Source organism: Egicoccus sp. AB-alg2 (assembly GCF_041821065.1).
Classification (GTDB): Bacteria; Actinomycetota; Nitriliruptoria; order Nitriliruptorales; family Nitriliruptoraceae; genus Egicoccus.
Window position 1 is genome coordinate 511,407 of sequence record NZ_JBGUAX010000002.1, and the last position, 41,700, is coordinate 553,106.

Consider the following 41,700-nt stretch of genomic DNA (forward strand, 5'->3'; position numbering starts at 1 on the left):
ACCACGAGGGCGACGACGACGATGGTCATCGGGCATCTCCTTGCACGGCCGCGTCGGTTCGCGCGGCCCGCGGGGCGGGCAACGTCACACGGCGGGTCGCCGCGCGCAGCTCCGGCAGGCCGGTGAGCAGTTGCTGGACGGAGGCGACACCGACGACGGCGAGCACGGCCGCCAGCACGGTGTGCCCCGGCGCGAACCCGAGCCGGGCCGGGGCCTCGAGGTGCGCCAGTGCGCCGGGGCCGGCCGCGGCCAGGGCGGCCGCCACGGCGACGAGCGCGTTCAGCCCGACGTGCAGCAGCGAGGTCGGCGCCGACGCCTGGCCGAAGCAGCCGCAGGCGCCTCCGCGGCGGCGCTGGCGTGCCGCGACGACGGCGAAGGCGCCGTAGACCAGCGCGAGGCCGGCGAGCAGCGGCCGCGTCCCGAGCACCAGGACCGCCGCGGCCAGGCTCACTTCACCCGCACCGACGACGCGGACGAGCGAGGTGGCGTGCGTGCCGCGCCACGCCAGGGCGTCGGCGGTCGTCCTGGGGCGCCGCAGCTTCGCGACGCCGGCCGGCACCAGCAGTCCCGCCCCGAGCACGATCACGACCCGAACCACGTCGAGTGCGACCGGCCACGCTCCCCCGAGCTCCGCCGACAACGCCTGCTCCCACCTGCCCGGGACCTCCCGCCGGGCGCCGGGACGCTAGGTCACGCTTCGAAGCGCGACAACCACCCGCTGCGACCTGACCCGGGACCGCGCGGGCGGCGCGCTAGATTCCTCGTTCCTGCGTTCCGGCCGCTAGCGGCGGAACCACGCCCCTCCTCCCGACGTTCGCCGGAGCCGCCCTGGTGGGTCCACTCCTGGCGCTCGGCTCGGCGCTCAGCTTCGGTCTCTCCGACTTCACGGGAGGCCTGGCCGCGCGCCGTGCCTCGGCGCTCACCGTCACGCTGGTGGCCCAGGTCGCCGGCCTGCTGGTGCTGGTGCCCGCCCTGGTCCTGTGGCCCGGACGGGCCTCGTGGCAGGCGCTGGGCCTGGGCGCGCTCGCCGGCGGACTCGGCTGCGTCGGCCTCGTGCTCTACCTGCGCTGCATGGCGCTGGGCCCGATGGGGCTCATCTCGCCGTTGGCCGCGCTGGTCGGCGCCGCCGTGCCCGTCGGCTGGGGCGTGGTCCTGGCCGGCGAGGTACTGACCACCGCCGACGTCGTCGGGGTGCTGACCGGCTTGGTCGCGGTCGTGCTGGTCGCCTACCGACCGGGCACGTCCCTGCGGGAGGCCGGCACCCGCGGCCCGCTGATGGCAGCCGTGGCCGGCGTGTCGTTCGGGCTGTTCTTCGTCTTGCTGGACGCGACCCCGACCGACTCCGGCCTGTGGCCGCTGCTGGGTTCCCGCCTGGCCGGCGGAGGCGTGCTGCTGGCCATCCTCGCGCTGCGCCCACGGCCGTGGCCGACCGAGCGCGGCCGCACGCTGGCCGCCACCAGCGGCCTCACCGACCAGCTCGCCAACGTGCTGTTCCTGTTGGCCACCCGGGCCGGGCTGCTGTCGCTCGCGTCGCTGCTCACCTCGCTGTACCCGGTCGTCGTGGTGGTCCTGGCGCGTCAGCTGCTGCACGAGCGCCTGACGCGGCTGCAGTCCACCGGCGTGGCACTGGCGCTGCTGGCCACGGCCCTCATCGTGGTGTGAGCACCGCAACGAGCCGGACGCGCCTCGCGGGGGGTGACGGGCGGCGACCGCCGGCCTCGAGGTCGGCGCTCCGCCGCACGGTCGGCCCAGCGTCACACCGGTGCGTCATCTGCTCGACCGTGCGTCACGTGGCCGACCTCACGGTTGCCGAGCCGCTGTCATGATGCCGGCACGGCCCTCCGATGCGTACCGCGCCACGGTTGCATCTGGGGCAGTTCGGCGACCGACGCGGGTAGCGATGGCCGCAGCCATCACCCCTGCGGCGCCGCAGCCACGCGATGATCACCGCCATACCCCGATCAGGCCGAGCGCCCGGCGCCGTCGCAGCTGGCCCAGGCTGTGCCGATACCGGTCGGTAGCCTAGGCTCGCGGTTCTCGAAGAGGGCCATCGCCATGCAGGTCGCGCAGACCGTCCCGTTCGACGAACCGGCCCGGCTCGCGGCGGTCCGCCGGTACGACGTCCTCGATTCGCCACCCGACGGCGCGTTCGACCGGGTGACCGCACTGGCGGCCCGCCTCAGCGACAGCCCGATCGCCACCATCACGATCGTGGACGAGGACCGGATCTGGTTCCGCTCCGCGCACGGCATCGACGCGACTGAGATCCCGCGCGAGCCCGGCCTGTGTGCGTCCGCGATCCTGGACGGCAAGCCCTACGTGGTGCCGGACGCCCTCGTCGACCCGCGCACCCTCGACAATGGCCTCGTGCGTGGAGAGCTGGGGCTGCGGTTCTACGCCGCCGTGCCGCTGCGCACGGCCGACGGCCACAGCCTCGGCACGCTGAACGTCATCGACGTCGAACCGCGTGACCTGCGACCGGGCGAACTGGAGAACCTCCAGGACCTCGCCGCCATCGTGATGGACGAGTTGGAGCTGCGGCTGGCGGCGCGACGCGCCATCGCGACGGAGACGCAGCGTGAGGCCGCCGGCTACCGCGACGCGCTGTTGGCCGGGATCTCGCACGAGATGCGCACCCCGATCGCGATCCTGCAGGGCGTGGTCAACATGTCGGAGACGACCCCGCCCGCCAGCGCCGCCGAGGCACGGCTGCGCACCGTCCTCGCCCGGCAGGTGCGCTACCTCGACTGGCTCGTCGGGCAGTACCTCGACTTCGCCCTGCTGGAGAACGAACACCACGAGCCGACCGCCGACCGCGCCCCGCTCACGCTGGCGGCGGTGGTCGAGGACGCCGTCGAACTGTTCCGCGACCGCGCCCAGATCGAGGTCGAGGTGGCTCCCGGGACGCCCATGGCCCTGGCCGACCGTGCCCGGACCCAGCGCATCGTCACGGAGCTGCTGAACAACGCGGTCCGCTTCGGCGGCTCACGGGCACCGATCCGCGTCGAGGTCGGCCGGGGCGCCGAGCCCGACACCGTGCAGGTGTCGGTGCTCGACAGCGGCCCCGGCATCGCTCCCGAGGACCTCGCGGGCATCTTCGACCGCTTCACCCGGGACCCGCGCAGCACGGGCAGCGGCGTCGGACTGTTCGTCAGCCAGGCCGCGGCCAGTGTCCAGGGCGGCCGCATCGAGGTGGTGTCGACCCCGGGCGCCGGCAGCTGTTTCACGCTGGTGCTGCCACGGGCCTGAGCAGGCTCACGAGCCGTCGGGCGCGCTGAACAGTTCGGTCTCGATGGCCTCGAGCTCGGCGACGTAGAGGGCCTCGCAGCCGTCCGGCAGCAGCCAGTGGTGGTGGCCGAACACCTCGAGGCTGACCTGACCGTGCAGGCGGCCCCACAGCAGCAGCAGCGTGGCGGCGACCTCGGGTGTCAGCCGCCGCCCGTCGAAGTCGAGCATCGGGTCGAAGCGGGCCGCGAGGTGCGGCTCGGCCACCAGCGCGCGCCATCCGTCGGGGACGCGCAGCCGACCCTGCTCCCAGGCCTCCACGAGCGGCCGGCCCAGGCCGAAGCCGACGCGTCCCATGGCCGCCACGGTGGGACCACCGGGCGGCGCCTCGTAGTTCGGGATCGGGTTGCCGAACAGCAGCCCGAACTCGTTGGGGTGGCGCACCCCCCAGTCGCGGTAGGCCAGCGCCGCGGCCCGCACGCGTTCGCAGACGTCGGCGTCGCGCGTGGCGACGGTCGGGGGGACGGGCGGCGGGCCCTGCAGGTCCTGCCGCTCGTCGTCGGCCCCGATGGCGACCAGCAGATGATCGGCGAGGTCGTGGTAGGCGTCGGCGATCAGCCGCGTCAGCAGATCCTCCCGCGAGTCCACGTAGCGGTACAGCCCCGCCGGGCTCATGCCGAGCCGGCGGGCAACACGCCGCAGCGACAACTCCACGGCGCCGTGCTCGCGGATCTCCGCCATCGCGGCCGCGTGCAGGTCCTGCAGCGTCTGGCGGCGCAGCCGCGCACGCCGCCCCTCGGCGACTGCGGCGTCCGGCTCGTCGAGGCGCTGGTCGGCCATCACGTCTCTCCTCATCGCCACGAATCTAGCGACTGGCACTTGCATTGCGAACACCGTTCGCACATACTCCCAGCGAAACGCGAACACCGTTCGCACTTTTCGCGGGCGAGGGCCCCGCCAGGAGGACCAGATCATGCGCATCACCGTGCTGGGCGCTGCCGGGGGCATCGGCCGCGCCCTCGCCGAGGAGCTCGCGGGCCGCGGCCACGAGGTCACCGCCGCCAGCCGTTCGATCTCGCCGGCCGGGCATCCGGCCGGCGTGCGTGCCGTGACCACCGACCTGCGCGACCCACGCCAGGCCGACGTCGCCTGCCGGGGCGCCGACGTCGTCGTCATGGCGGCGCAGGTCCCCTACCCGCAGTGGCACACCGAGTTGCTCCCGCTGTTCGACGCGGCGCTGGCGGCCGCCGAGCGCGCCGGCGCACGGCTCGTCCTGGTCGACAACCTCTATGCCTACGGCTCCCCCGGTACGCCGATCACCGAGGCCACCCCGGAGGCCGCGACGTCGGTCAAGGGGCGCCTGCGACGCGACGCCGGCCGCCGCCTGCTCGCCGCGCACGAGGCCGGCCGCGTGCCGGTCACGATCGGACGCTTCAGCGACTACTACGGCCCCGGCGGCACCAACTCGCTGGTCTACCAGGTGCAGATCAGGCCGGCCCTGGCCGGCAAGGCGGCCCGCGCCTACATCGACGCGGACCAGCCACACAGCTTCCACTACCTGCCCGACGCGGCGCGCGGCTTCGCGACCCTCGCCGAGCGCCCCGAGGCGGACGGCCGGATCTGGGTCCTGCCGTCGGCACCGGCGCTGACCCAGCGGCAGCTGATCGACCTCGTCGAGCAGGCCGTCGGCCACCCGGTCAAGCGCGGGCACATCAGCCGTCCGATGCTGCGCGTGGCCGGACTCGTCGACCGGCGCCTGCGGGAGGCCTACGAGCTGACCGACCAGTGGGACCGGCCCTACACCACCGACGCGAGCGCGTTCGAGGCGGCCTTCGGCCCGGTCGAGACCACGCCGCACGCCACGGCGATCCGCACCACCGTGGACGCCTTCCGCGCGGCCGGCCACCCGGCCGCCGCATGAACCGCGACGGCGCGCCGCCGGCCTGCCCGATCGGCGGCGCACGCCGGGCCGGGCCAGATCACGACTCGGACCGGATCACGACTCGGGCCGGATCACGACTCGGGCCGGATCACGACTCGGGCAGGTAGCGCTTCAGCTCCCGCCGGGCCAGCGCCATCTCGTGGACCTCGTCCGGCCCGTCGGCCATCCGCAGCGTCCGCGCGTGCGCCCACATCATCGCCAGCGGTGTGTCGTTGGAGAAGCCGGCCCCACCGTGGGTCTGAATCGCCTTGTCCAACACCCACTCGGCCATCGCGGGCGCCACGATCTTGATGGCGGAGATCTCCATCCGGGCACCCTTGTTGCCGACGGTGTCCATGAGGTGGGCCGCCTTGAGCGTGAGCAGGCGCGCCTGCTCGATGCGCACGCGTGCCTGGGCCAGCCAGTGCTGGAACACGCCTTGGCGCGCGATGTGCTTGCCGAACGTCTCGCGGCTGATCGCCCGCTGGCACATGAGGTCGACGGCGCGCTCGGCCATGCCGACCAGCCGCATGCAGTGGTGTATGCGGCCCGGACCGAGCCGCTCCTGCGCGATGCGGAAGCCGTCGCCCTCCTGCCCGATCAGGTTGCCGGCCGGCACCCGTACGTCGACGAACTCCACCTCGGGGTGCCCGCCGTGGCCGTCGTAGTGGCCGAACACGGGCAGCTCACGGACGACCCGCACGCCCGGGGTGTCCATGGGCACCAGGATCATCGACTGCTGGCGGTAGGGCTGCTCGTCGGGGTCGGTCACGCCCATGAAGATGCCGACCTCGCAACGTGGGCTGGCCGCGCCGGTCGACCACCACTTGCGCCCGTCGATGACGTAGTGGTCGCCGTCGCGCACGATGCGTGAACGGATGTTGCGGGCGTCCGAGGACGCGACGTCCGGCTCGGTCATGAAGAAGGTGGACCGGATCTCGCCGGCCAGCAACGGCTCCAGCCACCGTTCCTGCTGTTCAGGGGTCCCGAACAGGTGCAGGACCTCCATGTTGCCGGTGTCGGGGGCGTTGCAGTTCAACGCCTCCGGCGCGATCAGCGGCGAGCGGCCGGTCAGCTCGGCGAGATGGGCGTAGTCGAGGTTCGACAGGCCCGCACCGTGCCGCTCGTCGGGCAGGAACAGGTTCCACAGGCCCCGCCGTCGGGCCTCGTCCTTCAGCTCCTCGAGAACGGCCGGGTGGTGGTGGCGGTCGCCCGACGCCTCGATCTGGTCGTGGTAGCGCTGCTCGTTCGGATAGACGTGCGTGTCCATGAAGTCGAGCAGCGCCGCGCGCAGCTGCTCGCCGCGATCGCTCAGGCGAAGGTCCACGTCGTCGTCTCCCGTCCAGCGGGCGGTCGCCGGGGCGGCCCCCGACACGCATGGCGACGACGCTAGCTTCCGACGCTGCGCAGATGGCGATCCGCGTCCGTACGACCGGAGCGCGGCTGGTGGCGGCCCTGCTCGAAGCCGGCCACGGCCGCGAAGACCACTTCCTCGCCACGCCGGCGCAGATCGGCGGCGGCACCGACCGCACCGGCGCGTGCCCGGCGCAGGGCCTCGCGCCGCAGCTCGCGGCGGCGAGCGCTCCCGTGCTCGGGATCGCGCAGGTACATCCAGCCGGCCCCGACCGCGGCACCGGTGGAGAAGGTGATGAGCGATCGCACGCGCACGGCAACCTCGTCGTCGACTTCGACCCACACGCTAGCGGGGATGGCCGGACCCGCCGCCCGGCGCCCGGCTTGACGGACCGTCGTTTGCTCAGCGAAGCTTGACTCCATGACACTTGACACGAGCGCCCGGGCGCGCGTCCACGCCGCACTGGGGGAACCACACCGCCTGCAGTTGGTCGACGCCCTCCGGCTGAGCGACCTCACGCCGTCGGAGCTGCGGGAGGTCAGCGGCCTGGACTCCAACCTGCTGGCGTTCCACCTCGGCACGCTGGAGGAGGCCGGTGTCATCGCCCGGCGGCGCTCGCAGGGCGACGGCCGCCGTCGCTACGTGACGCTGCGGTGGGAGACGCTGGAGGCCGTGGAGCCGATGAGCGAGGCCCCGACCGGGCCGGTCCTCTTCGTCTGCAGCCGCAACGCCGCGCGTTCGCAGCTGGCGGCCGCCCTGTGGCGCGCACGGACCCAACTGCCGGCCGACTCGGCCGGCCGGCAGCCCGCGCCGGAGATCGACCCGCTGGCACGCGCGGTCGCCGAGGCACACGGGCTGCCGCTCGGCGACGACCCGCGCCCCCGCGGCTACGACGAGATCGGGTCGGCCCCCGACCTGGTCGTGTCCGTCTGCGACCGCGCGCGCGAGGCGGCCCTGCCGTGGACGACCCACCACCTGCACTGGTCGGTGGCCGACCCGCGCGGCGGCGACCTGGCCGCCTACGAGGCGACACTGCAGGACCTCGACCGCCGGATCGCCCGGTTGGCCGCGACGCTGCCCGACCGCGCCGCATGACGCCGACCGAGCCGCAGCGGGTCGTCGCGGAGTTCCTGGGGACGGCGCTGCTGCTGATGGCCGTGGTCGGCTCGGGGATCGTCACCAGCGACGGCGGCTCGGCGTCCGCGCAGTTGTTCCAGCACGCCGTGGCGGTGGGCGCTGCGCTGGTCGCGCTGATCCTCGCCTTCGGTCCGGTCTCGGGGGCGCACTTCAACCCGGCGGTGACCGCGGCCGACTGGTGGTTCGGCGGCATCCCGACGGGGCGGGCGCTGCGCTACCTCGGCGCCCAGGTCGGCGGCGCGACGGCGGGCACCTTGGCGACCAATGCGATGTTCGGTGTCGACCTCGTCACGCTGTCCACCAACGCGCGCGACGGCTTCGGGCCAATTGCCGGCGAGGTCGTCGCCACCGGTGGGCTGCTGCTCGTCATCTTCGCCCTGGTGCACACCGGCCGGCTCGGCGCGGTGCCGGGGGCGGTCGGTGCCTGGATCGGCGCCGCGATCTTCTTCACCGCCTCCGCGTCGTTCGCCAACCCGGCGGTGACGCTGGCGCGCGCACTGACGGACAGCTACACGGGCATCGCCCCCGGCTCGGTCCCCGGCTTCCTGCTCGGACAGGCGCTCGGGACGCTCGCCGGCGTCGCGCTGGTGGCCTGGCTCTACCGGCCCTCGCGCCGCCAGGCCGAGGTGGTCGTCCAACCCCATGGCGACGGGGCCGCGCGCAACGAGGCGGCCTGAACGCCGACGGCCGCCCTCGCCGGGTTCGGCGAAGGCGGCCGGGCGTCGTCGTCGGCGCCGTCAGCGCAGACCGAGCTGACGGCTGCAGGCGGGCCACGCCTCCCAACCCTGCCGCTCGAGCAGGATCTCGGCGCGGGCGATCTGCTCCGCCTTGGAGGCCTCGTGCGGGTAGCCGCTGCCGCCGACCCACTGCCAGGAGTCGATCGTGAACTGCAGGCCGCCGTAGAAGCCGTTGCCGGTGTTGATGCTCCAGTTCCCGCCCGACTCGCACTGGGCGAGACGGTCCCAGACGCCCGCGTCGGTCCCGGGGCTGGCCGGTTCGGGCTCGGGCTCGGGTTCGGGCTCCGGCTCGGGTTCCGGCTCGGGTTCGGGCTCCGGCTCGGGTTCCGGCTCCGGGGCCGGCTCGGGCTCCGGCGCCGGCTCGGGTTCGGGCTCCGGCGCGGCGGCGACCAGCTGCGTCCGCGCCTCCACGGCGTCGGCGAGCGCGTCGGCGATCGGGGTGTCGTCGGCCGTGAACGGCTCGACACGGTCGGCTGGCGTCACCGTGACGGTGCGCACGACGGCGGTGTCGCCGTCCGACGGCGTCTGGGCCGAGGCGTCGAGGGTCACTGCGGCGGTCGTGGCGGCCACCAGTGCACCGGCGGCCGTCAGACGCGGCACGATGCGACGGGGGATCCGGGTCCGGGTCGTGCGGGCACGACTGGACATGCGAACTCCTGGAACGGGGGCAAGGGGGATGGCGACCCGGGTGAGGCGTGCCGGCCCGGCTGGATGGCGGGCGGCGGAAGGGAGGTGGTGGGCCGCGAGAACGGGCAAACGGTGACCGGGTCCCTCGCTGGCGGCCACCGGCCTCGCCTGGCCGATCGGACACTGGACGCGTTTCGGCCACCCGAGCCCCGGTCACGTGACCGGGGCCGCCCCGGCCGGCTGACCGGGGCGGCACGCGCGCCCGCCGCTCGAAGCGACGAGGGCGCCCCAGCGATGCCGAGGTCGGTACACTGATCGACTCGTCCGGTGTACCGAACGCCGCCCGTCCCACCGCGAGCCAGCCGTGCCATCCTCGCCCCCGTCGCCGACACCCGCGCGAAACCGCCTGCTGCACACCAGCCACGGCACCCACCTCGACGCCTTCGGGGCGCCCGAGTGGGGACTGCTCGCGATGATCGCGACCATCTGGGGCACCTCCTTCGTGTTCATGGCCGTGGGCCTGGAGGCGTTCGAACCCGGCCTGATCACCCTCGCCCGGGTCGGGCTCGGCGCCGCCGCCCTGGCGCTCGTGCCGGTCGCCCGTCGAACCCGCATCGCCCGCGAGGACCTGCCCCGCGTCGCACTCCTCGGGGTGCTCTGGATGGGCATCCCGCTGCTGCTGTTCCCCGTCGCCCAGCAGTGGATCGACTCCTCGGTCGCCGGCATGGTCAACGGCGCCATGCCGCTGACGACCGCGGCCTGGTCGGCCCTGCTGCTGCGGCGGCTGCCGGGGCGCACGCAGGCGATCGGCCTGCTCGTCGGCTTCGTCGGGATCGTGGCGATCTCGCTGCCGGAGCTGCCGGTCGGCGCGACGCGGACCGGGACGGCGCAGACCGCGCTCGGGACCGGCCTGGTGTTCGCGGCGATCGTGCTCTACGGGCTGTCCGCCAACCTGGCCGTCCCCCTGCAACAGCGCTACGGCTCGCTGCCGGTGCTGCTGCGCGCCCAGCTGGCCGCCCTGGTGGTGATCGCCCCGTTCGGTATCGCCGCGATCGGGCCGTCGCGGTGGGACCCGGTGGCCGCGCTCGCGATGCTGCCCCTCGGCCTGCTGGGCACCGGCCTGGCGTTCGTGCTCATGGCGACGCTGGTGGGACGGGTCGGCGGTCCGCGCGGCTCGGTCGCGGTCTACTTCGTCCCGGTCGTCGCCATCGCCGCCGGGGTCGCGTTCCGGGGCGAGCAGGTCCATCCGCTCGCCCTCGTCGGCACCGCCCTGGTACTCGCCGGCGCGTGGATCACCGCACGTCGCGAGCACCTTCCACCCGCCCCCCTCGGACGCGGGTGAGTCAGGCCTCCACCGCCTCCTCGACCCGTCGGGTCTTGTAGGCGAGGCTGTGCTCGTGGCCGGCACCCGGGTGGTGGTCGAGCTTCATCACCATCGAGACGCGCGGGGCGTGGCGCTCGCAGACCTCGATGCACTGCTTCAGGACGGCGGCGATGTCGTCCCAGTCGCCTTCGATGTTGGTGAACATCGCGTTGGTCTCGTTGGGAAGACCGCTCTCGCGGACCACCCGCACGCACTCGGCGACGGCGTCGCCGACGTGATGGGTCTCGCCGACCGGGCTGACGGAGAACGCCACGATCATGCTGGCTCCTTCGCGGACGTAGGGGAAGTCGGAGCCTGCCAGGCGCGCCGCAACGACAACTACCATCGGTGCCGACGTGGGCACGGTGATCCGACACCAGGCGGCGCGGCTGCGAGCCGCGATCGCACTCGCCTGCCTCGTCGCCGGGCTGCTGGCGCTCGTGGGGGCGACCGCGGCGGCGGCGCAGGCCCAGGACACGGTCGCCACCACGACCGTCACGGGAGCGATCACGCCGGTCACGGCCGAGCACCTCGCCGACACGGTCGAGCGGGCCGACGCCGATGGTCACCAGGCGCTGGTCGTCCTGCTCGACACGCCGGGCGGGCTGGTCGACGCCACCCGGCTGATCGCCCAGTCGTTCCTGGACGCACCGCTGCCGGTCGTGGTCTACGTGGCCCCCGCCGGCGCCGACGCGGGCTCGGCCGGCACCTTCATCACCTACGCCGCGCACGTGGCCGCGATGGCGCCTGCCACGACGATCGGCGCCGCCACCCCCGTGGACCTCGAGGGCGGCGAGGTGGGCGACAAGGTCGTGGAGAACGCGGCCGCCTTCGCCCAGACGCTGGCCGAGGAACGAGGTCGTGACGTCGAGTTCGCCGTCGCCTCGGTCCGCGACGGCCGCTCCGTCACCGCCCCGACCGCGCTCGAGGAAGGCGTCGTCGACCTGATCGCCAGCGACCTCGACGACCTGTTGGCCCAGCTCGACGGCCGCGCCGTCGAGGTGCGCGGGGTCGGCGAGGTGACGCTGCGGACGGACGGTGTGACGGCCGTCGAGTACGAGATGGGCTGGGCCCGCTCGTTGCTGGCCATTCTGGCCGACCCGAACCTCGCGTTCGTGTTCCTGTCGTTGGGCACGCTCGGGATCCTCTACGAGATCGCGAGTCCCGGCCTCGGACTGGGCGGCGTGATCGGCGTTGCCTCGCTGGTGCTGGCCATGTTCTCCCTGGCGGTGCTGCCCGTGAACTGGGCGGGGGCGGTGCTGATCGTCGTCGCGTTCGTGATGTTCGTGGTGGAGCTGTTCATGCCCGGTATCGGCGTGGGCGCCGCCGGGGGCACCGCCGCGTTGGTCCTCGGCGGCGTGTTCCTGTTCCAGGACCAGCCCGGCCTCGGGGTCGACTGGTGGGTGATCGCCCCGACGGCGGTGCTGCTCTTCGCTCTGGCCGTGCTGGCCGGCCGCATCGTCCTGCGCTCGCGTCGCGCGACGTCGCGGGCCGGCTCGGACGACCTGATCGGCCGGCGGCTGATCGTGGAGAGCGCCGCGACCGGCCGCCCGCGGGCGCGGGTCAGCGGCACCTTCTGGCGCCTGCAGGCTGCCGAGGGCGCTCCCCCGCTGCGCGACGGCCAGTCCGTCGAGGTCGTGGAACGGCGCAACCTCGACCTCGTCGTCGTGCCGGTCGGCGACCGCGACCAGACCGGCGGCGACTCCCCGTCGTCGTCCCCGACCACCTGAAAACGTCCCCCGCAAGATCCGACACAGGAGACCCCATGGACGGCCCCGTCATCGGGATCGCGTTCGCCCTCGTCGTGCTCGTCATCCTCATCGCTTCGTCCATCCGCATCGTCGACGAATACGAGCGCGGCGTCATCTTCCGGCTGGGTCGCGTCACGGGCGCCCGTGGACCGGGTCTGTTCTTCCTCATCCCCGTCATCGAGAAGATGGTGAAGGTCAACCTGCAGACCATCGCCATGGACATCCCGCCGCAGGACATCATCACGAAGGACAACGTGACCGTGCGCGTCAACGCCGTCACGTACTTCAACGTCACCGAGCCCGTGAACTCGGTCGTCAAGGTCCAGAACTACGTCTACGCCACTTCGCAGATCGCCCAGACCACGCTGCGTTCGGTCATCGGGGGCGTGGAGCTCGACGAGGTGCTGGTCAACCGCGACGAGATCAACGCGAAGCTGCAGGAGATCATCGACGGCATCACCGACGACTGGGGCGTGAAGGTCACGCTCGTCGAGGTCAAGGACGTCGAGCTGCCCGAGGTCATGCGACGGGCGATGGCCCGGCAGGCCGAGGCCGAACGCGACCGTCGCGCCAAGGTCATCCACGCCGAAGGTGAGTTCGAAGCGGCCAAGCGCCTGTCGGAGGCCGCCAACGTCATGGCCTCGGAGGCCGGCGCCATGCAGCTGCGGTTGCTGCAGACCCTGAGTGACATGACCGCGGAGAAGAACTCGACGCTGGTGATGCCCATCCCGATCGAACTGCTGCGCTTCGCGGATTCCATGACCCCTCGGGACCGGTGAGGCCAGCCCGATCGGGCCCGTCCGTGCCGGGCGGGCCGTTCTCGGACGCAGGTACGCTGGCCACATCCCCCGCGGGGAACGCTTCGCCGGCCGTGTCGGGCCCTTCCTCGAGTCGTCCCCCTCCCTTCCAAACCTGCCCCTCCCCCGAAAGGTGAGGCACGTGTCGGCCGACGCATCCCGCATGCCGTCCGGCCGCTCACTGCGAGCACTGCGGTGGTTGCTGGGCGCAGCCGCGATCGCGGCCGTCGCCGTCGGCATCAACCTGCTGTTCGGAGCGAGCGCCACCGCCCAGGAACCCGGCCTGGGCGCCCAGTGGGCCGAGGACGAGCAGCTCGTCGATCGCGGCGCCCAACTGTTCGGTGCCAACTGCGCCCTCTGCCACGGCGAGCAGGGCCGCGGCCTCACCCAGCCGGGCCCGCAGGCCGGCCCGTCGCTGATCGGCGTCGGGGCGGCGTCGGTGGACTTCATGGTCCGCTCCGGCCGCATGCCGATGACCAACGCGCAGGACCGCCTCCAGCGCGGCCCCAACCGGTTCAGCGAGGAGGACACCCGCGCGCTGGTCGCGTTCGTGGAGAGCCTCGCGCCCGGCGAGGGCCCCGACATCCCCGACATCGAGGGTTGGGAGGACGCCGACCTGTCGCACGGCCTGGAGCTGTTCACCCGCAACTGCGCCGCCTGTCACGGTCCCACCGCCCAGGGCATCGCGGTCGGCCAGCGCGACATCTCGTCGAGCCTCGACGTGGTCCCGCCGCTGGAGATCGCCGAGGCCGTCCGCTCCGGGCCCGGCGTCATGCCCCGCTTCCTCGAGGACACCCTGAGCGACGAGGACCTGCGGGCGGTGACCGCCTGGGTCATGGACCTGCGCGAACGCGAGGCCCCCGGGGGCTGGTCCTTCGGGCGCTCAGGCCCGGTCGCCGAGGGTGCCATCGCCATCATCGTCGGGCTGGGCCTGCTCGCGATCGTGATGTACCTGCTCGGCGAGAAGGCCCACGACGAGTACGACGAGGTGGAGGAATACCGTGGCGAGCGGTGAGCAGACCCGCACCCGCGGCGAGCAGTGGCGCGCCCAGCGCGAGCGGCAGGACCGCGGTGCGCGCCTGGCCGCCATCTGCTTCGTCGTGGCGATCTTCGCGGCCTTCGGCCTCATGGCGGTCTACATCGCCGGCGGACAGACCCAACTCGAGGGCCTGCTGCTCTTCATCGCCTTCGGTGCCGTCGGCGCGGGCCTGGGGATCTGGGGCAAGCGGGTCGTCGGCCCCAAGATCGTCGTCGAGGAGCGCTACCCGATGCGCTCCACCGACCAGGCCCGCGACGAGTTCGAGGCCGCCTACGAGGAGTCGCTGGGCGAGGCCGTCGTCGGCGGCCGGCGACGGTTCCTGCTGCGGCTGCTGGCCGGCGCCGGCGCCTCGCTCGGCCTCGCGCTGCTGGTGCCGCTGCGCTCCCTGGGGCCCGGCCCCGGACGCGACCTCTTCGTCACCGAGTGGGAGCCAGGCCGTCGGCTCGTCGACGCCGGCGGCACCCCGATCCTGGCCGCCCAGATGGCGGCCGACGAGGTCCGCACCGTCTTCCCGGAGGGCGCCGAGGGCGACGCCAAGGCGCAGGCGTTGCTGATCGGTACCCGCCCCGACCAGCTGCAGCGCGACGAGCTACCCGCGGAGACCGTGGGCGACCTGGTGTGCTACTCGAAGATCTGCACGCACGCCGGCTGCCCGGTGGGGCTCTACCGCGCGTCGGTCGGCGAGCTGATCTGCCCCTGCCACCAGTCGACGTTCGACGTCAACCGCGCCGCCGTGGTCGTGTCCGGCCCGGCCGGCCGGGGACTGCCGCAGCTGCCGCTGGGCGTGGACGACGAGGGCTACCTGATCGCCACCGGCGACTTCAACGAACCGGTCGGTCCGTCGTTCTGGAACATGACGCACGACGTGGACGTGTGAGGAGCCAGCCGTGAGCGCCACGCAGACCCGACGCCGCCAGAGCCCCGTCGACGACCTCGCCCGCTGGCTCGACGACCGCCTCCGCCTCGCCGAGGGGTCGAAGAAATACCTCAACAAGGCCTTCCCCGCGCACTGGTCGTTCCTGCTCGGCGAGGTCGCGCTGTTCTCCCTCGTCGTGCTGCTGTTCACCGGCACGTTCCTGGCCCTGTTCTACACCCCGGACGCGCGACTCGTGGTCTACGAGGGTCCGTACGTGCCGCTGCAGGGCATGGAGATCTCGGCCGCCTACGAGTCGACGCTGCGGCTGTCGTTCGAGGTCCGCGCCGGCCTGCTCATGCGCCAGATCCACCACTGGGCGGCGCTGGTGTTCGTGGCCGCGATCGTCGCGCACATGCTGCGGGTGTTCTTCACCGGCGCGTTCCGACGGCCGCGTGAGATCAACTGGGTCATCGGCGTCGGCCTGCTGCTGCTGTCGTTCGCGGCCGGCTTCACCGGCTACTCGCTGCCCGACGACCTGCTCAGCGGCACCGGGCTGCGCATCGGCTACTCGGTGGTGTTGGGCATCCCCTTCGTCGGTCCGCTGCTCGGCTTCCTGCTGCTGGGCGGCGAGTACCCGGGCACCGACACGATCAGCCGCCTGCACATCGCCCACGTCATGCTCATCCCGGCCGGCCTGCTCGGCCTCCTCGGCGCCCACCTCGCCATCCTGATCCGGCAGAAGCACACCCACAAACCCAGCAGCCTGGCCCGCGAGGACAACGTGGTCGGCGAGCCGCTGTTCCCGAGCCAGACGCTGACGACGTTGTCGCTCGGCGCCTTCACCATCGCGGTGCTGTGCCTGCTGGGCGGTCTGTTCGAGATCAACCCGGTGTGGCTGTACGGCACGTACGAGCCCTACGAGGTCTTCGCCCCGGCGCAGCCGGACTGGTACATGGGCTGGACCGAGGGACTGGTCCGGCTGTGGCCGGCCTGGGAGTGGACGATCCTCGGGGTCACGATCACGTCGACGTTCCTGCCGGCCGTCGGCATCGGCGGGCTGATCTTCACGGTGATGTTCGCCTGGCCGTGGATCGACCGGAAGTGGGTCGGCAAGGACGACCTCGAGCACCACCTGCTCGAGCGTCCGCGCGACAACCCGCTGCGGACGGGCATCGGCGTCGCGGCCCTCGCCCTGATGGCGGTGATCTTCGTCGCCGGCTCCAACGACGTGATCGCGTCCAACCTGGAGATGGGGCTGCAGACGCTCACGGTCGTGTTGCGGATCGCCTGCTTCGTGGTGCCGCCGATCGCGGGCTGGATCGCCTACCGGATCGCGCTGTCGTTGCAGCGCAGCGAACAGCCGGTCCCGATGCGCGAGGAGTCCGCGGTGGAGTCGGCCTGAGTGACGGTCTTCCACCGGTACCTCGGTGCCCTGCTCGTCCTGCTCTTCGTCGTGCTGTTCGTGTGGGGCATCACCCTGCGGGTCCTGCGCCGTGACGAGGGCCCGGCCTCGCTGTGGGTCGTCCAGCACTGGACGGAGAACCTGCTGGTCGTCCAGACCGTGCTGGGCATCGTGCTGCTGCTGCTCGGCCGGCGCGTGTTCGTCCAGCCCGACGCGTGGCTGCACTACCTCTACGGCTCGCTGTTCCCGCTCATCGCCGTGGTCGGTGGGCGCATCGCCGGGCTGCGGCGCGAACGCTACGAGTACCTCGGCCTGGCCTGGGGGGCGTTGTTCGCGCTCGGCCTGACGTTGCGGGCGCTGCAGACCGGCTGCGGGTACACCGTCGGCGAGATAGCCCGGTGCCTGCGCCTGTCCTGACGGCCGGGCGGACGGGAAGTTCGGGCCAGCCGGACGCGTTGATGCTGACGAACCCCCGACGGCCACGCATGGCGCCGCGCGTGAGCCGTGACCCGACGCTTCCCGACCTCCGGAGTTCCTGGTGACCCTGCGTTTCGGCATCACGTTCGACTACCTGTGCCCCTTCGCCCGCAACGCCAACGAACACGTCGTCACCGCCCTGCGCGGTGGTTCCGACTGGGACGTCGACTGGGTCCCGTACAGCCTCGCCCAGGGGCACGTCGAGGAGGGCCAGACCGACGTCTGGGACCTCGACGACCCCCACGGCGCGTCCGGCATCCTGGCGCTGCAGGTGGGCCTGTACGTGCGCGACCGTGCACCCGAGCGCTTCCTCGACGCACACGAGGCCCTGTTCGCCGCCCGGCACGACCACGGTGGCGACCTGAAGGACCCCGAGGTGCTCGCCCGCGCCCTGCGAGCCGTCGGCCTGGACGCCGACGCGATCCTCGCCGACGTCCGCGAGGGCGAGGTCCTCGAGCAGCTGCGCAAGGAGCACGAGGCCGGTGTGCGCGACCACGACGTCTGGGGCGTGCCGACCTTCATCGCGGGTGACCGCGCCGTGTTCGTCCGCCTCATGGACCGTCCCGAAGGCGACGTGGCCCGCGCGACCCGCAGCATCGAGCAGGTCGTCGACCTGGTGGTCAACGCACCGATGCTGCACGAGTTCAAGCAGACCGACCTCCCCCGCTGACGCGGCGGTGCGGCGCGCCTCGCGGCGCGCCGCTCAGCCGCCGAGGATCTCGCGGGCCCGGACCACGTCGTCGGCCACGACCACGAGGTGGCTGCCGGCGGCGATGTAGGCCTGCTCGATGTTGACGCCGGCGTCGGCCAGACGCCGGCACGCCGCACCGAGCTGGCCCGGCTCGTCGGGCAGCGCGACCACGGCGACGTCGCGGGACGCCTTGACGTCGAAGCCGGCCTCGCGCAGCAGTTGCACGGCGTCGTCGGCGCGATCCACCAGCACGTGCACCAACCCCTTGCCGCGGCCGGTGAACGCGCTGATGGCCTCGATGTTGATGCCCGCGTCGCCGAGGGTCTCGCCCAGACGCGCCAGCACGCCCGGCTCGTCGTCGGGGATGATGACCAGGTCCTTGCGCACGGGCGGCCTCGCAGATCGGTGGCGGCCCAGGCTACTCGCCTCGCCCGACGGGCCGACGCCCTCGATGCCCGCATTCGAAGCCCGGCCCCGCCGTTGCTACACTGCCCGCCGCGCTCGGCGCCCGCTCTGCGGGGTCATCCCTCGCAAGCGACTCCCGGTCCGGGGTAGCTCAGTTGGCAGAGCGTTCGACTGTTAATCGAAATGTCGCCGGTTCGAGCCCGGCCCCCGGAGCCTCGCACGTCACGACGGCCGCCCCCTGGGCGGCCGTCGTCGTGTTCGGGGCGCGACCGATCGGTCAGCCGGGGCGGCTCAGCACCAGCTTGCCGAACAGCTCCCCGCGGACCATGCGCTCGAACGCCGCGCGGCCCTGCTCCATCGGCAGCACGTCGTCGATCAGCGGTCGGACCCCGGTCGCGTCCAGGAGTTGCACCAGCCGCTGCAGCTCCTGGCGGGTCCCCATCGTGGAACCGACCACCCGCAGCTGGCGGTAGAACACGCGCGCGAGGTCGGCGGGCGGGTTCGGCCCCGAGGTCGCCCCGGCGACCACCACCACGCCGCCCGGTTCGAGGGCGCGCAGCGAATGCTTCCAGGTCGCCTCGCCGACCGTCTCCAGCACCGCATCGACACGGCCGGGTAGCCGCTCTCCCGCCGCCACCCCGACGTGGGCGCCGAGCTCCTGGGCCCGCTTCAGCTTCGTCTCGTCACGGCTGGTCACCGTCACGTGCAGCCCGGCGGCACGGGCCAGCAGGATCGCGGCCGTGGCGACGCCACCACCGGCACCCTGGATCAGGACCCGGTCGCCCGGGCGCAGCTCACCACGGGTGAACAGCATCCGGTAGGCGGTCAGGTAGGCCGTGGGCAGGCAGGCCGCCTCCTCGAACGAGAGGCTGGCCGGCTTGGGGACGAGGTTGCGTGCCGGCACCGCCACCACGTCCGCGAACGTGCCGTCGTAGCGCTCGGAGAGGATGTTGAAGTCGTGCGCGAGGGTCTCGTCGCCGTCGGGGGTTGCGATGACGGCGTGGACGACGACCTCGCGGCCGTCGGCGGTGAGTCCCGCGGCGTCGCAGCCGAGCACGATGGGGAACCGGTCGGGGTCGATGCCGACCCCGCGCAGCGTCCAGACGTCGTGGTGGTTCAGGCTCGCGGCGCGCACGCGAACGAGCTCCCACCCGGGTGGTGGCGCGGGGTCGGGGTGCTCGCCCAGGGCGAGGCCGCCGAGCGGGTCGTCGGAGCTTGCGGTGGTGGCGGTGATGGCGAACATGTGGCCACCCTAGACACCGACGACGCGCCGGGCGTCAGCGGCAGACGTCCCAGCGGCCGCGGCACGACGAGGAGACCGCCATGGAGCACACGATCCGGAGCACCCGGCTGGTGGCGGTGCGCGGGGATCTGACGCGCCAGGACGTGGACGCGATCGTCAACGCCGCCAACGTGCACCTGCGTCACGGGGGCGGGGTCGCCGGCGCGATCTGCCGCGCCGCCGGGCCGGACGTGCAGGCGGAGTCCGACGCCTGGGTCCGAGCGCACGGCCCGCTGCACGACGGCCAGGCCGCCGTGACGAGCGCCGGACGGTTACCGGCCGCGGCGGTCGTCCACGTCGCCGGGCCCGTGTACGACGCCGGCCGGGACGACAACCAGCCGCGGCTGCGTGCCGCCGTGACCGCCGCGCTCGACGCCACCGCCGAGCGGGGTCTGCGGACGGTCGCGTTCCCGGCCATCTCGGCCGGCATCTACGGCTATCCGCGCGACGAGGCGACGCGGGTCGTGGTGGAGGCGGCGGCCGCCTGGGTCGACGAGCACCCCGGGATGCTCGACGAGATCCGGCTGGTGGGCTACGACGACGCGGCCCACGACGACTTCACCGCCGCCCTGGCGGGCCTTGCCGCGCCGGGCTGACCAGCGCGACCGGCAGGTGGGCGTCCGGACCGCCTGCCGCTGGCCGCTCCCCCGCCAGGACCTGCTCGACCAGCGCCGCCGCCACGTGCGGACCCAGGTGGGACGCCTGGGCGGCCAGCCGTCGGACCGCGACTCGTGGGCGCGGATCCGCCAGGGCACGCGCCACCCGCCAGCGCAGCCGGCGTGGGGACAGGCGGGCAGGCGCCAGCACGCTGGCGACCCCCGCCTCGCGCAGCCTGGCCGCGGCCTCCCGCTGGTCGCCCTGGAGCGGGACGACGACCAGCGGCACCCCGGCCGCGGCCGCCTTGGAGACGAAACCACCGCCACCCGGTCCGACCGCCAGGGCGGCGCCGGCCAGCAGCGGCGCGTGGGGGCCCCGCCCGACGACCAGCCGCTGGCCCGCGCGCGGGTGCAGATCTCCCGAGGTGACGACCAGCCGCACGTCGAGGTCGCACAGGCCGGCCAGCGCCGTCCGCCCGAGGCCACCGGAGACGCCCGTGGCGGTGGAGTCGGTGACGACCACCAGCGGCTCGTCGCCCTCGGGGGGCGCGAGCGGTGGCAGGTCGGGCTCGACGGCCAGCGGGCCGACGACGTGGACCCGTTCCGGCCACGCCCGCCGGCGCCGCTCCAGTGCGGGCAGCGTGGCCACCAGGCGCAGCAGCGGTTCCACGCGCCGGTCCAGCCCGATGCGCCGCGCCGCAGCCGCCGCCTGACGTCGGCCGAGCGCGAGCGACCGCTGTTGCTGCACGTGGATGCGCCGATCGTCGAGCCGACGCAGCGGATGGCGCGCCGGCGCCCGCCCGAGCCCGACGGGTGGGAGGTCGGGCGCCGGGTCGGGCAGGTGGTGGGGCACCACCTCGACCCACGGCCGCCCGAGCAACTGCGCGGCGAACCCGCCGGCGTTGGTCAGGACGTCGGCCACGACCAGGTCCGGAGGATGGATCGACAGCGCATCGGCCAGTGCGACCGCCATGTCCGCGCCACGCGTCCACAGCAGGTGCCCGAGATCGCCGTCCTGCGACGTGGGGGCCAGCTGTGGCAGCTCGCGGAAGGCGCAGCCGTGCGCGGCCGCGAGCGCCGCGTGCCCCGCACCGCTGCAGAAGACGACCTCGTGGCCGCGCTCGGCGAGCGCCGAGGCCACACCCAGCGTGGGCAGTGCGTGGCCGGCGTCCGGGCCGGAGACGACCGCGATGCGGCTCACCCGACCAGGGTCCCGGCGCCCGGTGTCTCGCGGCGCCGCACGTCCTGCCACGCACGTGCCAGCCCGTCGACCGCCCGGCGCAGCTCGTCCGGCGGGCGGCTGAGCGTCAACCGGACCCGGTCGAGGTCACGCCCCAGCGAGGAGCAGGCCCGGGCGGGTGGCACCAGCACCCCGTGCGCGGCGGCCGCGGCCGCCACGGCGTCGCCGGAGACCCCACCGAGTCCGACCCACATGCTCATGCCGCCGGCCGGTAGGTCGAAGGTCCACTCCGGCAGCCGCTCGGTCAGTGCCTGCGCCAGTGCCTCCCGACGCTCCCGCAGCAGCGAGCGGCGCCGGGTCAGCAGCGGCTGCAGGCCCGCGAGGGTCCGGGCGGCCGCGAGCTGCGGAGAGACCGCCATGCCCAGGTCGATGGCCGTCTTCACGCGCGCCAGTTGCGGGACCTGGGCGGGTTCGGCGCGGATCCAGCCGACCCGCAACCCACCCCAGACCAGCTTCGACAGCGAGCCGACCGTGACCACGTGCTCGGCGAGCTCGGGAACCGTGGCGGCCAGCGGCGGCGGCGGGGGTTCGTCGATCCACAGCTCGTGGAAGATCAGGTCGTCGATGAGCAGGACGCCGCCCTCCGCGGCGGCCTCGACGACGAGGCGGCGGACGTGGGGCGGCATCACCGCGCCGGTGGGGTTGTGGTGCGACGGGATGAGGAAAGCGAGGTCGGCCCGCCGCTCGCGCAACGCCCGGAGGAGCGTGACGGGGTCCTTGGCGGCCTCCGGGACGGTGCTGGCGCGCAGATGGCGCAGCGTCAGCAGCTCGAGGATGCCCGACCAGCTGACGTCCTCGAGGAGAAGAGGGTCCCCGGGCCGCAGGCGGGCCGTCAGGAGGACGTCGACCGCCTGCTGGCCGCCGTTGGTGACGATGATCTGCTCCGGCTCGGTCGGTAGCCCGAGCGTCGTGAGGTGCCGGGCCAGCGCCGCGCGCAGGATCGGGTGCCCGAGGGGCCAGTAGCCGGCGGTCCCGGCGGCGACGGCACGGAACTCCTCGGTCGTGGGCAACTCGAGCTCCCGGAGGAGGTCGACGTCGGCGTCCCAGGCGGCCACCCGCAGGTCGACCCCCTCCGCCCGCGGTCCGGCGAGCACCGCGTTGATCGACGACGCCGACAGGCGTGTGGCCGGTGAGGCGGCCCGGCCGTCCTCGTCCCCGGAGCCCACGACGGTCCCGCTGCCATGGCGGGTGTGGACGAGCCGGTCGTCGCGCAGCCGCGCGTACGCACGCACGACCGTGCCCCGGCTGATGCCCAGCACGCTGGCCAGCTGCCGCTCGGCCGGCAGCCGGGTCCCGGCCGACAGCAGCCCGCCCGCGATCGCGACCTTCAGCGCAGCGACCAGCCGATCCACCGGGCGGCCGCCGCCGGCCTCCCAGTCGCCGAGCACATCGCGCAGCTCGTAGGCGTCCACGGTGTCGCTCCCGATCTCCACGTCCGCGGCCCAGCTTGCCACCGCAGCGACGCAAGCGGACCCGCCGATAGACCGCTGGAACGGATCCACCCGGCCGAAGTGGACTCATCCTAGCCGGAATGGATCCATTGAGATGCGAGTGGACCATCTCATTGGTCCCGTTGTGCGGGATGGTGGCGGACGTCACCGTCCGAAGAGGTCCATGATGCTGCTCTCCCCCAGCCCCTCCGCCGCCGCGGCCGTCGAGGCCCGCCCGGAGTCGCCGCTGACCTGGTCGGGACTGGCCGGCCTGGTCGCCGAGGCCGGCGAGTCGACCGCACCCGCCCTGCGCCGTCTCGTCGACACCCTCGAGCACGAACTGGACTGCGAACTGCCCGACAGCGCGAGCGACCCGGTGGTCGTGCTGGTGCGCCGCTTCGCCCGCGCCCACGCCCGTGCCCGGGCGACCTGCACCCCACTCCCGCACCACGACGACGTGCTGGGCGCCGCCCTGCGCCTGCAGGCGGCCTGAGCGCAGCCCCTCGGGTCTAGAACCCCGCGTCGACGGCGTCCCCGGGCGGCGCGAGGAAGGCGTCACACCATCCGCCGACCCGCGCCGCCGTCCGGGGGTCGTGGAGACGCACCAGGACCTCGACCGCGTCCGGCGCCGGCGCGGCCGGCCAACGGACGACGGTGACCCGGGCCGCCTCCAGGGCCAGCCGGCGCGACCATTCGTGGCGTACCGCGTCGGCGGCCAGGCCGCTGCCGGCGCGTACGATCACGCGCACGCGGCCGGCGTCGACCTGCGCATGCGCCCGCAACCAGTCGAGGGCCCGCACCAGCAGGTCGGCGCGCGGCGTGGCGAGCGTCACGGCGTGCGCGTCGGCCTCCGAGACGGCCGCCAGCAACCCGAGCCCGGCTGCGAACGCCGGCTCGGTCGCCAGACGCCCCACCGCCTCCTCCGCGGCCCGCCGCCGACGGTCGTCGGCGAGGGCGGCCTCACCGTCGGGCGCCGCCGCCACCGGTGGACGGGGCGCAACGGCCGCCAACGTCTGCCCGATCCACGCCCGCACCAGCAGTTCGTCGACCTGTAGACGCTTCGCGATGGTCGCCGCGCCGAGTCCGGCACGCCGCAGCGCGCGGGCCCGGGCCGGCCGCGTGTCGCTGGGATCCTCGTCCGCCGGGTCCGTCGGTCGGGTGGCTGGTGCCCGGACCGTGGGTGCGTCCACCACCGTGAGCGGCGGCAGCGTGTCGGGGGCGACGGTGCGACGGGCTCGAGCGGTCAGCGCGAACGGGATCGGCTGGTCGGCCTCGTCGTCGAACGGCAGGGGCTGCTGCGCCGCGAGGGAGGTGGACGCCCCCACGGCGACGTCGTCGCGAACCTGGTTCTCGTCCATGGTTCGACACTACGTCGGGGGTGTGACACGTCCGCCGGCCGGCGGGCGCGGTCAGCCGCGCAGGTAGCCCTCGAGGGCGTCGGCCAGGGCCGGGTGGCGCAGCTTCGCCAGCGCCTTTGCCTCGATCTGCCGGATGCGCTCGCGGGTGAGCCCCAGCTCGGAGCCCACCTGCTCCAGCGTCTGCGGCTGGGCGTCGTGCAGGCCGAAACGCCGCTCGATCACCGTGCGCTCGCGGGGCGACAGTTCGTCCAGCACGCTGGCGAGGTGCTGCTGGAGCAGCAGGTACGAGGCGGCCTCCAGCGGCACGATCGCGTTGGCGTCCTCGATGAGCTCCCCCATCGAGGCGTCGCCCTCCTCGCCGACCGGGGCGTCCAGCGACGTGGGATCGACGGCCAGGCGCCGGAACTCCTCGATCTTCTCCACCGGCAGCTCGACGGCGTGGGCGACCTCCTCGGTCGTCGGCTCGCGGCCGAGGCGCTGGACCAGCTGCCGCTCGACGCGCTTGATCTTGTTCATCGTCTCGACCAGGTGCACCGGGATCCGGATGGTGCGCGACTGGTCGGCGATGGACCGGCTGATCATCTGACGGATCCACCACGTCGCGTACGTGGAGAACTTGTAGCCACGCGTGTAGTCGAACTTGTCGACGGCACGCATGAGGCCGAGGTTGCCCTCCTGGATCAGGTCGGGGAACAACAGCCCCCGCCCGAGATAGCGCTTGGCGATCGAGACGACCAGGCGCAGGTTGGCCTCGATCAGGGCGGCCTTGGCGTCGCGGCCCAGCCGCTCGACGCGCCGCAGCCGGGCCCGCTGCTCGGGCGAGAGCTCCAGCATGGAGTCCAGCACCTCGCTGGCGAACGCTCCCGCCTCCACGCGCTTGGCGAGGTCGACCTCCTCCTCCGGGGTGAGCAGGTCGACGCGGCCGATCTCGTTGAGGTACAGCCGCACCGCGTCCACGTTGGCGGCCCCGTCGACCGGGGCGGCAGCCGGTGTCCCGGGGGTGTCGGTGCTGTCCTCGACGATGGCGATGCTGGAGCGGCGCAGCTGGCGGGCCACCGTCAGGGCCATGGTGCCGTCGAGGCCGGCCGACTTCAGCGCGGCGCCCACCTCGCTGGTGGTGACGAAACCACGGTCCGCGCCCACTTCCATGAGCTCGGCGATCTCCGGCGTCCGCGTAATCGCCTCGCGCTCGACCAGGTCGACCACATCGGCGTGGCGGGCCGCGTCGTGCGCCGCCTGCTGTGTGTCGTCGTCCCCGGCTTCTTCGGCGGCGAGGTCGGCGTCGGACGGCTCGGGCGGCTCGGCGCGCTCGGTCGGCAACACGGTGACAGTCCCCCCCTCGGCAGGCTGCGCCGACGTGGTCGACCATCCGGTCCCCTCGCCTGGCGGCACAGCGACTCCTCCAAGGTCACCCGTGGCGCGGTGGCGTTCCCCGACCGGCGCCGTTCGCGCCTCCGTCTGCTCGACGGAGCCCGCGCGCTCGTCCGGCAGGCTAACCGCCGCCTCGGAGGCGGGTGCCGGGCTCGTCGGTGCGACACGCGGGTCGCGCACCGGTCGCACGAGCGAGGCGGACACCGGAACATCCGGGATGTCCGGCCCGGGTCATTCGCCCACGGCCGTGAGGGAGCGGCGGCGCTGTTCGAGCTCGCGCAGCTGCGCCAGGACCGCCACCAGTTCCTCGCGGTCGCGGCCGTGGTGCAGCGTCTGCAACCGCTGCTTGAGGGCGCGCTCCTCGGCCTGGAGTCGGTCGGCCAGCAGCGACCGGATACGCCATGCGGCGACCTCGGCGTCCAGCGGGACGGGTTCCTCCTCCAGCGCCAGCTCGCGGATCCGGCCCCGCAGGGCGTCGTCGGGGGCGGCTTCGAGCACCGCGGTCAGTTCGACGCCGGCACCCCCCGCCGCCTGGAGCGTGGCGAAGACCTGGCGGGCCACCGGGTGCGTGAAATCGTCCTCGACGAGTTCGAACCACTCGTCGGGCAGCCACTGCGGCGCCTGCAGCGCCGTGCGCAGCGCCTCGCGTTCGCGCCGCACGCGGGCACGATCGAGTGCAGCGACCCCGCCGACCGCGCCCCCGCCGCCGCCGGGGCGCGGCCCGACGGGTGCCACGCCCTCGTGGGCGTCCAGTTCCACGCCCAGGCGGGCGGCAGAGCGCACGACGAACTCGTAGGCCACGCCGACGCGGGCCGCCACCTCGGTGCGGGCCCACTCGCGGCGCAGGTCCAGGTCCGGCTCGCGACCGACGATCTCCAGCGCCTCGCGCAGCGCCGCGGTGCGGCCCGCCTCGGTCGTCAGATCCGCGTCGGCCAGCCGGTGGCGGACCACGAACGGCACGACCGGCGTCGCGTCCGCGACCGCCGCCCGCATCCCGTCGGCGCCGACCTCACGGACCAGGTCGGCCGGGTCGCGCCCGTCGGGAAGCACCAGCACCCGCAGGTCGAGGTCGGCTCCGCCGCCGTCCCCGGCCAGCTCCCGTGCGGCCTCCCAGGCTCGCTCGGCCGCCTTGACGCCAGCCTGGTCACCGTCGAAGGCGAGCACGACCCGTTGTGCGTAGCGCGACACCATCCGCAGGTGTTCGAGGCCGACCGCGGTGCCGCAGGTGGCGACGGCGTTCGCGAACCCCGCCTGGTGCAGCGCCATGACGTCGGTGTAGCCCTCGCAGATCAGCACCTCCTCGGCACGCACGATCTCCGCGCGGGCCTGCGGGACGCCGTAGAGCACCCGTGTCTTCTTGTACAGCGGCGTCTCGGGCGAGTTGAGGTATTTGGGCGGGTCGAAGTCGCCGTAGTCCAGCCCCGGCAGGATGCGGCCCCCGAACCCGATCACGTCGCCGCCGGGATCGTGGACCGGGAAGATCAGCCGGCCGCGGAACCGGTCGCGCAGGCCGCCACGCTCCGTCCGGACCACCAGCCCGGTCGCGATGAGGTCCTCCGCCGGGAGGCCCGAGCGGGTCAGCGACTGGGCCAGCGCCTCCCATTGGTTGGGCGCGTAGCCGACGTCGAAGCGCCGGGCGTCGTCGCGGCCGAAGCCGCGCTCCTTGAGGTAGCTGCGCGCCACCTCGCCCTCCGCGGAGAACAGGGTGGTCCGGAAGAATTCCAGCGCGGCGGCGGTGACTTCCACCAGGCGCGAGCGCTGGCCGATGGCCTGCCGGTCGCGGGCCGACAGTTCCTCGTAGCGAAGGGTGAAGCCGCTGCGCCGCGCCAGGGCCTCCACCGCCTCGGGGAACTCCAGTCCCTCGATGCGCATGAGGAAGTCGTAGATGTCGCCGGACGCGTCGCAGCCGAAGCAGTGGTAGAAGTTGCCGTCCGGCGCGACGGTGAACGACGGCGTCTTCTCGGTGTGGAACGGGCACAGGCCCTTGTAGCGGCTGCCGGCCCGCTTGAGTGTGGTGTAGTCGCCGGCGACCGCGACGATGTCGGCCTGCCGCCGCAGGCTCTCCACGTCGTCCTTGAGGATCCGGCCGGCCACCTACGACTCCGTCAGGCCACGAGGTTCTGGTCGTCCCAGTCCGGGTCGAGCTCGTGCAGGAACGCGGCGATGCGGTCCACCTCGGCCGTCTCGCCGATCTCCGCGGCGGCGGCGCGCAGCCGCACCAGGCAGGCGAGGAAGCCGCGATTGGCCGGCTGCGACCAGCGCACGAAGCCGCGACCGCCCCAGCCGGCGGCTCGCAGGGCGTCGAGCCCGCGGTGGTAGCCGACCCGCGCGTAGGCGTAGCGCTCGATCGGTTCGCGGCCGAGGGCGGCCAGCTGGGCCCAGCCCTCGAGGAACGTCGGATGGTCGGCGACGACGGCACTGACCGCCAGCAGCCGGGTGTCCGGGTCGGCGGCCAGGGCACCGGCGAGCGCCTCACGCGCCGCGTCGGGCGGCGGTGGCAGCACCGTCTCGTGACGATCGGCCATCGGGAGCTCAGCCATACACACCTCGTCGTCGTTCGCGGGGGCGCCGAAGGTAGCCGTCGTGGGCTGGCTAGCCTCGCCGTCACGCCCCGCCCCGCCGTTTCCCGGAGCCCTCGTGACCGTCCGCTACGCCGTCGACCTGCGCGACCGCCTGCACCACCTCGTGCGCGTGACGCTGACCGTGCCGGCGGACGTGGCCGCCGGCGCACGCATCGTGCTGCCGGTGTGGACGCCCGGCAGCTACGTCGTGCGGAACTACGTCCACCACGTGCAATGGATCCGCGCCCGCGACGAGGCGGGCGCGGTCGTTGACCTCGTCCCCGACGGGCACACCGCCTGGCGGCTGCCCGAGCTGGCCACGGGTGAGGTCGAGGTCGAGCTCGAGCTGTACGCCAACGAGCTCACGGTGCGTACCAACCACGTCGACGACCACCACGCCCTGCTGATCCCGGCCGCCACGTTCCCGTTCGTCGAAGGTGCCGAGGACCGCCCCCACCTCGTGCACCTGCCGGCCACCGAGGGCCACCGGGTGTGGTCGTTGCTGCCGCCGGGCGACGCACCCGACACGTACCGGGCCGACCATCGCGACCACCTCGTCGACAGCGCCTTCGAGGTGGGCGCGCTGCCCGCGGTCGACTTCGAGGTGGCGGGCGTGCCGCACACGTTCGTGTGGGCCGGTCACGGCGGGCACCCCGACCTCGACGCCATCGCCGCCGACGCGACCGCGATCGGCCGGGCCGCCGTCGCGCTGTTCGAGGGTGAGCTGCCGATCGAGCGCTACGTGTACCTGTGCACCGGCTGGCACGAGGGTGGCGGCGGGCTCGAGCACCGCGACGGGTCGGTGCTGCAGATGCCGATCCGGACCTTCCAGGAGCCCGACCTGCTGGCTCGCTTCCAGTCGCTGATGGCCCACGAGTACCTGCACCTGTGGAACGTCAAGCGGCTGGTCCCGGCCGCGCTGGTGCGCCCCGACTACGAGCGTCCCACCCACACCGAGTCGCTGTGGGTCGCCGAGGGGTGGACCGCCTACTACGACGAGCTGCTGCCGCTGCGCGCGGGGGTGTGGACCCTGTCGCGGTTCCTCGACAACCTGCGCGACACGTGGCAGCGGGTGTTGGACACGCCGGGCGTCGCGCTGCAGTCGTTGCGCCGGGCGTCGCACGAGGCGTGGGTGAAGCACTACGTCCGCGACGAGAACACCGTCAACGCCAACACCGACTACTACGGCCACGGCGCGCTCGTGGCCTGGTACCTCGACCTGCTGCTGCGCGGGCTGCGGCCGGACGGTGACGGGCTCGACGAGGTGTTCCGGCTGCTCTGGCGCAGGCACGCGAACACGGCTGAGGGCTACACCGAGGCCGACGTCGAGCAGGCCGTGGCCGACATCGCGGGTACCGACCTGGGCAAGCTGTTCGAGGACCACGTCGCCGGCACGTCCGTCCCGCCGATCGACGAGGTCCTGGGGGCGGTCGGGCTGCAGGTCGTGCTCGCGACCGGCGAGGCGGCCCCCGACCTCGGCGTGCAGGTCGCCGAGGACGAGCGCGGTGTCACGTTCACGGCGGTCCTGCGCGGCCGGCCCGCCTGGGAAGCGGGTCTGACCGGCGGCGACCAGCTCGTCGCGATCGACCGGACCCGTGTGGGGCGCGGCGAGCTGGCCGGTCGCCTGCGCGCCCACGCTGCCGGCGACGAGGTGGCCGTCACCGTCCTGCGCGGGCCACGGCTGCTCACCCGCACGGTCACGCTCGGCACCCCACGACCGAGCCGCCGGCTGGTCCGTGACGAGGCTGCCGCCGACGCCCAACGCGCGGCATTCCGCCGCTGGACCGGCGTGGCCTGGGAGTCGGCGCCCACGGCCTGAGCCCTCGGGCTCCCCCGCCGGTTGGCCCGGGCTGGGAGGCCGGGGATAGCCTCGACGGCCCAGGCTCCGACATCCGTGGGGAACCTCTCGCATGGCGAACATCACCCGGCTCGTGGGCGGCGTCCTCGTCGCCATCGGCGTCATCGGCTACGTGGCCACCTCTGGCGCGCACGTCACCGCGCTGCTGCCCGCGGTCCTCGGCCTGGTCATAGGGGTGCTCGGCCTCGTGGCCGACCGGATCGACGCCGGGCAGCACGCCATTCACGCGTCCCTGGCGCTGGCGCTGCTCGGTGCCCTGGGCTCGCTGCCCCGGGTGGCCGGGATCGGTGAGGGCAGCCCGGCCGCGATCGCGTCACTGCTGACGGTCGTGGTCTGCCTGGGGTACGTCGCCCTGGGGGTGCGCTCGTTCGCCGCCGCACGTCGGGCGCGCCAGGAGGCCTGACCGCCCGCCGTGGCCCGAACCTTTCCGGCCACGGACCGCCGGTCTCAGGTGGCGAACTGCCAGGCGGCGGCGACCAGCGCGACGAGCACGACCAGCGCCCGCAGCGGACCGGCCGGCAGCCGCCGGCCGTAGCGCGAGCCGAGCCCGCCGCCGATCGTCGCGCCGATGGCGACGAGTCCGGCGACGCGCCAGTCGACGTCCGCGATCGCGATGAACAGCGAGGCCGACACGAGGTTGGCCACCCCGGCGAGCACGTTCTTGATGCCGTTGACTTGGGGCATGCCGCCGGCGACGAAGATGCCCAGCACGGCCAGCAGGATCACGCCCTGTGCGGCGCCGAAGTAGCCGCCGTAGATGCCCGTGGAGAACACGATCGCGTACAGGGCGACACCGGGCGTCACCGTCGCCGGCGGGCCCTCCACGGGTGCGTCCGGATCCGGGGCGGTTTCGGGCACCCGGGCGGCCCGGCGGCGGGTCACCCAGGCCGCGACCCGCGGCTGGGCGGCGGCGAGCACGGCGGAGAGCAGCAGCAGCGGCGGGATGACCTGCTCGAACGCCTCCGGCGGCAGGACGAGCAGCAGTGCGCCGCCGATGATCCCGCCGATCGCCGAGGCCGTCGCCAGCCGCCACAGCAGGTGCGTCTGGCCCCGCAGCGTGGCCCGGAACCCGTAGGCGCCCGTGACGGCGCCCGGCACCAGTCCGACCGTGTTGGAGACGTTGGCGACCACCGGCGGGAAGCCCAGCGCCAGCAGGGTCGGGAAGGTGATGAGGGTGCCGGCGCCGACGACCGCGTTCATGGCACCGGCCGCCATCCCGGCGAACAGGATGACGACGGCGTCGAACGCAGCCACGGGGCACGGACCTTCGGCTCGGGAGCGACCTCCAACGCTAGGGCACGGCGACCCCCTCGCCGTGCACCGCGACGCGGACGCGTCCCTCCCCGACCTGCCAGGTCGTCGTCGTGACGGCGGCGGCCAGCGCGTCGTCGTGCGTGACCAGCAGCAGTGCGCCGCCCCAGTCCGCCAGGGCGGCCTCCAACCGCTCGATCGACGGCAGGTCGAGGTGGTTGGTCGGCTCGTCGAGCACCAGCACGCTCGCCGAGCCGGCGAGGAAGCGGGCCAGTGCCAGCTTGCGGGCCTCACCCGGCGAGGGCGCGTCGGTCACCAGCACACGGTCCGGATCGACGCCCAGCGTCGCGAGCGTGCCGAGCACCCGGCCGCGCTGGTCGTTGTCCAGGGCCCGCAGCGACGCCAACTCGGCGCCCGGGTCGGCCAGTTCCTGCGACAGCCGTCCGACCCGCTCCGGGGTGCCGTCCAGGGCGCGCAACAGCGCGGTGACGAGCGTCGTCTTGCCGGCCCCGTTGCTGCCCGCGACGTGGACCCGCTCGCCGCGGTGCAGCGCGACGTCGACGTCATGGAGCAGCACCTCACCGCCGGCGTGGCGGATGTCGCCGCGGACCGTGGCCAGCACCCGCCGACCGCTGCCGACCTGCCGGAAGGTGACGTCGCCGCCGGGCTCGCGGCGCACGTCGAACGCGTCGGCCTCGGTGCGGGCACGGCCGACGCGCGCGTTCATCTGGGTCACGCGCCGCGCGAGCGCGGCCTCGGCCTTGCGCTGGGCGAACTTGCGACCGGCTTCGCGGGCGTCGGGCTGTGACGCTCCGGCCAGGCGACGTTCCCGCCGTGGGCCCGCCTCCGCGCCGTGCCGGTCGCGGCGGACGTCGGCGAGGATCCGTTCCTGCCGGCGCAGCTCCCGCCGGGCGCGGTCGTGTGCCTCGCGTTCCGCGCGCTCGGCCGCCCGCCAGCGCGCCGCTGCCTCCCCGTAGCTGCCGGCGTGCAGCTCCAGCTGTGCCCGGTGCACGCGCAGGGTGCGGGACGTGAGGCGCTTGAGCAGGGCGCGGTCGTGGCTGACGACCAACCCGAGGCCCCGGAAGCCGGCCAGCGCGTCGACCAGCAGGTCGCGGGCGTGCGCGTCGAGGTGGTTGGTGGGCTCGTCGAGCAGCAGCACGTCGGGGTCGTCGGCCAGGGCTGCCGCGACCTGCCATCGCTTGCGCTGGCCGGGTGAGAGCGCGTCCCAGCCGCGTCCGAGCGTCGGGTCGAGGTCGTCGGGGTCCAGGGCGAGGCGGCGCCGCAGCCGCTCGGCGACACCGTCCCACTGCCAGGCGAAGCCGACCACGTCGTCGGTGAGGTCGTCGACCTCCTGTCGGACGAGGCGCGGCGGTGCCGACACCTGCACGTCGAGATCGCCCGCGGTCGGCCGGACGTCACCGGCCAGCAGGCGCAGCAGGGTCGACTTGCCGGCGCCGTTGGCGCCGACGACGCCCACGAACGGGCGCGGTTCGCCGGGCGGGGACGCGGCGAGGTCGAGGTCGACCTCGTCGAGCACGGTGGCGGCCAGGGTGTGGGCGTACGAGACGCCCCGCAGGTGCAGGGAGACCACGGTCGGTCCTTCGCTGCGCGGCCGCGGCGACGGCACGCGCGGATCGAGCCGGCGGCGCACGACGGCGCACGACCGGCAACGGCGAGATCAGCCGTGGATCCGCAAGAAGGACGCTCCCGGGACGGGGTCGTGGTGGGACCGGCGGCGCGGCGCTGCCGACGCGGCGCGGTCGGGGGTGACGCTACCGGACCGCCGGAGCCGGCGTCCAGCGTCTTCAGAGCTCGCCGCGCAACTCCTCGAGGCGATCGCGTACCTCGTACAGCCGCCCGGCGACGCGGCGGAACGCGTCCACGTCGAGGTCCGGCTGGGCGAGCCGGTCCGTCAGCACCTCGACCTCCAGGGTGAGCAACTCCACCTCGGTGCGCACCCGGTGGACGGCGTCCAGGCTCGCGAAGGGACGGGCGACGATGGCCTCGTGCAGCAGCTTGCGGGCACGTTCGTCGCGGCGCACCACCTCGAGCGGGACACCGGCACGCCTGAGCAGGTCGTCGAGGTCGGGCAGCGCACGGTCGAAGGGCAGGGCGAGCAGCGCGTCCTCGAGCCGCACGAGCGCATCCTCGGCTTCGTGCGGCGGGCGCGTGGACGCGTCGTCGCGTGACTCCTCGTGCACGCCTTCGCGGTCACCGGACACGACCGCACCTCCTCACCGGCACCTCATGGTATCGGTCGCACGTCCCGATCCGGCGCGGCAACACGCAGTATGGACCGTTGCCGTGGCGTACGTCCCGCCGTTTGCGACCATCGGTCGCGAGACCACGAGGATCGGCGGTGGGAAGGCGGCGGTCGCGCGACGCGACGCCGGGACTGCACCCGGCGCGAGCGTGCGGCAGGATGTGCCACATGGACCACATCCCTTCCCCCAAGGATCTGCGCAGCGCCGCGCGCGCCTGCACGTTCCTCGCCTATGCCGCCGGGCTGGCCGGCGTGGCCGGCGGCACCCTGATGCTGCGCGAGGACGAGTTGGCCATGGCGCTGGTCCTCTACACCGTGACCTTCGCGGTGGGTGCGGCGCTGATGGGTGTCGCCGTGCTGGTGCGGGCGGTCGCCGGCCTGTCGACGCAACTCGCCCGCGTGGAGTCCGACGTCCGGGTGCTCGTGGGCGAGCGTGCCCGCGGCGCGCCGCCGCGGGACGAGCGCGACCCCTGGCGTGGCTACCACCCGCCGTGACCGCCGCGTCCGGACGCGTGGCGGCCCGCTCCGGACGTGGAGCGGGCCGCCGGGAGCGGTGCCGGCGTCGGCGTCAGGCGGGCGGGCAGGCGGCCTTCAGGGCCGCCACGACCTCCGGTGTCGCGATGTCGAGCGCGACGGCGTAGTCGGTCAGCACCTGGTTGGCGAGCGCCGGGTCGTCGCGGTGGATCGCGAGGACGTCCGCGAACGGGATCGAGTCGCCGCTGCCGATCGGGTACTCGAGACCGTTCTGGGCGACGCTCGTCAGCAGACCCTGACTCTTCAGGACGCCGATCCCGAACTGCTGGCAGGTGCTGCCGGCGGGCTTGCCGCCGCCACCGGCGCCGGCCGGCGGGCCGGCAGCGACCGCCGGCAGTGCGGTCACGAGCGTGAGGCTGGCAGCGGCGATGCCGACGAACAGGCGGCGCATGGTCGACTCCTGGGCCGAGGGGATTGGACGCAGACCATCCGTCACACCCCCGGCCCACGGACCGCCCGGCGCGCGTCCATCGCCTTCCCGCGGTGCCGGCGCGCGCGGTCGGCCGGTGTCCTCAGCAGGCGGGCAGGCGCTCGGCGAGGTAGTCGACGAGCCGGTCGATCGAGACCCGGTCCTGGGCCATCGTGTCGCGGTCCCGAACCGTCACCGCCTTGTCGTCGACCGACTCGAAGTCGACCGTCACGCACAGCGGCGTCCCGATCTCGTCCTGACGGCGGTACCGGCGGCCGATGGCCTGGGTCTCGTCGTAGTCGCACATCCAGCGGACCTTGACCGCGTCGAAGACCTGCTTCGCCAGCGGCGTGAGCTCCTCCTTGCGCGACAGGGGCAGCACGGCGACCTTGTAGGGCGCGAGCCGCTTGTCGAGCTTCAGCACCGTGCGGTTCTGCAGCTCGCCCTTCGCGTCGGGGGCCTGCTCGACCCGGTAGGCGTCGAACAGGAACGCCAGCGTCGCGCGCGTCGCCCCCGCCGCGGGCTCGATCACGTACGGCACGTAGCGGTGGTCGTTGGGCTGGTCGTAATACGACAGGTCCTTGCCCGACGCGGCCGCATGCGCCTTCAGGTCGAAGTCGGTGCGGTTGGCCAGGCCCTCGAGCTCGGACCAGCCCATCGACGCGTCCGGGAAGAAGTACTCGATGTCCACCGTGCGCTTCGCGTAGTGGGACAGCTCGTCCTCGGCGTGCTCACGGATGCGCAGGTTCTCGCGACGGATGCCCAGATCCGTGTACCAGTCCATGCGCTCGTCGATCCAGTACTGGTGCCATTCCTCGTCGGTGCCCGGCGCGACGAAGAACTCCATCTCCATCTGCTCGAACTCGCGGGTCCGGAAGATGAAGTTGCCCGGCGTGATCTCGTTGCGGAACGACTTGCCCATCTGCGCGATGCCGAACGGCGGGCGCTTGCGGGTGGCGCGCTGGACCGTCGCGAAGTTCACGAACATGCCCTGCGCCGTCTCCGGCCGCAGCCAGACGCTGGACGCGTCGGACTCGATCGGCCCCATGTTGGTCCGGAACATGAGGTTGAAGTTGCGGGCGTCGCCCAGTGCGTCCTTGCCGCAGTTGGGGCACACGAGGTCGCCCTCTGCCCGTTCGTCGCCCAGCTGGGCCTCGCGCAGATGGTCCTCGCGGAAGCGCTGGTGGCAGTTGGCGCACTCGACCAGCGGGTCGGAGAAGTTGGCGAGGTGCCCGGAGGCCTGCCAGACCTCGGTCGGCCCGAGGATGGCCTGCTCCATACCCACCACGTCGTCGCGCAGCTGCACCATGGTGCGCCACCACTGGCGCTTGACGTTCTCCTTGAGCTCGACCCCCAACGGCCCGTAGTCCCAGGTCGAGCGCACGCCGCCGTAGATCTCGGCGGTCGGGAAGATGATGCCGCGCTGCTTGCACAACTCGACGATGGTGGCGAGTTCGACGGTGACGCTCGGGTGCGTGTCCGACACGGGAAACTCCTGGGACAGGGTTCGACCACCGCTGGCTGCGGCGGCGAGCGTCCCAGCCTATCGACCGTGCCCTCGCCTCACGGCGCGACCGATGAGTTCCGGGCACCCCCGGTGTCGTACCTGGCACGGCCGACGACCCCGCGCCCGGGACGGGCGCTTGACCTCGAGCAAGGTCGAGGTCCTACGGTCCGGCCGAGTGGCCCGCGGAGACGCCCGCGCCGGCCGACGACGTCCACGGAGGTGAAGACATGCGTGCTCGCGACGCGTTCGCGATCGAGGCCGACGGCCTGACCAAGACCTACGGCGAGGTCCGCGCCCTCGACCGGCTCCACCTGCGTGTCCCCGCCGGCGGGGTCCACGGGGTGCTGGGTCCCAACGGTGCGGGCAAGACCACCGCGATCCGTTTGCTCGCCACGCTCGTACCCGCCGACGGCGGCCGCGCCCGGGTGCTCGGGCACGACGTGACGGAGGCACCCGACGAGGTCCGGGCACGGGTCAGCCTGACCGGGCAGTTCGCCTCGCTCGACGAGGACCTGACCGGCCTGGAGAACCTGGTGCTGGTGGCACGGCTGCTCGGTTTCCACCGGCAGGCCGCCCAGCGGCGTGCCCGCGACCTGCTGGGCGCCTTCGGGCTCGACGATGCCGCCGGACGCCAGGTGAAGCACTACTCGGGCGGCATGCGGCGTCGACTCGACATCGCCGCGTCGATCGTCGTGCGGCCCGAACTGCTGTTCCTCGACGAGCCCACGACCGGCCTGGACCCGACCAGCCGCGGGCAGGTCTGGGACATCGTGCGGGCGCTGGTCGCCGCCGGCACGACGGTGCTGCTGACGACGCAGTACCTCGACGAGGCCGACAAGCTCGCCAACCGGATCGCCGTGATCGACCACGGCCGCGTGATCGCCGAAGGCACCGCCGGCGAGCTCAAGGCATCGGTGGGCGGGGGGACGCTGCACGTCCGGTTCCGCCAGCCCGACGACCGCGCCCTCGGGGAGGTCGTGCTGGCCGAAGCCCTCGGCGCCACGCTCCACCTCGATCCCGACCCCGTGGCCCTGACCGCACAGGTCGACGACCCCGGCCGGGTGGCGTTGGCGCTGAGCCGGCTCGCCGACGCCGGGCTCGTCCCGGGCGAGTTCTCCCTCGGGCAGCCCAGCCTCGACGAGGTCTTCCTGGCGCTGACCGGACGGCCGGCCGAACCCACCAGCGACCGCGAGGAGGCCGCGGCATGAGCACCACGACACCCTTCTCCCCCGCCGGGTACGACGTGGACGCGATCGTCCGGGTCGCCGTCGCCAGCGACGACCGCCCGGCGCCGCCCTCGGCGACGACGACCTCGCTGACGTTCGCGTGGCGGGCACTGCTGAAGATCCGTCACGTGCCCGAACAACTGCTGGACGTGACGGTGTTCCCGGTGATGTTCCTGCTGATGTTCACCTACCTGTTCGGCGGGGCCGTCGCCGGGTCGACGGGCGCGTACCTGCAGGAGGTCGTGCCGGGCATCCTGGTGATGCAGGTCGCCTGGATCAGCATGTACACCGGCCACACCCTCAACCGGGACATCACCAAGGGCGTCCACGACCGCTTCCGGTCGCTGCCGATCTGGCGTCCCGCGACGCTGGTCGGGCCGCTGCTGGCCGACACGGTCCGCTACACGATGGCGTCGACGGTGATCCTCGGCCTGGGGTGGGCGTTGGGATTCCGGCCACAGGCCGGTGCCACGGGCCTCGTGCTGGGCATCGCCGTGCTGCTGGTGTTCTCGTTCAGCCTGTCGTGGATCTGGACGACGGCGGGCCTGCTGCTGCGCTCGGAGAACGCCGTGTTCTCGGTCGGCAACATGGTCATGTTCCCGCTGACCTTCGTCAGCAACGTGTTCGTGCCGACGGAGACGCTGCCGGGCTGGCTGCAGGGTTTCGTGGCCGTGAACCCGATCAGCCTGGTGGTCACCTCGGTGCGCGGTTTCGTGCACGGGTCACCGGACCTGCGCGCGACCGGGCTGGTGCTGGTGATCAGTGCGGCGCTGGTGGCGGTGTTCGGGCCGCTGACGATGCGGCTGTACCGGCATCCCCGCTAGTGCCGTCGCCGGCGGTGAAGGTCACGGGCGCGTCGAACGCCGCCTTGCGGGCGGCCCGGCGCAGGGCCCGCAGCAGTGGCCGGCCCGTGGCCAGCACCAGCCCGGCGGTGACCAGCGCCCGCGGGATGTCGAATCCGAGCGAGGTGACCAGCGTGAAGGCGACGAACCGGCGCAGGTTGTCGAGCAGCGGGTCACCGGCGACGAACGACACCGCCGTCGTCTCCGGCAGCGCGAACGGCCAGAACGACAGGTTCAGCAGCAACCCGTAGAGCAGGCCGGCCAGGGCGCCGTAGAGGGCCAGCAGCGCCAGTTCCGCCCGGCCACGCAGCGGCGGCAGCAGACCCGCCCCGGCACCCACCCAGGCGGCGCCGAGCATCTGGAACGGCAGCCACGGACCCACCCCGCCGGTCGTCAGTGCCGAGGCGAACAGCGTCGTCGCCCCGAGCACGAACCCGAACCCGGGCCCGTGCACCCGGCCGGCGAGGACCAGCAGGAAGAACACGGGCTCGAAGCCGGCCACGCCCGTGCCGAGCGGGCGCAGAGCCGCGCCCACGGCCGTCAGCACCCCCAGCATCGCCACCGCCTTGGCGTCGATGCCGCCCTCGGCGATCTCCGCCAGCACCACCACCAGCACCAGCGGCAGGAGGAGCGTGAACAGCAGCGGGGCGTCACGCAGCTGCGCCACGCCGGCGCCGGGGTCCACGAACAGCGGCCACGCGAAGGCAGCCAGGCCGATGCTCGACGCCAGCAGCACTGCCAGCGTCGCCCGCGGCCGCAGCCGGATCGAGCGCACCGAACCGCGTCGACGGCCGCCCACAGCGGCCCCGGCGTCGGGCGGGACGGTCGGGGCGCTCACGGCAGCACCGCCAGCGCGTCGGCCACCTCGCTGGGCGTGAGCCACACCGCCGGTGCCAGCACCTTGGCGACCTGGGGCGCGAACGCCGGCGAGCCGACGACGACCTCGTCGGTGGGGCCGTCGGCGACCACCTCGCCGTCGGCGATCACGACGGTGCGGGTCGCGATCTCCGCGGCCAGTTCCACGTCGTGGGTGGCGAGCACGATCGCGGTGCCGTCGGCGGCGAAGTCCTGCAGCAGGCCGGCCAGGCGTTCCTTGGCCCGGTAGTCCAGGCCGCGGGTGGGCTCGTCGAGCAGGAGCAGCGGCGGTTCGCCGACCAGCACCAGGGCGAGCACCAGCCCCAGCCGTTGCCCTTCGGAGAGGTCGCGGGGATGGCGTTCGTCGTCCAGGCCGGGCACGAGGCGCTCCAGCAGGCGCCGGCAGCTGCCGGCGGGGGCACCGGCGTCCCGGTCGGCCTGGCCGCACTCCTGGGCCACCGTGTCCGCGTACAGCAGGTCCGCCGGCTCCTGTGGGACCAGGCCGACGTGACGGACGAGGTCCCGCGGCGCCAGCGTCGCCGGGTCGTCGCCCGCGACGGTCACGGTGCCGGTGAGCGGGCGGTGCAGGCCGACGAAGCTGCGCAGCAGCGTCGACTTGCCGGCGCCGTTGCGCCCCATGACGGCGACCACCTCGCCGGCGGCGACGTCGAGGTCGACGTGCTGCAGGGCGAGCACCGGCCCCAGCCGGACCGACACCCCGCGCGCGGCGGCCACCATCTGCGCGTCGGCGTCGTGGCTCGGGCGACGTCGCCGGTGGGCGGACGCGAGCCGTTCGCGCAGCTCCGGGGCGCGGCGGCGGGCGTCGCGCACCGACAGCGGCAGCGGCTGCCAGCCGGCCAAGCGCCCCAACTCGACCACCGGCGGGGCGACCGGCGTGGAACGCAGTACCTCGGCCGGCTCGCCGACCTGCAGGGCGCGACCGTCACCGGGCACGTGGATCACCCGGTCGGCGTACTGCACGACCCGCTCCAGCCGGTGCTCGGCGAGCAGCACCGTGACGCCCAGGTCGTGGACCAGCCGCTGCAGTGCGGCCAGCACCTCCTCGGCCGCCGGCGGGTCCAGCGCCGAGGTGGGCTCGTCCAGCACCAGCACCCGCGGATGGGCCGTGAGCACCGCACCGATCGCGACCCGCTGCCGCTGGCCGCCCGAGAGCTGCTCCAGGGGTCGGTTTCGCAGGTCGACGAGCCCGAGCAGGTCCAGGGTCTCCTCGACGCGCCGGCGCATCACGTCGCCGGGCAGCCCGAGCGACTCCATCCCGTAGGCCAGTTCCTCCTCGACCGTGTCGGTGACGAAACTGGAGCGGGGGTCCTGCCCCACCACGCCGACCACGTCGGCCAACTCGCGCGGCGGATGCAGGCGCGTGTCGCGGCCGGCGACCGTCACCCGCCCGTGCAGCGTGCCGCCGGTGAAGTGCGGGACCAGGCCGTTCACGGTGCGCAGCAGCGTCGACTTGCCCGAGCCGGTCCGTCCGACGACGAGGCACAGCTCGCCCTCGGGCACCTCGAGGTCGATGTCGTGGAGGGCGGGCCGGTCCGCGCCGTGGTAGGTGACGCCCACCTGCTCGAATCGGATCACGCGTCCACCTCCATGCGGGACGCGTCCGCGGTCGAACCGCGGGGGCGGTCGGCGGGCGGCACGGGGGGTGCTACCGGAGGCGGGGTCAGCCAGGCCGGCAGCAGGGCCACCAGCAGCGCGAGCGTGGGCACCAGCGGCAGGGTCGGCAGGCGCAGTGGCACGAACGTCGGCGCCATCGCGGCCGGGTCGAGCGCCGCGCCCACGAAGGCGCCGGCGGCGGCGACGGCCCCGCAGGCGGCCGTCAACCGCTCTGGCCCGGCCCACGGGTCGGGCCGGTATCGGCTGCGGACGGTGCGGCGGCCGGCCAGGCGCACGCCGAGGGTGGCCGTGACCAGCCCGAAGGCCAGCGCCGGAACCCCCATAAGCACGGGGCTGCCGGCGTCCAACACGCCGTAGACGCCCACGCTGGTGCCGAGCAGGCCCGTGAGCGTCAGCACGCCGGTGAGCCGGCGCACCCGCGCCGGGACGTCGGCGCGGCGTCCGTAGCCGCGGGAGTCCATGGCGGCGGCCAAGGCCAGCGACCGGTCGAGGGCGTCCTCGACGACCGGCAGGGCCACGGACAGGACGCTGCGCAGGCCGTGGTCGGGGCGGCCACGCAGGCGCCGGGCGGCGCGGATCCGCTGCACGCTGGTCACCAGCGAGGGCGCGAACGAGAGCGCCACCACGACCGCGACGCCAACCTCGTACAGCGCGGCCGGCAGCGACGCCAGCAGGCGCTTGGGGTTGGCCAGCGCGTTGGCGGCGCCGACACAGGCCAGGATCGTGGCCAGGCGCAGGCCGTCGGCGAACGCGGTGACGACCGACTCGAGGGTGACGGCGCCGCCGAGCGTGATCCCGGCCGCCCAGTCGGGCAGGTCCGCCTCCGGGAGCGTGAACAGCACCGTGGTGCCCTGCGGGACGCCGAGCAGGACCTGGAACACCAGCCGGATGGTGAGCACGACCAGTCCCAGCTTGAGGAACATCGCGAACGACCGGGCCCACGGGGCGGTGCTGCGCCGGGCCGCCACCACGTAGCCCGCCACCACCAGCACGAGGCCCAGCAGCAGCGGGTTGAACGTCCGCGTCGCGACCGTGGCCAGCCCCAGCGCCCACAGCCACCACGCCCCCGGGTGCAGGGGGCGTGGCAGCCGTGCGGCACGGGCGGACACGGTCAGCCGCCGAAGGTGTCGTCGCGGCGGCGGGCGCGAAGGACGCCGGCCACGGCGAGTCCGGCGACCAGCACCCCACCGGCGATGGCGCCCACCGGGGCACCGCCGCCCCCGCCGGGTACGTCACCGAGGGCGACGACGTCGTCCTCCCCCGAGGGGCGTCGCGCGTCGGCGCCGGTCTCCTCGGACGCGTCCTCGCCGCGGTCGGCCGGGGCGGGTGTCGCGCCCGCCCCGTCGTCGGGGGTCGACGCCTCCTCGGGGGCCGCCGCGTCCGCGGACGGCGACGATTCGGTGGCGGCCGTGTCCGCCTCGGGGTCGCGCGCACCCGCGGCGTCGTCGGTGTCACCGCGCTCGCGGATCCCGTCCGCGTCGGCATCCTCGCCGTTCCCACCCGTGTCACGGTCCCGGGTCGACGAGGTCTCGCCGCCGCCCGGGCCGTTCGACGGCGCCTGGGCGCCTGGGGTGGAGCCGCGCGTGGAGGTGTCGCGCTCGCGTGGGCTCGCCGATGGTGACGGTTGGGCGGTGGCCGACGCCGTGGGCTTCGGGGTGGGCGTGCGGCTGGGCTTCGGCGCGGGCTCCGGCTCGCTGGGC

At 73.8% G+C, this 41,700-nt stretch carries 43 protein-coding genes, 1 tRNA gene and 1 pseudogene (1 of these 45 cut by a window edge); 21 read left to right on the top strand and 24 right to left on the bottom strand.

Annotation, left to right across the window (positions count from 1 at the left end):
- Together ACERM0_RS05035 and ACERM0_RS05040 are read right to left on the bottom strand one after the other, a co-directional pair.
- Positions 1–29, bottom strand: partial view of a hypothetical protein gene (locus tag ACERM0_RS05035; RefSeq protein ID WP_373677424.1) — the start only. Its footprint begins 754 nt before the window's first position; the window shows 29 of its 783 coding nt (coding positions 1–29); the start codon lies at positions 27–29; its stop codon lies off the left edge, out of view.
- A complete protein-coding gene (locus ACERM0_RS05040; protein WP_373677425.1) occupies positions 26–640 on the bottom strand; it encodes a MauE/DoxX family redox-associated membrane protein in 615 nt (204 codons plus the stop codon). Before ACERM0_RS05040 ends, ACERM0_RS05035 begins: the two co-directional genes overlap by 4 nt.
- A gap of 191 nt (positions 641–831) precedes the next feature.
- Between ACERM0_RS05040 and ACERM0_RS05045 the strand changes: the two genes are divergently transcribed.
- Together ACERM0_RS05045 and ACERM0_RS05050 are read left to right on the top strand one after the other, a co-directional pair.
- Complete coding sequence (locus tag ACERM0_RS05045) at positions 832–1,662, top strand: EamA family transporter (protein ID WP_373677426.1); 831 nt, start codon at positions 832–834, stop codon at positions 1,660–1,662.
- A gap of 393 nt (positions 1,663–2,055) precedes the next feature.
- Positions 2,056–3,249, top strand: coding sequence for an ATP-binding protein (locus tag ACERM0_RS05050; RefSeq protein ID WP_373677427.1), 1,194 nt, complete (start codon positions 2,056–2,058; stop codon positions 3,247–3,249).
- Between the two features lie 6 nt (positions 3,250–3,255).
- Here the strand turns inward: ACERM0_RS05050 and ACERM0_RS05055 are convergent, their stop codons facing one another.
- The gene (locus ACERM0_RS05055; protein ID WP_373677428.1) at positions 3,256–4,065 is read right to left on the bottom strand and encodes a TetR/AcrR family transcriptional regulator; all 810 of its coding nucleotides are present in this window, start codon (positions 4,063–4,065) and stop codon (positions 3,256–3,258) included.
- A gap of 133 nt (positions 4,066–4,198) precedes the next feature.
- Between ACERM0_RS05055 and ACERM0_RS05060 the strand changes: the two genes are divergently transcribed.
- Positions 4,199–5,146 (top strand): NAD-dependent epimerase/dehydratase family protein, encoded by a 948-nt coding sequence (locus tag ACERM0_RS05060; protein WP_373677429.1) that lies wholly within the window; start codon positions 4,199–4,201, stop codon positions 5,144–5,146.
- A 109-nt stretch (positions 5,147–5,255) separates the two neighbouring features.
- Here ACERM0_RS05060 and ACERM0_RS05065 read toward each other — a convergent pair whose 3' ends face one another.
- Positions 5,256–6,473 carry an acyl-CoA dehydrogenase family protein gene (locus ACERM0_RS05065; RefSeq protein WP_373677430.1) on the bottom strand — a complete coding sequence of 406 codons (1,218 nt, stop codon included), beginning with the start codon at positions 6,471–6,473 and terminating at the stop codon, positions 5,256–5,258.
- Between the two features lie 62 nt (positions 6,474–6,535).
- A complete protein-coding gene (locus tag ACERM0_RS05070; protein WP_373677431.1) occupies positions 6,536–6,814 on the bottom strand; it encodes a hypothetical protein in 279 nt (92 codons plus the stop codon).
- 106 nt (positions 6,815–6,920) lie between these two features.
- On the opposite strand from ACERM0_RS05070, the gene ACERM0_RS05075 reads away from it, so the two are divergent.
- Both ACERM0_RS05075 and ACERM0_RS05080 read left to right on the top strand, forming a co-directional pair.
- On the top strand, positions 6,921–7,595 hold the full coding sequence (locus ACERM0_RS05075; protein WP_373677432.1) for an ArsR family transcriptional regulator: 675 nt from the start codon (positions 6,921–6,923) through the stop codon (positions 7,593–7,595).
- Entirely contained in the window at positions 7,592–8,314 is a 723-nt protein-coding gene (locus tag ACERM0_RS05080) for an aquaporin (RefSeq protein WP_373677433.1), read from the top strand. Before ACERM0_RS05075 ends, ACERM0_RS05080 begins: the two co-directional genes overlap by 4 nt.
- 60 nt (positions 8,315–8,374) lie before the next feature.
- Here ACERM0_RS05080 and ACERM0_RS05085 read toward each other — a convergent pair whose 3' ends face one another.
- On the bottom strand, positions 8,375–9,022 hold the full coding sequence (locus ACERM0_RS05085; RefSeq protein WP_373677434.1) for a transglycosylase family protein: 648 nt from the start codon (positions 9,020–9,022) through the stop codon (positions 8,375–8,377).
- 343 nt (positions 9,023–9,365) lie between these two features.
- On the opposite strand from ACERM0_RS05085, the gene ACERM0_RS05090 reads away from it, so the two are divergent.
- Positions 9,366–10,343 (top strand): DMT family transporter, encoded by a 978-nt coding sequence (locus ACERM0_RS05090; protein WP_373677435.1) that lies wholly within the window; start codon positions 9,366–9,368, stop codon positions 10,341–10,343.
- 1 nt (position 10,344) lies between these two features.
- On the opposite strand, the gene ACERM0_RS05095 is transcribed toward ACERM0_RS05090, so the two are convergent.
- Positions 10,345–10,644 (bottom strand): MTH1187 family thiamine-binding protein, encoded by a 300-nt coding sequence (locus ACERM0_RS05095; protein WP_373677436.1) that lies wholly within the window; start codon positions 10,642–10,644, stop codon positions 10,345–10,347.
- A 76-nt stretch (positions 10,645–10,720) separates the two neighbouring features.
- Between ACERM0_RS05095 and ACERM0_RS05100 the strand changes: the two genes are divergently transcribed.
- The 7 genes from ACERM0_RS05100 to ACERM0_RS05130 all read left to right on the top strand — a co-directional run bounded on the left by ACERM0_RS05100 (position 10,721) and on the right by ACERM0_RS05130 (position 17,356).
- The gene (locus ACERM0_RS05100) at positions 10,721–12,094 is read left to right on the top strand and encodes a nodulation protein NfeD (protein WP_373677438.1); all 1,374 of its coding nucleotides are present in this window, start codon (positions 10,721–10,723) and stop codon (positions 12,092–12,094) included.
- Positions 12,095–12,129: 35 nt separating this feature from the next.
- On the top strand, positions 12,130–12,894 hold the full coding sequence (locus tag ACERM0_RS05105; RefSeq protein ID WP_373677439.1) for an SPFH domain-containing protein: 765 nt from the start codon (positions 12,130–12,132) through the stop codon (positions 12,892–12,894).
- 160 nt (positions 12,895–13,054) lie between these two features.
- A complete protein-coding gene (locus ACERM0_RS05110) occupies positions 13,055–13,927 on the top strand; it encodes a c-type cytochrome (protein ID WP_373677440.1) in 873 nt (290 codons plus the stop codon).
- Entirely contained in the window at positions 13,914–14,828 is a 915-nt protein-coding gene (locus ACERM0_RS05115) for a Rieske 2Fe-2S domain-containing protein (RefSeq protein ID WP_373677441.1), read from the top strand. Before ACERM0_RS05110 ends, ACERM0_RS05115 begins: the two co-directional genes overlap by 14 nt.
- Positions 14,829–14,838: 10 nt before the next feature.
- Entirely contained in the window at positions 14,839–16,209 is a 1,371-nt protein-coding gene (locus ACERM0_RS05120) for a cytochrome bc complex cytochrome b subunit (protein WP_373677442.1), read from the top strand.
- Entirely contained in the window at positions 16,210–16,626 is a 417-nt protein-coding gene (locus ACERM0_RS05125; protein WP_373677443.1) for a hypothetical protein, read from the top strand.
- 121 nt (positions 16,627–16,747) lie between these two features.
- Entirely contained in the window at positions 16,748–17,356 is a 609-nt protein-coding gene (locus tag ACERM0_RS05130) for a DsbA family protein (protein WP_373677444.1), read from the top strand.
- Positions 17,357–17,389: 33 nt separating this feature from the next.
- On the opposite strand, the gene ACERM0_RS05135 is transcribed toward ACERM0_RS05130, so the two are convergent.
- Entirely contained in the window at positions 17,390–17,764 is a 375-nt protein-coding gene (locus ACERM0_RS05135) for an ACT domain-containing protein (protein WP_373677445.1), read from the bottom strand.
- Positions 17,765–17,922: 158 nt separating this feature from the next.
- Between ACERM0_RS05135 and ACERM0_RS05140 the strand changes: the two genes are divergently transcribed.
- Positions 17,923–17,995 (top strand) — tRNA-Asn (locus ACERM0_RS05140).
- 64 nt (positions 17,996–18,059) lie between these two features.
- On the opposite strand, the gene ACERM0_RS05145 is transcribed toward ACERM0_RS05140, so the two are convergent.
- On the bottom strand, positions 18,060–19,025 hold the full coding sequence (locus ACERM0_RS05145) for a zinc-binding dehydrogenase (protein ID WP_373677446.1): 966 nt from the start codon (positions 19,023–19,025) through the stop codon (positions 18,060–18,062).
- Positions 19,026–19,105: 80 nt separating this feature from the next.
- Between ACERM0_RS05145 and ACERM0_RS05150 the strand changes: the two genes are divergently transcribed.
- Entirely contained in the window at positions 19,106–19,660 is a 555-nt protein-coding gene (locus tag ACERM0_RS05150; protein ID WP_373677447.1) for a macro domain-containing protein, read from the top strand.
- Here the strand turns inward: ACERM0_RS05150 and ACERM0_RS05155 are convergent.
- Together ACERM0_RS05155 and ACERM0_RS05160 are read right to left on the bottom strand one after the other, a co-directional pair.
- The gene (locus ACERM0_RS05155; protein WP_373677448.1) at positions 19,623–20,861 is read right to left on the bottom strand and encodes a glycosyltransferase; all 1,239 of its coding nucleotides are present in this window, start codon (positions 20,859–20,861) and stop codon (positions 19,623–19,625) included. The genes ACERM0_RS05150 and ACERM0_RS05155 overlap by 38 nt on opposite strands.
- Positions 20,858–22,354: a PLP-dependent aminotransferase family protein gene (locus ACERM0_RS05160; RefSeq protein ID WP_373677449.1), complete on the bottom strand. Its 1,497-nt coding sequence runs from the start codon at positions 22,352–22,354 to the stop codon at positions 20,858–20,860. Before ACERM0_RS05160 ends, ACERM0_RS05155 begins: the two co-directional genes overlap by 4 nt.
- Before the next feature lie 160 nt (positions 22,355–22,514).
- On the opposite strand from ACERM0_RS05160, the gene ACERM0_RS05165 reads away from it, so the two are divergent.
- Positions 22,515–22,823 (top strand): hypothetical protein, encoded by a 309-nt coding sequence (locus ACERM0_RS05165; protein WP_373677450.1) that lies wholly within the window; start codon positions 22,515–22,517, stop codon positions 22,821–22,823.
- A gap of 16 nt (positions 22,824–22,839) precedes the next feature.
- Here ACERM0_RS05165 and ACERM0_RS05170 read toward each other — a convergent pair whose 3' ends face one another.
- The 4 genes from ACERM0_RS05170 to ACERM0_RS05185 form a co-directional block, all read right to left on the bottom strand.
- Positions 22,840–23,688 carry a hypothetical protein gene (locus ACERM0_RS05170; RefSeq protein ID WP_373677451.1) on the bottom strand — a complete coding sequence of 283 codons (849 nt, stop codon included), beginning with the start codon at positions 23,686–23,688 and terminating at the stop codon, positions 22,840–22,842.
- Between the two features lie 51 nt (positions 23,689–23,739).
- Positions 23,740–25,011 carry an RNA polymerase sigma factor gene (locus ACERM0_RS05175; protein ID WP_373677452.1) on the bottom strand — a complete coding sequence of 424 codons (1,272 nt, stop codon included), beginning with the start codon at positions 25,009–25,011 and terminating at the stop codon, positions 23,740–23,742.
- Between the two features lie 279 nt (positions 25,012–25,290).
- Positions 25,291–27,153 carry a DNA primase gene (gene dnaG, locus ACERM0_RS05180; protein WP_373677453.1) on the bottom strand — a complete coding sequence of 621 codons (1,863 nt, stop codon included), beginning with the start codon at positions 27,151–27,153 and terminating at the stop codon, positions 25,291–25,293.
- Positions 27,154–27,164: 11 nt separating this feature from the next.
- Positions 27,165–27,599 carry a DUF3151 family protein gene (locus tag ACERM0_RS05185; protein ID WP_373677454.1) on the bottom strand — a complete coding sequence of 145 codons (435 nt, stop codon included), beginning with the start codon at positions 27,597–27,599 and terminating at the stop codon, positions 27,165–27,167.
- Positions 27,600–27,696: 97 nt separating this feature from the next.
- Between ACERM0_RS05185 and ACERM0_RS05190 the strand changes: the two genes are divergently transcribed.
- Positions 27,697–29,439, top strand: a complete 1,743-nt coding sequence (locus ACERM0_RS05190) for a M61 family metallopeptidase (RefSeq protein WP_373677455.1) — start codon at positions 27,697–27,699, stop codon at positions 29,437–29,439.
- Positions 29,440–29,530: 91 nt separating this feature from the next.
- Positions 29,531–29,881 (top strand): hypothetical protein, encoded by a 351-nt coding sequence (locus ACERM0_RS05195; RefSeq protein ID WP_373677456.1) that lies wholly within the window; start codon positions 29,531–29,533, stop codon positions 29,879–29,881.
- Positions 29,882–29,925: 44 nt separating this feature from the next.
- Here ACERM0_RS05195 and ACERM0_RS05200 read toward each other — a convergent pair whose 3' ends face one another.
- The 3 genes from ACERM0_RS05200 to ACERM0_RS05210 form a co-directional block, all read right to left on the bottom strand.
- Positions 29,926–30,732 carry a sulfite exporter TauE/SafE family protein gene (locus tag ACERM0_RS05200; protein ID WP_373677457.1) on the bottom strand — a complete coding sequence of 269 codons (807 nt, stop codon included), beginning with the start codon at positions 30,730–30,732 and terminating at the stop codon, positions 29,926–29,928.
- 37 nt (positions 30,733–30,769) lie between these two features.
- Positions 30,770–32,320: an ATP-binding cassette domain-containing protein gene (locus ACERM0_RS05205; protein WP_373677458.1), complete on the bottom strand. Its 1,551-nt coding sequence runs from the start codon at positions 32,318–32,320 to the stop codon at positions 30,770–30,772.
- A 214-nt stretch (positions 32,321–32,534) separates the two neighbouring features.
- Entirely contained in the window at positions 32,535–32,951 is a 417-nt protein-coding gene (locus tag ACERM0_RS05210; RefSeq protein WP_373677459.1) for a hypothetical protein, read from the bottom strand.
- Between the two features lie 209 nt (positions 32,952–33,160).
- Here ACERM0_RS05210 and ACERM0_RS05215 point away from each other — a divergent pair, with 209 nt between their 5' ends.
- Positions 33,161–33,487 carry a hypothetical protein gene (locus tag ACERM0_RS05215; RefSeq protein ID WP_373677460.1) on the top strand — a complete coding sequence of 109 codons (327 nt, stop codon included), beginning with the start codon at positions 33,161–33,163 and terminating at the stop codon, positions 33,485–33,487.
- A 73-nt stretch (positions 33,488–33,560) separates the two neighbouring features.
- On the opposite strand, the gene ACERM0_RS05220 is transcribed toward ACERM0_RS05215, so the two are convergent.
- On the bottom strand, positions 33,561–33,917 hold the full coding sequence (locus ACERM0_RS05220) for a hypothetical protein (RefSeq protein ID WP_373677461.1): 357 nt from the start codon (positions 33,915–33,917) through the stop codon (positions 33,561–33,563).
- Between the two features lie 121 nt (positions 33,918–34,038).
- A complete protein-coding gene (locus ACERM0_RS05225) occupies positions 34,039–35,421 on the bottom strand; it encodes a glycine--tRNA ligase (protein WP_373677462.1) in 1,383 nt (460 codons plus the stop codon).
- A 248-nt stretch (positions 35,422–35,669) separates the two neighbouring features.
- Here ACERM0_RS05225 and ACERM0_RS05230 point away from each other — a divergent pair, with 248 nt between their 5' ends.
- Together ACERM0_RS05230 and ACERM0_RS05235 are read left to right on the top strand one after the other, a co-directional pair.
- Positions 35,670–36,650: an ATP-binding cassette domain-containing protein gene (locus ACERM0_RS05230; RefSeq protein WP_373677463.1), complete on the top strand. Its 981-nt coding sequence runs from the start codon at positions 35,670–35,672 to the stop codon at positions 36,648–36,650.
- The gene (locus ACERM0_RS05235) at positions 36,647–37,492 is read left to right on the top strand and encodes an ABC transporter permease (protein ID WP_373677464.1); all 846 of its coding nucleotides are present in this window, start codon (positions 36,647–36,649) and stop codon (positions 37,490–37,492) included. Before ACERM0_RS05230 ends, ACERM0_RS05235 begins: the two co-directional genes overlap by 4 nt.
- On the opposite strand, the gene ACERM0_RS05240 is transcribed toward ACERM0_RS05235, so the two are convergent.
- The 4 genes and pseudogenes from ACERM0_RS05240 to ACERM0_RS05255 form a co-directional block, all read right to left on the bottom strand.
- Positions 37,428–38,348 carry an ECF transporter S component gene (locus ACERM0_RS05240; protein ID WP_373677465.1) on the bottom strand — a complete coding sequence of 307 codons (921 nt, stop codon included), beginning with the start codon at positions 38,346–38,348 and terminating at the stop codon, positions 37,428–37,430. The genes ACERM0_RS05235 and ACERM0_RS05240 overlap by 65 nt on opposite strands.
- Positions 38,345–39,961, bottom strand: coding sequence for an ABC transporter ATP-binding protein (locus ACERM0_RS05245; protein WP_373677466.1), 1,617 nt, complete (start codon positions 39,959–39,961; stop codon positions 38,345–38,347). Before ACERM0_RS05245 ends, ACERM0_RS05240 begins: the two co-directional genes overlap by 4 nt.
- Positions 39,958–41,115, bottom strand: a complete 1,158-nt coding sequence (locus tag ACERM0_RS05250; RefSeq protein ID WP_373677490.1) for an energy-coupling factor transporter transmembrane component T — start codon at positions 41,113–41,115, stop codon at positions 39,958–39,960. Before ACERM0_RS05250 ends, ACERM0_RS05245 begins: the two co-directional genes overlap by 4 nt.
- Positions 41,112–41,700: pseudogene (locus tag ACERM0_RS05255) on the bottom strand (hypothetical protein); the annotation flags it as partial. The gene ACERM0_RS05250 and the pseudogene ACERM0_RS05255, both read right to left, overlap by 4 nt.

Coding starts and splice junctions, on each gene's coding strand:
- ACERM0_RS05050 (WP_373677427.1), top strand. CDS start 2,056: ATGCAGGTCGCGCAGACCGTCCCGTTCGACGAACCGGCCCGGCTCGCG.
- ACERM0_RS05055 (WP_373677428.1), bottom strand. CDS start 4,065: ATGGCCGACCAGCGCCTCGACGAGCCGGACGCCGCAGTCGCCGAGGGG.
- ACERM0_RS05060 (WP_373677429.1), top strand. CDS start 4,199: ATGCGCATCACCGTGCTGGGCGCTGCCGGGGGCATCGGCCGCGCCCTC.
- ACERM0_RS05075 (WP_373677432.1), top strand. CDS start 6,921: ATGACACTTGACACGAGCGCCCGGGCGCGCGTCCACGCCGCACTGGGG.
- ACERM0_RS05080 (WP_373677433.1), top strand. CDS start 7,592: ATGACGCCGACCGAGCCGCAGCGGGTCGTCGCGGAGTTCCTGGGGACG.
- ACERM0_RS05085 (WP_373677434.1), bottom strand. CDS start 9,022: ATGTCCAGTCGTGCCCGCACGACCCGGACCCGGATCCCCCGTCGCATC.
- ACERM0_RS05095 (WP_373677436.1), bottom strand. CDS start 10,644: ATGATCGTGGCGTTCTCCGTCAGCCCGGTCGGCGAGACCCATCACGTC.
- ACERM0_RS05105 (WP_373677439.1), top strand. CDS start 12,130: ATGGACGGCCCCGTCATCGGGATCGCGTTCGCCCTCGTCGTGCTCGTC.
- ACERM0_RS05145 (WP_373677446.1), bottom strand. CDS start 19,025: ATGTTCGCCATCACCGCCACCACCGCAAGCTCCGACGACCCGCTCGGC.
- ACERM0_RS05150 (WP_373677447.1), top strand. CDS start 19,106: ATGGAGCACACGATCCGGAGCACCCGGCTGGTGGCGGTGCGCGGGGAT.
- ACERM0_RS05165 (WP_373677450.1), top strand. CDS start 22,515: ATGATGCTGCTCTCCCCCAGCCCCTCCGCCGCCGCGGCCGTCGAGGCC.
- ACERM0_RS05170 (WP_373677451.1), bottom strand. CDS start 23,688: ATGGACGAGAACCAGGTTCGCGACGACGTCGCCGTGGGGGCGTCCACC.
- ACERM0_RS05185 (WP_373677454.1), bottom strand. CDS start 27,599: ATGGCTGAGCTCCCGATGGCCGATCGTCACGAGACGGTGCTGCCACCG.
- ACERM0_RS05195 (WP_373677456.1), top strand. CDS start 29,531: ATGGCGAACATCACCCGGCTCGTGGGCGGCGTCCTCGTCGCCATCGGC.
- ACERM0_RS05215 (WP_373677460.1), top strand. CDS start 33,161: ATGGACCACATCCCTTCCCCCAAGGATCTGCGCAGCGCCGCGCGCGCC.
- ACERM0_RS05220 (WP_373677461.1), bottom strand. CDS start 33,917: ATGCGCCGCCTGTTCGTCGGCATCGCCGCTGCCAGCCTCACGCTCGTG.
- ACERM0_RS05230 (WP_373677463.1), top strand. CDS start 35,670: ATGCGTGCTCGCGACGCGTTCGCGATCGAGGCCGACGGCCTGACCAAG.
- ACERM0_RS05235 (WP_373677464.1), top strand. CDS start 36,647: ATGAGCACCACGACACCCTTCTCCCCCGCCGGGTACGACGTGGACGCG.